Source organism: Streptomyces sp. NBRC 110035, assembly GCF_000829695.1.
In the GTDB taxonomy this organism is placed as follows: Bacteria; Actinomycetota; Actinomycetes; order Streptomycetales; family Streptomycetaceae; genus Streptomyces.
Genome location: NZ_BBNN01000049.1, coordinates 1 through 46,314 on the forward strand (window position 1 = coordinate 1; position 46,314 = coordinate 46,314).

Annotated in this window: 28 protein-coding genes and 2 pseudogenes; 19 read left to right on the forward strand and 11 right to left on the reverse strand. The window is 72.9% G+C overall.

Going from position 1 to position 46,314, the window contains the following annotated elements:
• The coding region (locus TU30_RS29585) for an alpha-1,4-glucan--maltose-1-phosphate maltosyltransferase (protein WP_234308026.1) at positions 1–1,942 on the reverse strand (1,942 nt) is incomplete at its 3' end.
• 191 nt (positions 1,943–2,133) lie between these two features.
• Positions 2,134–2,631, reverse strand: a complete 498-nt coding sequence (locus TU30_RS38445) for a S8 family serine peptidase (RefSeq protein WP_360730891.1) — start codon at positions 2,629–2,631, stop codon at positions 2,134–2,136.
• Positions 2,632–3,175: 544 nt separating this feature from the next.
• Here TU30_RS38445 and TU30_RS29595 point away from each other — a divergent pair.
• On the forward strand, positions 3,176–5,842 hold the full coding sequence (locus TU30_RS29595; protein ID WP_042175919.1) for a glycosyltransferase family 1 protein: 2,667 nt from the start codon (positions 3,176–3,178) through the stop codon (positions 5,840–5,842).
• A 45-nt stretch (positions 5,843–5,887) separates the two neighbouring features.
• Here the strand turns inward: TU30_RS29595 and TU30_RS29600 are convergent, their stop codons facing one another.
• The 5 genes from TU30_RS29600 to TU30_RS29620 all read right to left on the reverse strand — a co-directional run bounded on the left by TU30_RS29600 (position 5,888) and on the right by TU30_RS29620 (position 12,711).
• On the reverse strand, positions 5,888–6,409 hold the full coding sequence (locus tag TU30_RS29600) for a DUF1990 domain-containing protein (protein WP_042175922.1): 522 nt from the start codon (positions 6,407–6,409) through the stop codon (positions 5,888–5,890).
• A gap of 105 nt (positions 6,410–6,514) precedes the next feature.
• A complete protein-coding gene (locus TU30_RS29605) occupies positions 6,515–8,569 on the reverse strand; it encodes a M4 family metallopeptidase (protein ID WP_042175924.1) in 2,055 nt (684 codons plus the stop codon).
• 357 nt (positions 8,570–8,926) lie between these two features.
• Positions 8,927–9,802: a sulfotransferase gene (locus TU30_RS29610; RefSeq protein ID WP_052479958.1), complete on the reverse strand. Its 876-nt coding sequence runs from the start codon at positions 9,800–9,802 to the stop codon at positions 8,927–8,929.
• Positions 9,803–9,991: 189 nt separating this feature from the next.
• On the reverse strand, positions 9,992–11,239 hold the full coding sequence (locus TU30_RS29615) for an Ig-like domain-containing protein (protein ID WP_176726307.1): 1,248 nt from the start codon (positions 11,237–11,239) through the stop codon (positions 9,992–9,994).
• Between the two features lie 251 nt (positions 11,240–11,490).
• On the reverse strand, positions 11,491–12,711 hold the full coding sequence (locus TU30_RS29620; RefSeq protein WP_042175928.1) for an Ig-like domain-containing protein: 1,221 nt from the start codon (positions 12,709–12,711) through the stop codon (positions 11,491–11,493).
• A 355-nt stretch (positions 12,712–13,066) separates the two neighbouring features.
• On the opposite strand from TU30_RS29620, the gene glgX reads away from it, so the two are divergent.
• Complete coding sequence (glgX, locus tag TU30_RS29625) at positions 13,067–15,355, forward strand: glycogen debranching protein GlgX (protein WP_042175931.1); 2,289 nt, start codon at positions 13,067–13,069, stop codon at positions 15,353–15,355.
• A 453-nt stretch (positions 15,356–15,808) separates the two neighbouring features.
• Here the strand turns inward: glgX and TU30_RS34885 are convergent.
• Positions 15,809–16,231: pseudogene (locus TU30_RS34885) on the reverse strand (ATP-binding cassette domain-containing protein); the annotation flags it as partial.
• A 205-nt stretch (positions 16,232–16,436) separates the two neighbouring features.
• Here TU30_RS34885 and TU30_RS29635 point away from each other — a divergent pair.
• The 4 genes from TU30_RS29635 (at position 16,437) to TU30_RS29650 (ending at position 21,812) form a co-directional block, all read left to right on the forward strand.
• Complete coding sequence (locus TU30_RS29635; RefSeq protein ID WP_042175933.1) at positions 16,437–18,254, forward strand: ABC transporter ATP-binding protein; 1,818 nt, start codon at positions 16,437–16,439, stop codon at positions 18,252–18,254.
• Complete coding sequence (locus tag TU30_RS29640; protein WP_042175936.1) at positions 18,251–20,122, forward strand: ABC transporter ATP-binding protein; 1,872 nt, start codon at positions 18,251–18,253, stop codon at positions 20,120–20,122. The genes TU30_RS29635 and TU30_RS29640 overlap by 4 nt, the downstream gene beginning before the upstream one ends.
• A 146-nt stretch (positions 20,123–20,268) precedes the next feature.
• On the forward strand, positions 20,269–21,036 hold the full coding sequence (locus tag TU30_RS29645; protein WP_042175939.1) for an enoyl-CoA hydratase/isomerase family protein: 768 nt from the start codon (positions 20,269–20,271) through the stop codon (positions 21,034–21,036).
• A 272-nt stretch (positions 21,037–21,308) separates the two neighbouring features.
• Entirely contained in the window at positions 21,309–21,812 is a 504-nt protein-coding gene (locus TU30_RS29650) for an ATP-binding protein (protein ID WP_042175941.1), read from the forward strand.
• A 112-nt stretch (positions 21,813–21,924) separates the two neighbouring features.
• On the opposite strand, the pseudogene TU30_RS38450 reads toward TU30_RS29650, so the two are convergent.
• Positions 21,925–22,005, reverse strand: a pseudogene (locus TU30_RS38450) (muramidase); the annotation flags it as partial.
• 622 nt (positions 22,006–22,627) lie between these two features.
• Between TU30_RS38450 and TU30_RS29660 the strand changes: the two are divergent.
• The 6 genes from TU30_RS29660 to TU30_RS33120 all read left to right on the forward strand — a co-directional run bounded on the left by TU30_RS29660 (position 22,628) and on the right by TU30_RS33120 (position 30,268).
• On the forward strand, positions 22,628–23,290 hold the full coding sequence (locus tag TU30_RS29660) for a hypothetical protein (RefSeq protein WP_370626735.1): 663 nt from the start codon (positions 22,628–22,630) through the stop codon (positions 23,288–23,290).
• Positions 23,287–23,841, forward strand: coding sequence for a YkgJ family cysteine cluster protein (locus TU30_RS29665; protein ID WP_158719391.1), 555 nt, complete (start codon positions 23,287–23,289; stop codon positions 23,839–23,841). The genes TU30_RS29660 and TU30_RS29665 overlap by 4 nt, the downstream gene beginning before the upstream one ends.
• Positions 23,838–24,953: a sugar-binding transcriptional regulator gene (locus TU30_RS29670; RefSeq protein ID WP_052479960.1), complete on the forward strand. Its 1,116-nt coding sequence runs from the start codon at positions 23,838–23,840 to the stop codon at positions 24,951–24,953. The genes TU30_RS29665 and TU30_RS29670 overlap by 4 nt, the downstream gene beginning before the upstream one ends.
• Positions 24,954–24,961: 8 nt before the next feature.
• Positions 24,962–25,708 (forward strand): type VII secretion system-associated protein, encoded by a 747-nt coding sequence (locus tag TU30_RS29675; protein WP_063837666.1) that lies wholly within the window; start codon positions 24,962–24,964, stop codon positions 25,706–25,708.
• Positions 25,705–28,836, forward strand: coding sequence for a hypothetical protein (locus TU30_RS29680; protein ID WP_052479961.1), 3,132 nt, complete (start codon positions 25,705–25,707; stop codon positions 28,834–28,836). Before TU30_RS29675 ends, TU30_RS29680 begins: the two co-directional genes overlap by 4 nt.
• A 94-nt stretch (positions 28,837–28,930) precedes the next feature.
• The gene (locus tag TU30_RS33120; protein WP_052479962.1) at positions 28,931–30,268 is read left to right on the forward strand and encodes a hypothetical protein; all 1,338 of its coding nucleotides are present in this window, start codon (positions 28,931–28,933) and stop codon (positions 30,266–30,268) included.
• 96 nt (positions 30,269–30,364) lie between these two features.
• Here the strand turns inward: TU30_RS33120 and TU30_RS29690 are convergent, their stop codons facing one another.
• Positions 30,365–33,697, reverse strand: coding sequence for a right-handed parallel beta-helix repeat-containing protein (locus TU30_RS29690; protein ID WP_042175952.1), 3,333 nt, complete (start codon positions 33,695–33,697; stop codon positions 30,365–30,367).
• Positions 33,698–33,816: 119 nt separating this feature from the next.
• On the opposite strand from TU30_RS29690, the gene TU30_RS29695 reads away from it, so the two are divergent.
• Entirely contained in the window at positions 33,817–35,088 is a 1,272-nt protein-coding gene (locus TU30_RS29695; RefSeq protein WP_063837667.1) for a S8 family serine peptidase, read from the forward strand.
• A gap of 695 nt (positions 35,089–35,783) precedes the next feature.
• Here the strand turns inward: TU30_RS29695 and TU30_RS29700 are convergent.
• Positions 35,784–39,776, reverse strand: a complete 3,993-nt coding sequence (locus tag TU30_RS29700; RefSeq protein ID WP_042175955.1) for a type VII secretion protein EccC — start codon at positions 39,774–39,776, stop codon at positions 35,784–35,786.
• A gap of 405 nt (positions 39,777–40,181) precedes the next feature.
• Between TU30_RS29700 and eccD the strand changes: the two genes are divergently transcribed.
• From eccD to TU30_RS29730, 6 genes are all read left to right on the forward strand, one after another.
• Entirely contained in the window at positions 40,182–41,579 is a 1,398-nt protein-coding gene (eccD, locus tag TU30_RS29705; RefSeq protein ID WP_042175958.1) for a type VII secretion integral membrane protein EccD, read from the forward strand.
• A 19-nt stretch (positions 41,580–41,598) separates the two neighbouring features.
• Positions 41,599–43,083, forward strand: coding sequence for a type VII secretion protein EccB (gene eccB / locus TU30_RS29710; protein WP_042175961.1), 1,485 nt, complete (start codon positions 41,599–41,601; stop codon positions 43,081–43,083).
• 384 nt (positions 43,084–43,467) lie between these two features.
• Complete coding sequence (locus TU30_RS29715) at positions 43,468–43,818, forward strand: hypothetical protein (protein ID WP_042175963.1); 351 nt, start codon at positions 43,468–43,470, stop codon at positions 43,816–43,818.
• Positions 43,819–44,020: 202 nt separating this feature from the next.
• A complete protein-coding gene (locus TU30_RS29720; protein ID WP_042175966.1) occupies positions 44,021–44,341 on the forward strand; it encodes a WXG100 family type VII secretion target in 321 nt (106 codons plus the stop codon).
• A gap of 28 nt (positions 44,342–44,369) precedes the next feature.
• A complete protein-coding gene (locus tag TU30_RS29725; protein ID WP_042175968.1) occupies positions 44,370–44,813 on the forward strand; it encodes a type VII secretion system-associated protein in 444 nt (147 codons plus the stop codon).
• An 84-nt stretch (positions 44,814–44,897) separates the two neighbouring features.
• The coding region (locus TU30_RS29730; protein WP_042175971.1) for an AAWKG family protein at positions 44,898–46,314 on the forward strand (1,417 nt) is incomplete at its 3' end.

Here is a 46,314-nt window from a genome sequence, read left to right on the forward strand (position 1 = left end):
GCCGGATGGTGTTGAGGCGGGTGATGAGGGGGGCGATGGTGCGGCCGGTGCGCTCGGCGGTGTCCCAGTCGCGGGGTGTGAGCTGGTACTTCTCCGAGTGGAGGTACTCCTCGCTGCCGTCGCGCAGGGGGGTGTTCTCGCAGAGTTCGTAGCCGCTGTAGATGCCCCAGGTGGGGGAGAGGGTGGCGGCGAGGACGGCGCGGGCCTCGAAGGCGGGCCGGCCGCCGTGCTGGAGGTAGGCGTGCAGGATGTCGGGGGTGTTGGTGAAGAGGTTGGGCCGCATGGAGGAGGCGGCGTCCCCGGAGAGTTCGGTGAGGTACTCGGTCAGTTCCTGTTTGGTGGTGCGCCAGGTGAAGTAGGTGTAGGACTGCTGGAAGCCGACGGCGGCCAGGGTGTGCATCATCGCGGGGCGGGTGAAGGCCTCGGCCAGGAAGATGATGTCGGGGTCGGTGCGGTTGACGTCGGCGATGACGCGTTCCCAGAAGACCACCGGTTTGGTGTGCGGGTTGTCGACGCGGAAGATCCGTACCCCCGTTGCCATCCAGTGCCGCAGGATGCGGCAGGTCTCGGTGATCAGGCCGTCCATGTCCGCGTCGAAGGCGAGCGGGTAGATGTCCTGGTACTTCTTGGGCGGGTTCTCGGCGTACGCGATGGTGTGGTCGGGGCGGTGGTGGAACCACTGGGGGTGCTGGTGGACCCAGGGGTGGTCGGGGGAGCACTGGAGGGCGAGGTCCAGGGCGATCTCCAGTCCGTGGTGGGCCGCCCGGCCGACGAACCAGGTGAAGTCCTCGAGGGTGCCCAGCCGGGGGTGGACGGTGTCGTGGCCGCCCTCGGGGGAGCCGATGGCCCAGGGGACGCCGACGTCGTCGGGGCCGGCGTCCAGGGTGTTGTCGGGGCCCTTGCGGAAGGTGGTGCCGATGGGGTGGATCGGGGGGAGGTAGACGACGTCGAAGCCCATCGCGGCGATGGCGGGCAGTCGGCGGGCGGCGGTGCGGAAGGTGCCGTGCGGTTCGTCCGCGGTGCCCTCGGAGCGGGGGAAGAACTCGTACCAGGACCCGAACAGGGCACGCTCGCGCTCCACCAGCAGCGGCATCGGGTCGCTGCTGGTGACCAGGTCCCGCAGCGGGTGGCGGGCCAGCACCGCGTCCACCTCCGGCGTCAGCCCCGCCGCCAGCCGGGACGACGCCGGACGCCGCTCGTCGCGCAGCGCGTCCACGGCCGCCAGGAGCACGGTCCGGCGGTCCGGTTCCGGGACCCCGGCCGCCGCCCTCTCGTACAGCCGGGCGCCCTCCTCCAGCACCAGGTCGGTGTCCATGCCCGCCGGAATCTTGATCCGCGCGTGGTGCCGCCAGGTGGTGACCGGATCGCTCCAGGCCTCCACGGTGTACGTCCAGTGCCCCGTCCGCCCCGCGGTGACGGTCGCCCCCCACCGGTCGGTGCCCGGCGCCCGTTCACGCATCGGCGTGAACGGGCCCGGCCGGCCCTCGGGGTCGGTCAGGACGACATGGGCGGCCACCGCGTCGTGCCCCTCACGGAACACGGTCGCCGACACCTCGAACGACTCCCCGACGACCGCCTTCGCCGGCCGGCGCCCCTCGAGGACCTTCGGCCGGACGTCGAGGACGGGGATACGGCCCACGGAGGTGACGGGACGGGGGGAGCCGGGGGAGGACGGCCCGGGTGCGGGTGCGGGTGCGGGTGCGGGTGCGGGCGCGGGTGCGGGTGCCGGTGCCGGTGCCGGTGGGGGCGACGGAGTGTCGCCCCCGCTGCCCGGCCGCACCGGAGGTGCTCCGGAACCGCGTTTCGCGGACGGCCGTGGCGGGCCGGGCTTCGAGGCCGTTCCGGGGCCCGGCCGCGCCGGTGTCCCGGAACCGGGTGCCGAGGGTGTCCTCACGGTGTCGGGTTGTGGTGGAGGGGATGACGAAGGGTGCTTGGCGGGCATGACCGCTCCTGTCCGCGTCAACGTGGGTGGGCGGATGACTGTGGGGAGGTGGGTCCTGCGTGGTCCTGCGTGGTCCTGGGTGACGTACCGTGATGCCCCGTCGTGTCCCGTGGTGCACGGCGGTGCTCCTGAGGGGCGTACCGCAGGAGCCTTCCCACCCTGTTCGGGTGAGCAATCCGGCACTTTGTTAACTACTCGCGCGTATGTCGACACACAAGACCGGCCTCGCCGTGCAGGGCGGAGCCGGCCCTCGACGGGCCCGCTCCCACGCCGTCGCCCGTTTCCCGGCCGACGCCGTCGGCGGTCGGGGCGCGGGGCCGGGGAACGCCGCACCAGGGCGCCGGCGTCCGCGGCAGCCGGTTCGGCGACCCGGGGCCGCGACCGCCGGCCTTCCCGGTCGGCGCCCTCTCGACCAGGGCTTTCGCCACCTGCGCCGGAGTCGCCCGCCGGTGCCCGGCGAGACGCGGTGCCGTCGCGCCCGCCGCGTGCGGGAACGCCGTCGACGTACCCGGGGCGGCGACCCGCCCGGTGTCGCCCGCGGCGGACGCCGACCCGGCGGCGCCCCGGGAGGCGAACAGAACCACGGCCGGGCCGTGGTGCGAAAAGGCCGGTTTCTTGTCCTCCCGGCCGGTCGGGTCCACCGTGATCGCCCGTCCGGCCCCCGCCGGCGAGTACAGCCCGGCCGGCAGGGCCGTTCAGCACCGTGTCGTACGGGTGACCGGGTCCCGCCCCGTGGCGCGGCCGGATCCCCGTCCCCACCGAGCGGGCCGCGGCCCCTCCCGCGGCGTCACCGGGCGGCTGCCGGCCACGGAGCCGGGTGCTCGGGCGCGCCGGGCATCCGCCCCGCGGGCGCGGCGTGCGCGGGCGGGGCCGCGGCCGAAACCGTCGCGGCGCACGGGAGGCGCTGCCGTGGTCGCCGTCGTGGCTCCCGCCCGGCGCGGACGCCGCGTGCGCGTCCGTGCCACGCCCGGGTCCCCCTCCTCGACCCGGCGCACGGCCCCGCGGGCCGGCGCGCCACCGTGGCGGCGTCCCGTGCGGAACGAAGCCCCGCCGGGACGCCCACGGGTGGGGAACCGGCCGTGTCCGCCGCGTGGCGAATCGTTTGGGCGGGGGTGTGCCGGTACGGGGTTGTCCGACTTCCGCCGTGGATACCGTTTCCGCCGGTAGTGTCGTGCGGGACGACCGGACGCACACTGCCGTCCCTCCGCACCGCGACTCGCGCCGAGGTGGAATTTGAAGGCGATCCGTCGATTCACCGTCCGACCCGTTCTCCCCGACCCCCTCCGGCCCCTCAGTGACCTGGCCCGCAATCTGCGCTGGTCCTGGCACACTCCGACCGGCGACCTCTTCCGGTCCGTCGACCCCGAACGCTGGGCCGCCTGCGGCCGCGACCCCGTACGGCTGCTGGGCGGCGTGGGGCCCGAGCGGCTCGCCGAGCTGGCCGGCGACCGCGCGTTCCTGGACCGCCTCGACGCGGCCGCGGACGACCTGCACACGTACATGACCGGCGACCGCTGGTACCAGACCCAGTCCGGCACCCGGCCGCGGAGCGACCAACTGCCCGCCTCCATCGCCTACTTCTCTCCGGAGTTCGGCATCACGGCCGCCCTGCCGCAGTACTCCGGCGGGCTCGGCATCCTCGCCGGCGACCACCTCAAGGCCGCCAGCGACCTCGGCGTCCCGCTGATCGGCGTCGGCCTGCTCTACCGGCACGGCTACTTCCGCCAGACCCTGTCCCGGGACGGCTGGCAGCAGGAGCACTACCCCGTCCTCGACCCCCACGAGCTGCCCCTCGTCCAGCTCGAGGAACCCGACGGCAGGCACGCCCTGGTGAGCCTCGCCCTGCCCGGCGGCCGGTCGCTGCGCGCCCGGATCTGGCTGGCCCAGGTGGGCAGGGTCCCGCTGCTCCTGCTCGACTCCGACGTCGAGGAGAACGACCCCGGCGCCCGCGGCGTCACCGACCGGCTCTACGGCGGCGGCAGCGAGCACCGGCTGCTCCAGGAGATGCTGCTCGGCATAGGAGGAGTCCGGGCGGTGCGCGCGTACTGCGGGCTCACCGGGCACGCACCGCCCGAGGTGTTCCACACCAACGAGGGCCACGCCGGTTTCCTCGGTCTGGAGCGCATCGCCGAACTGGGCTCCGAGGGGCTGGAGTTCGACGCCGCCCTGGAGGCCGTCCGGGCCGGGACCGTGTTCACCACGCACACCCCCGTACCGGCCGGCATCGACCGCTTCGACCGCGATCTGGTCGCCCGCCACTTCGGCCCCGACACCGAACTGCCGGGCATCGACGTCGACCGTGTCATCGGGCTCGGCAGGGAGACGTACCCCGGCGGCGAGCCCGGCCTGTTCAACATGGCCGTGATGGGCCTGCGCCTCGCCCAGCGCGCCAACGGCGTGTCCCTGCTGCACGGCAGCGTCAGCCGCGGGATGTTCGCCGGGCTGTGGCCCGGGTTCGACCCCGAGGAGGTGCCCATCACCTCCGTCACCAACGGGGTGCACGCGCCCACCTGGGTCGCCCCCGAGGTGTTCCGGCTCGGCGCCCGGCAGATCGGCGCAGAGCGGGCCGAGGAGGCGCTGGCCGTCGGCGGATCGGACCGCTGGGACTCGGTCGCCGACATCCCGGACGAGGACATCTGGGAGCTGCGCCGGTCCCTGCGCGCCCTGCTGGTGATGGAGGTGCGGGAGCGGCTGCGCGCCTCCTGGCGGCAGCGCGGCGCCGGGACGGCGGAGCTGGGCTGGATCGACCGGGTGCTCGACCCGGACGTGCTGACCATCGGGTTCGCCCGGCGGGTCCCCTCGTACAAGCGGCTGACGCTGATGCTGCAGGACCAGGGCCGGCTGACGAACCTGCTGCTGCACCCCGAGCGGCCGGTGCAGATCGTGGTCGCGGGCAAGGCGCACCCGGCGGACGAGGGCGGCAAGCGGCTCATCCAGGAGCTGGTCCGGTTCGCCGACGACCCGCGCGTCCGGCACCGGATCGTGTTCCTGCCCGACTACGGCATGGCGATGGCGCAGAAGCTCTACCCGGGCTGCGACATCTGGCTGAACAACCCCCTGCGTCCGCTGGAGGCGTGCGGCACCAGCGGCATGAAGGCCGCGCTCAACGGCTGTCTCAACCTCTCGGTGCTGGACGGCTGGTGGGACGAGTGGTTCCAGCCCGACTTCGGCTGGGCCATCCCCACCGCGGACGGGGTGGACGGGGGCACCTCCACGCTTTCGGCGGTGGGGGACGACCCGGACCGGCGCGACGCCGTAGAGGCCGCCGCGCTCTACGACCTGCTGGAGCAGCGGATCACCCCGCGCTTCTACGAGCGGGGTGAGAGCGGACTGCCGGACCGGTGGCTGGAGATGGTCCGGCGCACCCTGAGCCTGCTCGGCCCGAAGGTGCTGGCCGGCCGCATGGTCCGCGAGTACGTCGAGCGCCTGTACGCGCCCGCCGCCGGCAGCCACCGCGCGATGGATCCGGACGCCGCGCGGGACCTCGCCCGGTGGAAGACCCGGGTGCGCGCCGCCTGGCACGGGGTGAGCGTCGACCACGTCGAGACGTCGGAGACACCGGGCACCGCGGAACTCGGCACCACGCTCGGGCTGCGGGTGCGCGTGGGCCTCGGCGACCTCGGCCCGGACGACGTCGAGGTCCAGGCCGTCTCCGGGCGGGTGGACGAGGAGGACCGCATCGCCGACGCGACCCCCGTGCCGCTGAAGCCGGTGGGCGCCGCCGACCTGGAGGGCCGCTGGGTGTACGAGGGCCCGCTCGCCCTGGACCGCACCGGACCGTTCGGCTACACGGTCCGTGTCCTGCCCAGCCACCGGCTGCTGGCGCAGGGCACGGAGATGGGCCTGGTCGCGGTCCCCTCGGAGGAGGTCCTGGGGGCGGCGGGGCTGCTGATGAGGTGAGGCGCAGCGAGTGAACGGATGGGGACGAAGGGCCTCGGGGAGTCCTCAGGACTCCCCGAGGCCCTTCGTCGCGAGGCGGCGCAGCACCGTGCCGCAGCGGCGGGCCCAGGCCTGCTGCAGGCCACGGCCGGCCGGGCCGGCCGCCCGCGCGTACCACCTGGCCGGCCTGCTGAACGCCGAGACGGTCAGCCACACCGTCCCGTCGCCGGTGCGGTCCACGACGAAGGCCTCCTCACCGCACTCCGGATGACCGGGCAGTGTGCCGTACGCCCAGCCGGCTCTGCGGTGTTCCTCCACCGTCCAGACCACCCGGCAGGGCGCCCGGACCACTCCGGCGAGCGTGACGGTGACGTCGACGCCGGGCGACGCACGGTCGGCGCCGGTGTCGAACCCGACCCCCAGGGCCCGGTGCAGTTCCCAGGACAGGACCGCCTCCGCGCCCTGGCGGAAGACCGCCTCGCCCTCGCCGAGGCGGGTGCGGACGTGCAGGGGATGGAATCCGGGAGGGCAGAAACCCGGCTCACGGGTCGCGCCGACGTGGTCGTAGGTGAAGTCCGCCGAAGACATGGGACCCAAGAGTAGGGCGGCGCCCGGAGCCGTCGACGGCGGGGCGCCGCCCCGGAGGCCGGACCTCCGGGGCGGCGCCCCGTTCCGTGTGCTGCCTGCGGCGGCCTACGGGAAGGTGAGTCCCCAGCTGTTGATGTGGCCGGTGTCCCGGGCGGCCTGGTCCTGCACCCTCAGCTGCCAGGTGCCGTTGGCGGTTTCGGAGGAGGCGTTGACCGTGTAGGTCTCGTTGACGTTGTCCGCGGAGTCGCCGGAGCTGCGGCTCTTGAGGCGGTACGCCGTCCCGTCCGGGGCCAGCAGGTCGACGACGAGGTCACCGCGCCAGGTGTGCACGATGTCGACCGGTACCCGGAGGTTGGAGGGAGCGTTGCCCGCCTGCCCGGTCACGGTGACCGACGAGGTGACGGCCGCGCCGTTGTCCGGGATGGACACGTCGGTGGTGTTCTCGAAGGTGGTGCCACCGCCACCGCCGTCCCCGGAACGTGCGCCGACGTTGATGCCGGCCCAGGCGTCCTGCACCGCCTTGTACTCGGCGCTGTCCGTGCCGTACAGCTCACCGGTGGCCGCGAGGGTGCCGGTGCGGGCGCCCGCGTAGTTGGTGGTCGAGGTGAACTTGGTGGTCAGCGCGCGGAACCAGATCTTCTCCGCCTTGGCGCGGCCGATGCCGGTGACCGGCAGACCGTCCGAGGTGGGCGAGTCGTAGCTGACGCCGTTGATGGTCTTGGTGCCGCTGCCCTCGCTCAGCAGGTAGAAGAAGTGGTTCGCGGGGCCCGAGGAGTAGTGCACGTCGATCGAGCCGATCCCGGAGTACCAGGCGTCCTTGGACGCGCCGTCCCGGCTCGGCCTGTCCATGTAGCGCAACGGGGTGCCGTCGCCGTTGATGTCGATCTCCTCGCCGATGAGGTAGTCACCGACGTCGGAGGAGTTGGCCGCGTGGAACTCGACGGTCGCGCCGAAGATGTCGCTGGTCGCCTCGTTGAGGCCACCGGACTCGCCGCTGTAGATCAGGCCTGCGGTGTTCGAGGTGAGACCGTGGGTCATCTCGTGCGCGGCGACGTCGATCGAGGTCAGCGGGTTGACGTTGCCCGACCCGTCGCCGTAGGTCATGCAGAAGCAGCTGTCCGACCAGAAGGCGTTGACGTAGTTGTTGCCGTAGTGGACCCGGGAGTAGGCGCCCACGCCGTCCCCGCGGATGCCGCTGCGGCCGTGCACGTTCTTGTAGTAGTCCCAGGTCAGTGCGGCCCCGTAGTGGGCGTCGGCGGCCGCCGACTCCAGGTTCGACGGGCTGCCGTTGCCCCACACGTCGTCGGAGCCGGAGAACAGGGTGCCGGTGCCGGAGGTGCCGCGGTTGAGGTTGTACGTCCTGTGCCCGCCGCGCGCGCCGTCGGTGAGGTTGTAGGCCGCCCCGGACTGGGTGGACGTCAGCTCGACGGTGCCGCTGTAGACGGTGTGACCGGTGGCGTTCTGGATGGCCTGCCACTCGTAGAGCTTCTCGCCCGTGGTGGCGTCGGTGACGACGTGCAGCTCCTGCGGGGTGCCGTCGTGCTGGAGTCCGCCGACGACCGTCTCGTACGCCACCGTGGGGGTGCCGCTCGCGGCCCAGACCACCTTGCGCGGGGCGCGGTCCACGTCGGGGCTCTTGGCGTCCTCGGCCTTCGCGGCGGACAGCGCCTGCTGCTTCGCCTCGGCGGTGGACACCGTGGCCGTGGTAGTGGCGGGCTCCACCGCGGCACGGGTGGCCTTGACGACGGACTCGGCCGCGCCGGGCCTCTCACCCTGCGCGACCAGGTCGCCGCCGAGGACGGGCAGGCCGTCGTAGGTGCGCTCGTAGCGGACGTGGACGGTGCCGTCGCGGTCCTTGAGGACGTCACGGACGACGAGCTTCTCCTTCGTGCCCAGACCGAGGTCCTCGGCGGTGTCCGCCTTGGTGGCGTTCGCCTCGCGGATCAGCTCGGCGCGCTGGGCGGGGGTGAGCGGTACCGACTCCGCGGCGGGCTTCGGCCGAGCCGCAGGTGTGGCGTCCGGGGCGGCGGTGGCACTGCCGGCCTGCACGGCCGTGGCCACCAGGGCGGCGACCCCGGCGAGGGCGACCGCCGCGGTGCGGCGGTGCGTGGGACGGGGGCCGGCGTGGGGGGTGCGTCTGTGGGAGGACCTTCTTCTCAACACTGACTCCTTCTGCGTGGCCACGGGTTGTGCGGCCAGGGGAGACCGGCCGGCTGGTGAGCAGGCCGGGCAGAACAGGGCGGTACGCGGTACCACGTGCTGCTGTGCGGGAGCGACGGCCGGGACACGACGGTGCGGTGGCGCTGTGGGGTTGTCGTGCGAGGACCGTGGGAAGAGTGGCAGGTGACCGCGGTTTCTGTCAGGAGCGCGTCAGGAACTTGGCCGGAAAACGTCCGTTGTCCGGGAGTTCGGGTTCGATTAACGGAATGTTTCCCGTGTGTGGCCGGGACACGGGCGTGCCGCTCGGATCCTCGAATCACCGGCCTCGTAGCACCGACGCGTTACCGGTTCAGGAGCCTAGGTGCCCTCGGTGTAGCCCCAGGCGCGGGCCAGTTCGCGCAGGCGGGGCGGGAGTTCGGTGTCCGGGGCGGCCGGGCGGGCGGTGTGGATGCGGCCGGATCTGATGGTGTCGGACCAGTCGCCCAGCTGAGGGCGGAAGGCCCCGTGGTCCTTGCTGCCGTAGTCGAGCATGCCGGGCTCCCAGGGCACGCCGAGGTAGTCGCACACGCCCCGGGTCACCCGCTCCGGTGCGGTGGTGAGCTCCTCGTAGGAGATCACGTGGGCGTCGGGGGCGTGCCGCGCCTCCTCCAGCTTCTCTGCGTAGCCGAGGACCTCGGCGCGGATGGCCGCGTGGTCCGGGTCGGTGCGGCGGGCGGTCAGGGAGGCGACGACCGCTCCCGGGTGGCGCAGCAGGACGATGCGGCGGGCGCCGGGCCAGCATCGGTGCAGCCGGGGCCAGACGAGGGTGTTGGGCGGGGTCTTGTCGACGATGACGTCCTTGCCGCTGCGGGTCAGTTCCAGGTGCAGCACCCGGTCCCACAGGAGGTGTTCGAGTTCTTCCCGGTCCAGCTGCAGGGCCCGCATGGCGTCCACGCTGAAGGACCGGGACAACTGGACGTGCAGGGTGCGCAGGTGCATCTCGTGCGGGGCGCGTATACGGCTGTGGCTGTTCAGCAGGACGCGCAGCAGCGTCGATCCGGAGCGCACCGAGGACAGCACGAACACCGGGGACTCCACCAGACGTGGCGCGGGCGGGGCGGCGTACGGGGCCGCCCCGGGCCGGGGGGCCGGCACCGCGTCGAAGCGGCGGCGCGGCGGGCTGACGGCCTGCGCCATCAGCCTCCCCCGACGCCTCAGCCCCTTGCCGATCGCGGAGATTCGCGGGTCCTTCACCGTGCCACCTCTTTCTCGCCGTGCGCTGGCCGTAGTCCAGGGGCAGCGGACGAACGTGAGGTGTCCGGGAGGCGACGCGCCGGGGCGGCCGGTCCGCACACACCGGCCGCCACCAGGCACTTCGGCCCTTCCTTAATTCTTCATGGGAAGGCTTCGGCCAGAGGGCGCGGGACGGCCGGGGGCCCGCTGCTACGCCTTCCACTCCTCCCAGGACATGTTCCAGCCGTTGAGGCCGTTGTCCGGGGCGATGGTGGCGTCGTTGGAGTTCTTCACGACGACCACGTCACCGATCATGGAGTTCTCGAAGAACCAGGAACCCGGGGCCTTCCTGTCCCAGCCGCCACGGGTGTCGCGCAGGCCGATGCAGCCGTGGCTGGCGTTGTAGTTGCCGAAGGCGCCGCCGCCCCAGTAGTTGCCGTGGATGAAGGTCCCCGACGTGCTCAGGCGCATGGCGTGCGGGACGTCCTTGATGTCGTACTCGCCGCCGAACCCGACCGTCTCGCCGTTCATCCGGGTGACCGCGAGCCGCTCGCTGATGACCATCCGGCCGTTCCAGGTCTCGGTGCCGGGGGCACCGGTGGTGACCGGGATCGTCTTGATGACCTTGCCGTCCCGCTCGACCTTCATGGTGAGCTTCTTGGCGTCGACGACGGAGACCTGGCTGCGGCCGATGGTGAAGGAGACGGTCTTGGCCTGCTCGCCGTAGACGCCGGGGCGGCCCTCGACGCCGTCGAGGTTGAGGTAGACGGTGACCTCGGTGCCGGCCTTCCAGTACTTCTCGGGCCGGAAGTCGAGGCGGTCGTTGCCGAACCAGTGGCCCTCGACCTCGACGGCCGGCTCGGTCCTGACGGTGATGGCCTTCTCGACGTCCTCGGGGTTGGTGATGCCCCGGGTGAAGCGGAGCGAGAACGGCATTCCGACGCCGACCTTGGAGCCGTCCTCGGGGGTGAAGGTCCCGACGAAGGTGTTCTCGGGGGTCAGCGTGGTGAAACTGGAGTCCTCGGCGGCGGTGCGGCCGGCGGAGTCCTCGGCGACCGCGTGCACGGTGTACTTGGTGGAGGCGGCCAGGTGGGTCGACGGCGTCCAGCGGGCGCCGTCGCCGGATATCTCCCCGTCGACCCTCTCGCCGTCCGGGTTCTTGACGACGACCTCGGTCAGTCTGCCCTCGGCCGCGTCGACCTTGAGTGCTCCGCTGGTCTTCACCGACTCGGCGCCGTCCTCGGGGGCTATGCCGATGACCGCCTCGGGCTGCTTGCTCACCGCCGCGGTGGAGTCCTTGGGACTGTCGTCCCGCGAGCCGGACCCGGCGCCCGAGCCGGTACCCCCGCCGCCGCAGGCGGTGACCGCCAGCATCACCCCGAGTGCCAGCGCGGCGAGCTTCCCGCCGCCGCGCCCGCGCGCGTCGACCGACGCCCCCGATATCGGCCCCACGTTCACTTGTTTCTCCCCTCGGCGGGCCTGGCCCGGCCCGCGCCCCCGCACGCCTCCCGCGCGCTTCGGCGCATAGTAACCACAGGCCAGGAGGGTTGGACGCGGCTGGTGTGTCACCGTTCCGTTCCAACTTTCACCCCCTGAGGCGCACAACCGGAGCGCCCTTTCGACCGTCCGCGCAAAGGGTGTGGCCCCAGCGCGTCACTCAGGGGCCACGTCAGGGCCACGCCGAGGCCGTGCCGGGGTTGCGTCGGGGGTCACTTCACGGCGCTGCCCTTCGTCCACTTCTCCCAGCTCATGTTCCAGCCGCCGAGGCCGTTGTCCGGGGCGACCGTCCGGTCCTTGCTGTTGACCACCTCGACGACGTCGCCGACGAGGCTGCGGTCGAAGAACCAGCCCGCGGGAGTGCTCGCCCCGCCGCCCTTCACATCCCGCAGACCGATGCACCCGTGGCTGACGTTGGTGTCCCCGAAGACGTCGTTCTCGGCCCAGTAGTTGCCGTGCAGGAAGGTGCCGGAGTCGGTCAGGCGGATGGCGTGCGGGACGTCGGGGATGTCGTACTCGCCGCCGAAGCCGACCGTGCGGCTGTCCATCCGGGTGACCTCGAGCATCTCGGTGATCACCATCTTCCCGTTGTACGTGGGGGTCTTGGGCGCCCCGGCCGTGACCGGCACGGTGGCGAGCACCTCGCCGTCCCGGCGCACCTCCATCGTGTGCCGGGACGCGTCGACCACCGAGACCTGACCGCGCCCGACGGTGAACGAGAACGTGCGGTGCTGGAGCCCGTAGACACCGGGCGCGCCCTCGACGTCCCGCAGGTCCAGTTCGACGGTTACCTCGGTGCCGGGCTTCCAGTACTTCTCGGGGCGGAAGTCGAGGCGTTCCCTGCCGAACCAGTGCGGGCGGACGTCGACGGCCGGACGGGAGGTGACGCGGACGGCGCGTTCGACCGCCGCGCGGTCGGCGATCTCGCGGTTGAACGCCAGGGAGACGATCATCCCCGTGCCGACGACGGAACGGTCGTCCGGGGCGACATAGCCGATGAAGCGCTGCTCGGGGACGTACGTGGTGAAGGTGGTGTGACGGGCCGAGCGGCGCCCGTCGTCGTCCAGGGCGACGGCGTCGACCGTGTACTTCGCGGCCAGCGCCAGCCGTTCGTCGTCGGGCTTCCAGCTCCGCCCGTCGGCGGAGATCCGGCCGGGGACCGGGGACTCCCGTGCGTCCTGGGACCGGACGACCCTGACCGACTCCAGCCGGCCCTCGGACGCCCGCACCCGCAGCACCTGGCCGGGGCGCACCTCCTTGCCGGCGTCGGCGGGCACGACCCGGATCACCTCCTCGGGTCCCGGGGGGCCGAACGCACCCGCGACGGGGCCGTCCGAGGTACAGCCGACGGCCCCGACCAGCAGTCCTGCCCATGTCACTACGGCGGCCAGTGCGGCCCTCGCGCGCAGTGCGCGCCCTTGTACGTGGCTCACGCGCTACCCAACGACGGTGTGCGCCGTGGGGAAACGACCGTGCCTCCCCCCGGGGGAAGCACCCGTCTTCGCCCGGCCCCGCCCCCGCACCCCGCAGGGACGGGCCCCAGCGCCCCGCAGGGACATGCGTGCGCGCCCCCGCTCCGGGGGCGACGCGAGGGTGCGCCCCGGGAAACACCGGGGCGCACCCCGACGTTCCCCGGGGGAACGTGAGTGCACGGCACGCTCTGGGCAGAACTGAGGGGAGGACGACACGCCGGGGAGCCGCGGCCGGAGCCGAGGAACGCCCAGGGGACTGGGCGGCCGCACTCCCCTGCCCGCCGTCGTCCCATGACGAGCCGCGGGAGGCTGACAGGTGTCCAGCGCAGCCGAGCAGGAGGCGGTCGCCGGGCGGGAGGCGGCGCCCGGGGCCCGGGCCACCGGCGACGGGCGCCCGGCCGTCGCCGTGAACGGCGTACGGGCAATCGCGCCGCCGCCGGTGACGGTGCCCGTGCGGCCCGGCCCGCCGGCCCCGTTGGGCGCCCGTTTTCGGACCGGTCCGGACGGGGCGGCGGGGACCGGCTTCGCGCTGTGGGCACAGGGCGCCGAAGGCGTCGAGCTGTGCCTGTTCGACGGGCACGGCGGGGAGAGCCGCGCCCGGCTCACCGAGCTGACGGACGGGGTCTGGCACGGCTTCGTGCCGGGCGTCCTGCCCGGCACGCGCTACGGCTACCGGGTGCACGGCCGCTGGGACCCGTGGACCGGTGCCCGCTGGAACCCGGCGAAACTGCTGCTCGACCCGTACGCCCGCGCGGTGGACGGCGACTACGGCACGTCCGGCCTGCCGCCCCAGGTGTACGGGCATGTCCGGGACTGGCCGGACCAACAGGTCGCGGACACCGTGCGCGACGACCGGGACTCCGCTCCGTACGTGCCGAAGGGGGTCGTCGTCCACGACGACGACGACTGGTCCGACGACCGCCGGCCCGGGACGCCGTGGGCGGACACGGTCCTGTACGAGCTGCACGTCAAGGGGTTCACGCAGCGGCACCCGGGCATCCCCGGGGAACTGCGCGGCACGTACGCGGGGCTGGCCCATCCTGTCGCGATCGACCATCTGGTGCGGCTCGGGGTGACGGCCGTGGAGCTGCTGCCGGTGCACCAGTTCGCGCACGAGGACCATCTCCTGAGGCGGGGGCTGCGCAACCACTGGGGCTACAACTCCGTCGGCTGGTTCGCCCCGCACGCCGGCTACGCGGCCTTCGGGACGGGCGGACAGCAGGTCGGCGAGTTCAAGCGGATGGTGCGCGCGCTGCACGCGGCGGGCATCGAGGTCGTCCTCGACGTGGTCTACAACCACACCGCCGAGGCGAACGAACTGGGCCCCACCCTGTCCCTGAAGGGCATCGACAACCGCGGCCACTACCGGCTCCGGGCCGATGCCCGCCGGTACGCCGACTACACCGGCTGCGGCAACACCCTGGACGTCGTCCAGCCGCACGTACTGCGCCTGATCACGGACTCGCTGCGCTACTGGGTGACCGAGATGGGCGTCGACGGCTTCCGCTTCGACCTGGCGGCGGCACTGGCCCGCACCGCGGACGGGGACGACGTCGACATGCGCGTCCCGTTCCTCTCGGCGATCGCCCAGGATCCGGTGCTGCGCGGGGTGAAGCTGATCGCCGAGCCGTGGGACGTGGGCCCCGGCGGCTACCGGGTGGGGGCGTTCCCGCCGCTGTGGTCGGAGTGGAACGACCGGTACCGCGACGCCGTACGGGACTTCTGGCGGCCCGGCGCCGCGGACCTGCGGGAGATCGGCTACCGGCTCTCCGGTTCGAGCGACCTGTACGACTGGGGCGGGCGGCGCCCGTACGCCTCGGTCAACTTCGTCACCGCACACGACGGGTTCACCCTGCGTGACCTCGTGTCGTACGAACACAAGCACAACGAGGCCAACGGCGAGGGCAACCGGGACGGCACCGACGACAACCGCTCCTGGAACTGCGGCGCCGAGGGCGAGACCGACGACCCGGGCATCCTGGCCCTGCGCCGGCGACAGCTGCGCAACCTGCTGGCCACCCTGCTGCTCTCGACGGGTGTGCCGATGCTGGTCGCGGGTGACGAGATGGGGCGCACCCAGCGCGGCAACAACAACGCCTACTGCCAGGACAACGAGACCGGCTGGGTGGACTGGGAGCTGCTGGGCCGACCGGGCTGGCAGGCCCTGTTCGACCTCACGTCCAGGCTGATCGCCCTGCGCCGCCGCCATCCGGTGCTGCGCCGCCGCACCTTCTACTCCGGACACGCGCACAGTGCCGACGGCCTGCGCGACCTGGCCTGGTTCACCGCGCGGGGCACGGAGATGACCGAGGAGGACTGGTACGCGCCCACCGCCGCCCTCGGCATGTACCTCTCCGGCCGGGACATCCCGGACCGGGACGAGCGCGGTGAGCGCGTCCTCGACGACAGCTTCCTCGCCGTCCTCCACGCCGGCGACGAACCGGCGGACGTCCGCCTCCCGGGTCCGCCGTGGGCCGAGCGCTACGAGGTCCTCGTCGACACCGGCCGGGAGGACCAGGGGTCCCCGCCGGCCACGCCCCACCTCGCGGACACGACGATCACGGTCGAGGGACGGACGGTGCTGCTGCTGCGCGTGGTCGGGTGACGTGCCGCACCCCCGGCCGGACACCGGTCCGTCAGGTCGCCGAAGTGGGCGAAGAGGGACACCGGCGGACCGTTGACCAGGAGGACCGCGCCGAACAGCGCCCAGCCCGGCCCGTCTCCCGGAGGCAGCCCGCCCGACTGCGAGCCCGCCAGGGTCACCGCGGTGGCCGGCAGACCCGCCCTGACCAGAGGCCTCGGGAGCTGGTGGGCGATACCGAAGCAGCCGATGGCCGCGTAGAAGGCGAACAGCGGGTTCATCCAGGTGAGCACGGACCCGAGGGCCCAGCGGACGGTAGTAGCAGGCGCTCTCCGCGGTCGGTCCGGGGCGCCTGCGTTCCGCCCGGCCCCGGGCCAGCTGCAGGAGGAGGGCCACGACGGCCAGCGCGCCACCCGCCCACCGCTCACCGTCGGTCATGCCGATGGCATCGGCGGCCGACAGCGAGAGCACGGTACCGGCCGCGAGCAGGGTGTACGGCCCCCCGCCGGAGAGTTCGCCGAAGCGGCTGTCCAGGTGCGGAGCGAGCCCGAGGCGTTCGGCCAGGGGCCGCCAGCCGGCGGGGTGCGGGTAGAACGCGGCGTACAGTTCGAGGGCCTCGCGGACGGTGAGCTTGGCCTGGAGTTCACTCCGCTGGAGCTGGACGCCGAGAACCCGGGCGACCCGCTCGTGGTCGGCGATCGGGTGGAGGCCGGTGACGCGGACCCGGCCGGCGTCGGGGACGCGCAGGCCCTCGACGCATTCGACGGTGGTCGTCTTGCCGGCGCCGTTGGGGCCGAGGATGCCGAAGATCTCGCCCTCCTCGACGGCGAAGGAGAGGCCGTGCACGACGGGCCGGCCCCCGTAGGACGTGCGCAGATCGGTGACTTCGATGAGGGGCATGGCACCAAGCCTTCCGGTGGGAGGGGTGCTCGCACATCGGCCGTCCCGCTGGGGAGGCGTCAGCCGATCGGCTGATGGAGTGATACGACTTCCGCGTTCTCCGGGTACGGCCGGCCCGAGCCGCAGGTCGTAGGTCCGAAGGCCGAGCGTGGTCCGGCCAAAACTCGGTGGGCAGGGTCAGTGACGATCCGTAGGCTCGCTGCTGATGGCCACCACACTCCCACCCCCGCCCCCACCCCTCGAAACGCGCGAAGCGTCCTCCACGGTTCGTACGTTGCTGCGTCTGTGGCCGTACGTGCGGCCCGTGCGGGCGCGGCTGCTGACCGCCGCCGTCATCGCGATCCTCGCCTCGTGCATCGGCCTGGTCATCCCGCTGGTCCTGAAGTGGATGGTGGACGGCCCGATCGCCGACCGGGATCCGGCGGGTGTGTGGCTCGGCGCGCTGTACCTGCTGCTGCTCGGGCTCGCGGAGGCACTGCTGTTCGGGCTCCGGCGGTGGCTGGTGGCGCGTCCGCTGGCGGGGGTCGAGGCGGGAATGCGGGCGGGCCTGTACCGGCGCCTGCAGCGGCTGCCGGTGGCGTTCCACGACCGGTGGCCGTCGGGGCAGTTGCTGTCCCGGGGGACCACGGATCTGATGCTGGTGCGCATGTTCCTGGCCTTCCCACTGACGTTTCTCCTGGTCAACGGGGTGACGATCCTCGTCGGTGTGATCATCATGCTGATCCAGGACTGGGCTCTTGGACTGGTCGTCCTGATTCCCGCCGTGCCGGTGGTGGTCACCTGCCTGATCTTCGAGAAGCGGTACTCCAGGGCGTCGCGGCTCGGACAGGACCAGGTCGGCGATCTGACGACGGTCGTCGAGGAGAGCGTGCTCGGCATCCGTGTCATCAAGGGGTTCGGACGGCACCGCAGCCAGGCCCGGGTGTTCCGGAAGCTGTCCGAGGATCTGCGCGGGACGGAGCTGCGCAAGGCCCGGCTGCTCGGCGCCATCATGAGCGTCATCGTGACGCTCCCGGAGCTGGCCATCGGCACGACCCTGGTGCTGGGGACCATGCGGGTGGCCGACGGGGACCTGTCCGCGGGCACCCTGGTGGCGTTCCTGTCGACGGCCCTGGCGCTGCGCTGGCCCGTGGACTCGATCGGCTTCCTGCTGGCGATGAGCCAGGAGGCGGCGACCGCGACCGAGCGGTACTTCGAGGTGATGGACACCGAGGAGGAGGAGCCGGGTCCCCACGGCGCACGGACGCCGGCCGCCTCCGCGGGCGACGACGGGCTGCGCTTCCACGACGTCACCTTCCGCTACCCCGACGCCCCTTCCGGGTCCCCGCCCGTCCTGGACCGGGTCGACCTGCACATCCGTCCCGGCGAGTCGATGGCCCTGGTCGGCGCGACCGGCAGCGGCAAGACCACGCTCACCGCCCTGGTCCCCCGGCTGCACGAGGCGACCTCGGGGCGGATCACCCTCGACGGCACGGACATCACCGCGCTGTCCCGCGAGGAGCTGCGGTGCAGGGTCTCCGTCGCGTTCGAGGAGCCGACCCTGTTCTCGGCCGCGGTGGGGGAGAACGTGCTGATGGGCGCCGGGGCCGCCGCCGGGAAGGACGAGCTGGAGCGGGCGCTGGGCGTGGCACAGGCCGACTTCGTGCACGCGCTGCCGCAGGGCACCGACACCCAGGTCGGCGAGCAGGGGCTGAGCCTGTCCGGCGGGCAGCGGCAGCGTCTCGCGCTGGCCCGCGCGGTGGTCGGGCAGCCCGACTTCCTGGTACTGGACGACCCGCTGTCCGCGCTCGACGTGCACACGGAGGCCGCGGTCGAGGCGGCCCTGCGCCGGGTGCTCGCGGACACCACGGCCCTGATCGTGGCGCACCGTCCGTCCACGGTCCTGCTGGCCGACCGCGTCGCCCTGCTCTCCGGCGGCCGGATCACGGCGGTCGGCACCCACCACGAACTGCTGCGCACCAACGCCGAGTACGCCCACCTGATGGCCGGCGACCCGGTGGGACAGAAGGAGGAGCAGCGATGACGGCGGCCCCCACCACGCCCGTCCGTGACAAGAGCGACAAGAACGACAAGAACGACGCACCGCCGGCCCCGGCGGCCGGTGACCCCTTCGACCGGGACGTCCTGCCAACCCCACCGGGAGCCAGCGGCGTCCTGCTGCGCTCCCTGCTGGCACCGATGCCCGGCAGGGTCGCCCTGACGGCGCTTCTGCTGCTGCTCCAGCAGGCGGCGGTGCAGGCGGGCCCGCTGCTGGTGGCGTACGCGATCGACCGGGGCGTACCCGCGTTCCGGTCCGCCGACCACGGGCCGCTGATCGCGGTGGCGGTGGGCTATCTGCTGTGCGCGGCGTCGGGCGGCGTGCTGCAGTACGCGTTCATCGCCACCGCCGCCCGGGTCAGCCAGGACGTGCTGCTGGATCTGCGCGGCCGCATCTTCCGGCACGCGCAGGTACTCAGCGTCGACTTCCACGAGCGCTACACCTCGGGCCGGCTCATCTCCCGCTCCACCACGGACGTCGAGTCGCTGCGGGAACTGCTGGAGGAGGGCCTGCAGGAGCTGGTGACGGTCATCGTGTCCTGCGTCTACATCTCGGTGCTGCTGCTCTGGCTTGACCTCGGACTCGGCGCGGTGGCGGTGGCGTCCTTCGTCCCGCTGTACGCACTCATACGGTCGTACCGGCGGCGGGTCTCCGAGGTGTACCGGCAGCGGTCCACGGCGATCGCCGCGGTGATCGTGAAGTTCGTCGAGACGATGAACGGCATCCGCCCGGTGCGCGCCTTCCGCCGCGAGTCCGCCAACGACGCCGCGTTCCGGGAGCTGAACCGGCGGCACGAGCGGACCAACGGCGACGCGCTCCTCGAGATGGCCCGCTATGTGGTCGGCTCCCGGGTGACCGCCAACACCACGGTCGCGCTGGCCGTCCTGTGGGGCGCCCACCGGGTGGCGGAGGGGACACTCGCGCTCGGTGTGCTGGCGGCGGCGGTGCTGTACCTGCGGCGGCTGTACGACCCGATCGACCGGCTGGGCATGTTCCTGAACGCGTACCAGTCGGCGGCGGCCTCGCTGGAGAAGATCGCCGGTCTGCTGGCGCAGGTCCCGTCCGTCCCGGAGCCGGCGGCGCCCCGTGAGCTGCCGGAACTGCGGTCGGAGCACCCCGGCCGCGAGGTCGTCTTCGACGGGGTCCGCTTCGCGTACCGCACCGGCGGCGAGGTGCTGCCCCGCTTCGACCTCACCCTCCCCGCCGGGCAGACCGTCGCCGTGGTGGGCTCGACCGGCGCCGGCAAGTCGACACTGGCCAAGCTGCTCGCCCGCTTCTACGACCCCACCGACGGCCGGGTCCTGCTCGACGGCGTCGACCTGCGCGACCTGCCGGGGCCCGAGCTGCGGCGCGGGGTGGTCATGGTGACGCAGGAGGCGTTCCTGTTCTCCGGCACGGTCGCCGACAACATCGCCCTCGGCCGCCCGGAGGCCGGCCGCGCGGAGATCGAGCAGGCGGCGAAGGAGATCGGCGCGCACGACTTCATCACCTCCCTCCCGGACGGCTACGACACCGACGTACGCAAACGCGGCGGCCGCATCTCGGCCGGCCAGCGCCAACTCGTGGCCTTCGCAAGGGCGTTGCTGGCCGATCCCGCCGTACTGATCCTGGACGAGGCGACCAGCTCACTGGACATCCCCGGCGAGCGCGCGGTGCAGCGCGCGATGACGACGGTGCTGAAGGGCCGTACGGCGGTCGTCATCGCCCACCGTCTGTCCACCGTGGAGATCGCGGACCGCGTCCTGGTGATGGAACACGGCCGCATCGTGGAGGACGGTCCCCCGGCCGAACTCGTCGCGGGCACAGGCCGCTTCGCGGACCTGCACCGGGCATGGCGGGACAGCCTGGCGTAACGCGCGAGCGGTCCCGGTGCGGGGTGCGGCACCGGGGCCGTCGGCATCGGTCGCCGTGCCGTGTCTGCCGGAAGCCTCCGGGCCCCTGGCCGGGTGTGATCGACCGCACCGGGCCGGTTGCCGTTAGCCGCCGTTAACCTGCTGCCATGACCGTACATCTCGAAGTCGCCGAGGGCGTCGGCACGCTGCGCCTGGACCGCCCGCCCATGAACGCGCTGGACGTCGCCACGCAGGACCGGCTGAAGGAGCTCGCAGAGGAGATCACGCGTCGCGACGACGTGCGTGCCGTGGTGGTCCACGGAGGGGAGAAGGTGTTCGCGGCGGGCGCGGACATCAAGGAGATGCAGGCGATGGACCACACCGCGATGGTCCTGCGCGCCCGCGCCCTGCAGGACTCCTTCACCGCAGTGGCCCGTATTCCCAAGCCGGTGGTGGCCGCGGTGACCGGCTACGCGCTCGGCGGGGGCTGCGAACTCGCGCTCTGCGCGGACTTCCGCATCGCGGGGGAGAACGCCAGGCTGGGCCAGCCCGAGATCCTGCTCGGACTGATCCCGGGGGCCGGCGGCACCCAGCGCCTGGCCCGCCTCATCGGCCCGTCCAGGGCCAAGGACCTCATCTTCACGGGCCGTCAGGTGAAGGCCGACGAGGCGTTGGCGCTGGGTCTGGTGGACCGGGTGGTGCCCGCCGCCGAGGTCTACGAGCAGGCGCACGCGTGGGCCGCGAAACTCGCGAAGGGCCCCGCGATCGCCCTGCGCGCGGCCAAGGAGGCGGTCGACACCGGTCTGGAGACCGACATCGACACCGGCCTCACCGTCGAACGCAACTGGTTCGCGGGCCTGTTCGCCACCGAGGACCGCGAGCGGGGGGTGCGCAGCTTCGTGGAGGACGGCCCCGGCAAGGCAAGATTCCTGTGAACCCCCCTGCGGAGGCTTGTAATTGACGTGACGTCTGATCCGGGTCCCTCGATGGGGTGGTTTATGGGAGCCTTAACGCACCCTTAAGCCTGTCGTGTCGAGGGAGCCTGTCGATTGCCGCGCAGCGAGCCGTCTCCGCAGGCCGAGTGGGCCGTCGGCGCTTCCGAAGTGCTAGGGGCATATGCCGCCGGGCTGCCCTGCGGTGGGGCGTGCGGGGGGCGCATTCCGCCGGAACGACCCCGGACGCCCCGCCGGACATCCATGATGGGGGCATGGCGGGGCTGGATGGCAGGGAACAGCCGCGGGGAGGCGGACGTGCGACCGCGTCGCGCTGGTCGCCGACGGTCGAGGATGAACACGCCCAGAAGGTACTGGAGTTGTTCGGCGATCCGTCACAGGCGGAGGTCCCGCTGCCGTCCCGCCCGGAGTCCGCGGCCACCGCCCGCCGGCTCACCCAGGTCGTGGTCCTGCGCCACTGGGGCCTCGGGGCGGCGATCACCGAGGACGCGGTCCTCCTCGTCTCCGAGCTCGTCGGCAACGCGGTGCGCCACACCGGCGCCCGGGTCTTCGGCCTCCGGCTGCGCCGTCGCCCCCGCTGGATCCGCGTCGAGGTCCGCGACCCGTCCCGCGGCCTGCCCTGCCTCATGCCGGTCCAGGAACTCGACATCAGCGGACGTGGCCTCTTCCTCGTCGACGCCCTTGCCGACCGCTGGGGCGTCGACCTCCTGCCCCGGGGCAAGACGACCTGGTTCGACATGCGCATCACCGACCGCTGAGCCGAAGCGCCGGCCGGTGAGCGGGAGCCCACTCCTCCAGGGCGGCGCGGTCGGGGAAACCGGCGACGTTGGTGTCCACGGGGTCGTGGGTGCACTGGTGAAAGCGCCACGCCGCCTTGACGAAGACGAAGGACAGACCGTCGGTGCCGCAGGACGAGGACTGGTGCGAGCTCACACCGATGCCGCGCAGCATGAGGCCTCCCTGAAGCACCGGTGAGGGGAGGGGAGTCGGGTGGAGCCGGAGGTGTCGGGGGAGCCGAATGGGCCACTCCTCTTGTGAATCACTCCTTCCGCCGTGGCACGGGACGCCCGCGCATGTGGTGGAAATGTCGGCTTCTCACCGTTCGGGGGACCGGCCTGCGTGACCTCACACGCCACAACGCCCCCTTGGAGTCCCTCTGGCGTCTTCTCTTCGCCATGTATTGATTACCTGGCACGAGTGAACTACCCCGAGGGCGAAGCGCTTTGGTGCGCGCCGACGGTCCGGGGCGCGGTCGCTCCGGGCGCTGCGCAGAACCCGTTGGGGGTTTGGTTCGGTGGGAGTCCTGGTGGGCCGTGGGGCCGCGGACGCACTGGCCTTTCGTGTGCCGGAGCCGCTGGAGGTGAGTGACACCGGCGGCCCCGTCGGTGTCGGTCCTCCGCAGCGCCGCCCGCTTCCGCCGCGTCTGCTCCTGGAGGCCGGTCCGTTTGCCTCATCCGGCTGCCGGTCGGCCCGGCCGGCCGGCGACAAGGTCTGGCCAAGTCCGACGCCGTTGACCGCGGGCGGCGTACGTGCCACGCGCGCGGGGGGACGAGGCCCTGATGAAAGGAGCGACGTGTTGACGACTGGCGGTGCGCCGCGTACACGCGCCGAATGGCATGCTGCCCGGACGGAGAACCTCTGTACCCGCGGGGCGCGCTTCGTCACCGGCTCGGACATCGCCCGCATCTCCCGGGCCCTCGCCCTGGAGCCCTGGCATGTCACACAGACCGCGCCCGCGGCCGCCGACGATCCGACCGGGATCGTCACGGACGGCGGCCGGCGCCGGGTGAACCTCCGCCTCGCGAACGGCTCGCACGGCTGCGTCTTCCTGCTGCGCACCTCCGGTGGCCTCGGCCGCTGCGGACTCGGCGACCTCGCTCCCGTCTCGTGCCGGGCGTACCCCGCCCGTCTGGGAGACGGCACCGCCCCGGCCCCGGCGGCGGATGCCGGGCAGACCGGTGCCACGACGTCCGGTGCCACGCCGTCCGGCGGGCCCCGGCGGTGGACCGAGAAGGACCTCGACCAAAAGCTGCTGACGGAGGTCAGGAACGACTGGACGGCGGACCGCGACCACTGGTTCGAGGTCGTCAAGCGGTGGAACGCCCTGGCCGCCGAGTACGAAGGCGCCAAGCCGGCCGACGACGAACCCGGCATCCGCGACTTCCAGCGCTACCTCCTGGAGGCGTACGCCGCCCGCGAGGCGGGCACGGCCTGGCCCGGGGAGGCGACGTCGTGAACGGAAGCGGAGTCAATGTCGCCGGATGCGCCACCTGCACGGGCGACTGCTGCCGGAGGTACAAGGTGGGCGTCACCGCCGCCGACATGCGCAGGGTCGCCGCCGGAACCGCGCTGCACCCCGAGGAGTTCATCACCCTGCTCAAGGACGACACGGGATTCAAACTGGTCCCCGAGGGGCCGACCCTCGACCTCTACCTCGTGCGCAGGCCGGAGACCGGCGGATGCGTGTTCCTGATGGAGATCGACTCGGGCAAGGCCCGCTGCGGTGTCTACGCCCATCGACCCCTGGTGTGCAGCAACTTCCCGACCACCCTCGAACGGGGCGCGGTCGGCATCCGACAGGACACCGTCTGCGGACCGGACTCGTGGAATCTCGCCGCCATGGAACTGACCACGTACCGGCGCGACCTCGAACGCAACCGCGAGGCATGGGCGGAGCACCGGCGCCTGACCCGGAAGTGGAACGCCGCCGTGGAGCGGGGCGAGCGGGAGCGCACCGCCCGGGAGCTCTACGACTTCCTGCTCGGCCCCGACCGGACCGGCCGATGAGACTGCAGAGAGACGAGCGGCCGGACGAACGGTCGAGCGAACCTCGCGGTGGCCGGCGCGACGACCCGGTCGGGCCCTGCGAGCCGGAGGCCCCCTCCGCGCCGCTCGACCGGCTCCTCGCCGCCTCCGTCGCCCGGCGGTTCTACCTCGGCAACCAGTCGAAGGTGGAGATCGCCAAGGAGTTCGACATCAGCCGCTTCAAGGTGGCCCGCCTCCTCGACGCGGCGGTGGCCCACGACATCGTACGGATCGACATCACCGTCCCGGCCGAGATCGACGCCCCGCTCGGGCAGGCACTGGCGGAGCGGTTCGGACTCCGGCACGCCGTTGTGGTCAACCTGACGGACGGCGAGGGCGAGGAGGGCGGCACGGCGCGCCCGGCGGGCCGGCACCGGGTCAGCCGCTGGCTCGGCACGGCGGCGGCCCAACTGCTCTCGGAGACCGCCGAGGAGGGCGACGTCATCGGGCTGGACGGCAGCCCCGAGGTGGACGCGCTCAGTGAGGCGGTCAACCGGCTGCCGCCGTGCGACGTCGTCCAGCTGACCGGAGTGCACGGACCGGACCTCGCCCGCGATCCCGCGGTTGCGGCGGTGCGCCGTACCGCCGCGGCCGGTGGCGGCCCCGCCTTCCCCCTCCACATCCCCTTCGTCCTGCCGGACGCCGCGACCGCGACGGTCCTCAGGAGCCAGCCGGCCGTCGCCGGAACGGCGCACCGCTTCGGCCGCATCACCCGGGCCGTCGTCGGCATCGGCGCGTGGGGCGCCGGCCTGTCGACGATGTACGACGCCCTGGGCGACGCGGAACGCGAGACGTACCGGGCGTCCGGCGCGTGCGCCGATGTGGCCGGCCATGTCCTCGACGCGTCCGGCGAGGTGATCCACACGGAGCTGAACGCCCGCATGATCTGCGTGAGCGCCGCCGAACTCCGTGCCGTGCCCGAGCTGATCGGCGTCTCGGGCGGTGCGCGGAGCGCCGAGGCGATCCGCGCAGTCCTGAAGTCCGGCCTGCTCACCTCGGTCGTCACCGACACGACGACCGCCCGCCGTCTGCTGTGGCACGACGGCGCGGACGACACGGCGCGGACGGTCTCGTCGCCCCGAACCACCGAATGAGGACAGCAATGACCCAGCAGGGCACCGGCAGTGCCGTCGCCGTGAGCGAGCCGACGGCACCGGAGGGCACGGGCCCGGGCGCGGGCGCGGAGCTTCCGCCCGTGCCCGACGACATCCGTGAGGCCGGCCGGCTCGCCCCGGACCACTGGCTGGGGGCCGTCGATCCGATGTGGTCCGGTCAGGAGCGGCCGCCGCGGTGGGCGATGCCCGGCCGCTGGCGGTCCGGCCTCGACGGCGAGATCGTCGAGTGGGAGGAGAACCCCGACTACCGGCCGTCCCCCCTCGCGCTCGGCTGGCCCGAACCGGAGGACGAGGTGGACCACGCCGTCCAGCTCGCCTCGGCCGGCTACGGGCCCGGCGAGGCGGTGCCGGCCGCGCTCGTGGGCCGTGAGGTCGCCGTGCTGACCGGGCCGGACGGCGGTCCGCTGAGCGCCGCGACCCCGGAGGGGACCCCCGTCGTACCGGTGTTCACCTCGCCCGCGTTCCTGCACACCGCGGGGCGCCTGGCCTTCGAACTCGTCGGCGTCGCCGACCTCGTGCCGCGGATTCCCGAGGGGCACGCGCTCTATCTGAACCCCTCGGCCGCGGTGGGCATGCTGCTGGACGTCGACGCCGTACGCGACGCGATCCGATCGGGCACGGAGGACGGAGCGGACGTACGCGGGCTGTCCGGAGAGCGGCAGAGCGGTGTGCGGCAGCGGCCCGCGCGGGTGCTGACCGAGGCCGTTCACCCGGTACGGGGGACGGACGCGTGAGCCGCTGGCCGTCCGTCGTCCCGCGCCGCGGCGGCAGGTCCGGTACGGGGCGCGGAACCCGGCGCCCCGCCGCCGAGCCGCACGGCGGCGCCGGAGACCGGGGGGCCGTCGGTGCCCCGCCCGTCGAGGACGTCGACGGCGTCCTGCTGGTCCGCTCGGTCGACGACGACTCCTTCCCGCTGGACACCCTGCTCGAAGTGGCGGGCGCCGTCGGCACGGAGGAGGACGTCGTCACGGTGGTCGTCGGCTCCGCCGCCGGAGGCGGACCCGCCGGTGCCGAGCACTGGGCGCGGCTCGGTGCCCTGCTGGACACCCTTCGTTCGCAGGGCACCGACCGGGTCCGGCTCGTCATGCCCGGCGCCGGGGACGACCGGCCCGAGCGGCCCAGCGTCGCCCGCCGGATCGCCGACGCCTGGGAACTGGAGGTCATCGCCCCGGACGGGACCGTACTGGTCACCCCCGGCGGCGTGCTCTTCGTCCACGGCACCGCCCGCCCCGGACCCGGATGGTGGCGGTTCGCGCCCGGCGAGGCACCCCGCAGGCTGGGCCCGCGTGCCCCCGCTCCCGCATGGCAGGAGGCGCTGGGCCGGGTGCCCGTGCGCACCACCGGCGGCTGCGTGGTGGACCGGATACCGGCGGGCGTGGTGATCCGCCCGGCCGAGGCCCCCGGCCCGGCCCCCGACGACCTGTGCTTCGCGGTACCCGTCGACTTCGAACGTCCCACGGTCCTGGTCGGTGCCCCGCAGGCGGAGGACGTCGCGGCCGACGAGGTGGCCGCCGTGCTCGCGACCCTGCCCGTGGCCCAGCGCTCCCGTGTCCGGCTCGCGCCGGGCGGCCGACGCGACCTGCTGCGGCTCGGCCAGTCCGTCGCCGACCTGCTGGGCGCCGAGATCGAGGTGCTCACCGGCCTGCCGCTGATCGCCGACCACGCACCGCCCGGAACGGACCCCCGGCCGACCCTGGTGGGACGGGACGGCAGGCCGAGCTGGCAGCCGTTCGTGTCCGCCGTGGTCTGCGGGCCCACCGACGCCGAGGGCCGTACGCCCGCTCCCCGGCCGGTGGCCACCCACATGCCCGACTGGATCCTCGGCGGCACCGAACCGGGGACCGTACGGCTGACGGACCGCTGGCAGGCCACCGTCACCCGGGCCGGACTCGCCCTGTGGGCACCGGACGGCCCGCGTCCCGGACCGGTGGGCCCGGCCGTGGACCCGGAGGTGTGCGCCATCGAACTGGGCATGCCCGGCCAGCCGTTGGACGGCTCCCTGCTGCCCGCGCTGTCCCGGCTGCTGCGCGGCCTCGGCGCCGACACCCGGGCACGGGCCACCCTGCTGGTGCGCGGCCGGCTCGTGGGCGGCGACGGCGAACTGCGCAGGCTGGCCGCCGAACACGGCGTGCCGGGCATCCGCTACGTCACCGCCGCACGCCGCGCGGGCGCCGGTACCGCGGCCCGCCGCCCCGGCACGGCCCCGGCCGGGGTGCCCGGGGAACGTGCCTCCGCCGCGGCGGCGGTGCCCCCGCCGGACCTCCGGCTCACCTCCTTGCCGACACCCTCGCAGGCCGGACGCCGGCCCGGTCCCGGTCCCGGTCCCGGGCCGGAGGGCGGCCAAGTGGCAACGGCCGGAGCGGCCGCAGCTCCGGCCGTGGCTCCGGCGAGCGGCAGGCCGCTCGGCCGCCCCGCACCCGGCTCCACCGCCAAGTCGTCCCACCCGTCCGGAGGTTCACGGTTGGGTGAGGACACGGGTCGTTCCGGTGGCACCCCTGGACGGACGACGCCGGAAACCGCCCCGAACGGCGGCACCGGGACAGGAACGGCAGGGGGCGACAGCAAGCCGGTCGTTCCCTCCGGTGGTTCACGTGCCGGTGAGGGCGGGGGCCGTGATGGTGGCGGGTCCGGGGCCGGTGCGGGGCCGGGTGGGCGTACGGCGTCCGGGGCCGGTGCGGTGCCGGGTGGGGGGTCCGGTGGGGACGGCGAGGTTCTGGCCGGGGGGCGGGTGCCTGAGGTCGAGCAGGCTGTTCCGGCCGGTGGGACGGCCCGTGCGGCGTCGGAGCCCGAGGCCGGCGGCAGCCGGGCCGCACCCCCGGGGACCGACGCCGAGGGCATGGTCACGGAAACGGGCACGGGTGCGGGCACCGGCGAGGCGTCGCGCGGCGCCGGAACCGGTCGCAGGGCGCCGCAGGCCGAGACACGGCCGTCGTCCGCTTCGGCGCCGGCTCCCGAGGTGTCGCCGGGCCCCGCCGCGCCGGCGTCCGGGACCGGGGCCGGGATCCCGGGTACCCCGCCCCCGCAGGCCGCCCCGATGCCGGGCGCCGCGCCTGCCCCGGCCGCCCCGAAGCCCCCGCCCCGCCAAGCGCGTACCGCGCACCTCCCCTTCGTCCCCGGGCATGTCAGCGGGGCCGCCGAGCGGGCCGCGTTCCGGGAGTTCGCGGCGGGGGTCTGGGAAGCGCACGCCGCCGCGGTCTCCCGGCTGCTCACCCGGATGCCCGCGCTGCGCGGCCACGAGCTGGAGGCCGCGCGGATCGACCTCGTCGCGGCGCACGCCTACCTCACCGCCGAGGAGGGGCCGTTGCACCATCGCGAGCTGATCCGGGACCTGCACTCCGGCGAGGGCCGCCTGCTGCCCTACGCCGGATGCCTGGCATCCGCCCTGCGGCGGCTGCCCTCCTACCGCGGAGTGGCACTGCGCGGCGGGGACCCCGCCGGGCCCGAGCCCGGGGTCGGCACGCTGCTGCAGGACCCCGGCCCGGTCAGCGCGCTGGCCGGAACCCCGGCGCTCCCCGCCGGGGCCGCCGTACGGTACGCGATCTGGTCCGTCACAGGCCGCAAGGTACGGCAACTGACCGACCGGCCCACCGGATCCGCACGGACGAACGAAGAGATCGTCTTCGTACCGGGGACCGGCTTCCGGGTGCTGGGGGTACGGACCGTGCCCGCAGGCCCCTCGGTGGTGCTGCTCCGTGAGCTCCCCGGGAACGCGACCGCCTACATGGACGGGTCGGAGGAACTGAGCGGACTGGACCTGAAGGCGCTCGCGCACCTCGAGGAGACGCTCTCCAGGGAGGACCGCGTCGGCGGGGGCCGGGGCTGGCCGGAACGCTGCACCGGGCCCGTGGGCCAGGACGGGTAGCGACGGGCGACGGGTGACGCGTGGGGAACCACTCCACCCGGTCGGCCCACGGACAGAGATCACCACCGATCACGTACACAGTCCAAGGAGAATGATGACAAGCAGCCAGAACCGGTCGTCCCCGGACGGGCCGGAGCGAGAACCCCATGCCACGGGCGCTTCGTCCGTCCGCCGGGCGGTGTCCCTGGGCCCGGCCGTGGCCGACCCGGGCGCGATGCTGGCGCCCGCCGCACGGCCGTCCGCCGTCCCGGCGAGCGGTACGGGCGCCCATGAGGGAAACGGAGGCGACGAGAGCAACAAGAGCGAGGCGGCACCCGCGCAGTCCGCCGCAGCGGGCGCCACGGGCACCACGGCCGCGGAACCGACCACGACGGCCGACCCCTCCTCCTCCTCCTCCACCACCACCACCGCGACGACCGCGGTCACGACGGCCACCGCCGGCACGGCCGCCGCGCTCGCCGCGCAGCCGCAGGCGCGCGCGCAGGCGGCCCCGGAGGCCGAGGGTTCGGCTCGCGGCATGGCGGCAGCCGGTGGTGCGGCGGGCGCAGCCGGTGCGGCTGCCGCGGGCGGGGCGGGCGAACCGCCCTCCGGTAAGCCGAAGAAACCGCTGCTCGCCGCCGCCGGTATCGCCGGCGCCGTCCTGCTCGCCGTGCCGCTGCTGATCTGGGCCACGGACGACGGCAAGACGAAGAAGGACAGCGTGGAGGTGGCCGCAGGTTCCGACACCCTGCTCGACGAGGAGCCCCTGGACGTGCCGAAGGGCGCGTACGCCCCGGCCGAACCCTCGCCGGAGCCGTCGACCGAGAAGCCCGCGGCCAAACCGGCCCCCGTCGTCAAGGCACCCGTACCGGTGCTGACGTCGGCGCCGCCCCGTGAGCCGGTCGAGAAGAAGGAGACGGAGAAGAAGGCGGAGACGGTGGAGAAGGCGGAGACGGTGGAGGCGAAGAAGGCCGAGGAGAACCCGCCGCCCAAGCTCCCGGGGAACACCGCCGGGGCCGCCGTCCAGCGTCTCGCCGCGGCGAACCCGGGCCGGCACATCTGCTACCGGGCCTATGTCAAGGACATCGGCTGGCAGACCCCGCGGTGCGACGGAGCCGTCGCGGGTGTCCAGGGCAAGGGCATCAAGGCCCTGAACATCGCGGTGTCGGGGACCAAGGGTCTGTCCGCCAACGAGTTCATCCAGAAGGACGGATGGACGACCAAGTGGGAGAGCGTGGCCAACGGCATCGACCTGGTCCTGGGAAGCTCCAGTCAGAGCGCGCCGAACATCAGCGGCTTCACCATCGACGTCGGTGAGGGCCACGTCTGCCAGAACCACCGCGTCGGCGGGCACGACTGGGGCGGCCTGGCGTGCGACACGGTCGACCCGTGGGTTTTCGGCGGATCGACGGAGCCGCACCTCTGGCTGGAAGTCGTCCGGTTCACCGTGTGAGCGGGATGTGAGGGGTTTGACAGACAGGCGAACGCCCGCCGGTGTGTTCCTCCGGCGGGCGTTCGCCCTCACCTCACCGCGCGGCCGGACGCGACCTCACAGGGCGGCCTGCTGCCGCCGCGCGGGCGGCAGGTCCTCGGGCAGCAGCGTGGTGAGGTCGGCGAGGCTCGGCGACCGGAGCCCGCCCAGTCTGCGGGCCTGGCTGGTCATCATGGACTCCAGCAGTTGCCGGGCGAGCCGGGCGTTGCCGAAGGACCGGTCGCGCGGGATGGCGTCCACATGGGCGCGCAGCGCCGCGAGGGTGTCGTCGGCGCACTCGTACCCGGAGGAGGCCGCGTGCCGGGACACGATGGTGACCAGCTCGTCCGTGCTGTAGTCCTCGAACTGCACGTACTTGGAGAACCGCGAGGTCAGACCGGGGTTCGAGGCGAGGAAGCGCTCCATCTCCTCGGTGTATCCGGCGACCACGACCACGATCTCGTCGCGGTGGTCCTCCATCAGTTTCAGCAGGGTGTCGACGGCTTCGCGGCCGAAGTCGTTGGAGGACCCCTCGGGGGTGAGGGTGTAGGCCTCGTCGATGAACAGCACGCCGCCCAGCGCGCCCGTGAAGACCTCCTTGGTGCGGGCCGCGGTGTGGCCGACGTACTGGCCCACCAGGTCCGCCCGCGCCACCTCCACCAGGGAGGCGCGGGGGAGCACCCCCAGCGAGTGCAGGAGCCTGGCGTAGAGCCGGGCGACGGTGGTCTTGCCGGTGCCGGGCGGCCCGCTGAAGACCAGGTGGTTGCTGATCCGGGGGGCGGGCAGCCCCGCCGCGATCCTCTGCCGGGCGTTGGACAGCAGGCTCACCAGGTCGGTGACCTCCCGTTTCACGGCGCCGAGGCCCACCATGGCGTCGAGTTCGGCCATCGGGTCGACCGCGTCGTCCCCGGTCCGTCCCGTGCCGCCGTCGCCTCCGACGGCCGCCGCCTCCTCGTCCCCGACGTCCTGCGGCAGCAGCAGCGTCAGGTCGTTCTCGGCCGGGTCCGCCATCGCCGCGAGGCGGAACGCCTGCCGGTCCACCATGTCCTCGAACACCCCGCGGGCCGCACGGCCGTTGCCGAAGGAGGCGTCGCGCGTCATCGCCTCGAAGCGTACGGACAGGGCCTGACGGGTCAGCGGCCCGAGCTCGAACCGGTGCTGGGCGCACATGGACTCGGTGATGGTCACCAGCTCGTCCACCGCGTAGTTGTCGAACTCGATGGTGCGGGTGAAACGGGAGGCGAGACCCGGGTTGGCGGACAGGAACGACTCCATCTGTTCGGAGTATCCGGCCGCCACCACGACCACGTCGTCGCGGTGGTCCTCCATCAGTTTCAGCAGGGTGTCGACGGCTTCGCGGCCGAAGTCGTTGGAGGAGCCCTCCGGGGTGAGGGTGTAGGCCTCGTCGATGAACAGCACGCCGCCCAGCGCGCTGGTGAACGCCTCGGTGGTCTTGATGGCCGTACCGCCGATGATCTGGGCGACGAGGTCGGCGCGGGCGACCTCCACCAGGTGACCGCTGCGCAGTACGCCGAGGTCCGCCAGGATGCCGCCGTAGAGGCGGGCGACGGTGGTCTTGCCGGTGCCGGGCGGCCCGGCGAAGATCAGATGCCGGCTCATCGACGGCACCGGCATGCCGAGCCGGCGGCGGCGCTCCGCGAGCTGGTTCAGGTTGACCAGCGTGTTCACCTGGTGCTTGACGTTGTCCAGTCCGATGAGCGCCTCCAGTTCGGCCAGCGGACTCTGCGGCCCCGACTCCTTGCCGGAGCCGCCCGCGCCGCCGTCCTCGCCGTCCAGATCGGCGCTCTCGCCCCAACTGTCCGCAAGACCGTTGTCCGCGCTGGTCAGCAGGTCGACCGAGAGCCGCTCGCTCGCACGGCTCTGGCGCAGGCCCGCGCCGCGGTTGTCGCGCACCACGCACCGGGTGACGTCCACCGGCTCGGCGCTGTCGATCCGTACGCCGTCGCCCGTGCTGCCGACGACCTCGCATCCGATGAGCGCTGCCCGGCCGCCGCGCGCCACCTGGATGCCGTGGGCCTTCGCACCGATCACCCTGACCCGCTCCAGGGTGATCTCCGCGCCGTCCCGCACGGTGATGCCCGCGTCGGCGCTGTCGTTGACCTCGCAGTCCCGCAGGACGCCCCGGCCGCGCTCGCCGACGACGACACCCGAGCGGGCGGCGGAGGTCAGCACGGTGTCGCTGACCTCGGGGTCGGAGTCGTCGTCGATGCTCAGGCCGCAGCCGCCCGCGGACTCGACCTCGCAGTGCTCCAGCCGGCCGCGGCCGTCGTCGGTGATCTCGATGCCGTGGCCGCCCGCCCCGACCACCCGGGCCCGGCGCAGCAGGGGGTTGGCGGCGGAACGCACCGCGATGCCGACGCCCGCCGCGTCCAGCACCTCCAGACGGTCGAACTCGGCCGTGGAGTCGTCCGCGAGGAGCACCGCCCCGCCGGTGTCGGCGCAGTCGCTGACCACGGTGTCCCGCAGCAGTGGGGCACTGCCCTCGACGACACGGATCGCGGCCTCCGTGGAACTGTGGAACGCGCAGCCCTCCATGGTGCCGCGCGAGCGGTCCAGGACGAGCAGTCCGCTGTTCTTGGTGCGCCGGGTGACGCACCGGGCCAGCAGCGGGTCGGCACCGCCGGAGACGACGACGGCGCTCTGCGCGATGGACTCGAAGGTCGTCTCCTCGATCTCCGGCCGGGACATGCTCGACACCAGCAGGCCCACCGAGGTGTGGTGGACGGTGCACCGCAGCACCCGGGTCGAGCTGTGGCCCTCCAGGGCGATGGCCGGCTTGTCGGTGCCGGAGATGTCGCAGCCCTCCACGGTGCCCCTGGCCTCACCACTGGCGAGGACGCCGTTGGCCCGCGCGCCCCGGATGCGGCAGTCGCGCACCAGAGGCGAGGCCGTCTCGCCGATGACCACCGCGGACGTGCCGAAGTTCTCGAACACACAGTCCTCGACGATGCTTTCGCTCTCCGAGGAGTCGACGAGCCCCGCGCCGCCCGGGTTGCCGATCCGGCAGCCGCGGGCGGCCAGCGAGCCCTTGCCGCGCACCAGCAGCGCCGTCCAGCCCGCGCCGGTCACCGTGCAGCCGTCGAGGGCGGCCTGGCCTGCCGGCACGTCGACGACCGCCGCCTCCTTGTCGCGGCCCCGGATCGTGAGACCGCTGAGCATCACGGCGTCGGCCATGAGGCTGACGGCGGTGCCGCTCCGCGGGCAGAGTTCCACCGTGCCCGGCTCGCCCTCGCCGACGATCGTCACCCGGTTGCGGATGACGAGGTTCTCGGCGTAGCGGCCGGGACGCACCCGGATCACCGCCCCGGTGCGCGCCTGGGCCAGTGCCTCACCGATCGTCCGGTAGCCGTCCGACCGTTCCGGGTCGACCGTGAGTATGTGCCGTGCCACGCGCCTCGAACCTCCTTGTGTTGCCGCGACTTCGACTCGCCGCGCCCGGGGCCTGTCCGGTGGATCAGGCCGTGGACGCGGCGTGCGCCCAAGCATGTCATGTGCATATCATGCACTTCATGCGGAATGTCATGAAATACCGGTGTGCGCGTCTCGCGCCGGCCGTCGCCGTCACCGTCGCCGTCGTCCTGCCGGTCACCTGGGGGACCGCCCTCGCCGCACCGGCCGCGCCCCACGCGTCCGGAGCCCCGTCGGCGACCTCCGGCGATGATCCGGGGACCACCCTGCTGCCCCCGCTGCCCGTCCGGCTCGGCGAGGGCAATCCCTGCACCGGGGAGTCGGGCGAGACGGCCACCATGGCGGCGTGGTCGCAGACCACACTCGGCCTGCCGCGGGCCCAGCGGATCACCCGCGGCGGCGGGGTGACCGTCGCGGTGGTCGACACCGGCGTCGCCTCCGGCGTCCCCGGCCTGTCCGGGCGGGTGACGGCCGCCGACGGCGCCGGGGAGGACTGCGTGGGCCACGGCACCTTCGCCGCCGGCCTCATCGCCGCCGCGCCCCGGACGGGCAGCGGCATCACCGGCGTCGCCCCGGAGGCCCGGATCCTCGCCCTGCGGGGCACCGACGACCGCGGCGTCCCCTCGGTGGAACGTGTCGCGCTCGGCATCCGCGAGGCCGCGGACCGCGGTGCGAAGGTCATCTACGTCGGCCAGGCGCTGCGCACCGGACGGGCCGAGCTGACCGAGGCCGTCGCCCACGCCACCCGGCGCGACGCCCTGGTCGTCGCCCCCGCCGCCCCGGACGCCGTGACCCGCGAGGAACGCGGACCCGACGGGGAGATGCCCGAGGGGCCGTACTGGCCGGCCGCCGTGCCGGACGTGCTGGCCGTCGTGGACTTCGGGGCGGGCGGCGTACGGCAGAAGAACGCCCCGCCCGCCCACGAACCCGACCTGGCCGCGCCCGGCAGCGGCATGGTCAGCGTCGGACCCGGAGGCACGGGCCACTACATCGGCTCCGGCGCCTCGCTGGCCGCGGCGGGCACCGCGGGTGCCGCCGCCCTCGTCCGCGCCTACCGGCCCGAGCTGACCGCACACGAGGTCTCCCGGCAGCTCCTCGCCGCCGCCTACCCGTCGGACACACCCCGGCTCGACCCGTACGCCGCCCTGACCGTCGTCCCGGACCAGAACACGGCGTCCCCGGCCGCACCGGTCCCGGCCCACCTGCCCGCCCCGGCCGACCCGACCCCCCACCGGCGCTCCCTGACCATCGCCGCGACGGGCCTGGCGCTCGTCCTCCTCCTCGCAGCCGCCGCCGCGGTCGTCCCCCGGGGCCGGGCCCGCAACTGGACCCCGCCGGGCCCCCGAACCCGGAACACCCCCACGGGCCGGTAGCCCGCACCCGGCACCGCTTCCGACAGCGGGCCGGGAGCCGGGGCCCGAAGGGACGAGGGCCGGGGCGGGCGGGCGGACGTCGAAGCACACCCGGCACACCCGGAGCCGCGAACCCGTCCCCGGGCACGACGGCAGCCCGGGGACAGCACGGCTGATGACGTGGTGGCTCGCCACCGCCGCCCCGGTGCTCCCCGCCCCGCCCCCGGCTTCGACGCATGCCGCGAGCCCGGCGACACCCGGCCGGGCGGTGGCCGGGCACGGGAAGGGCCGGTGCGCGGGGAAACGCGACCGGTGCCGCGAAAGTCGGAGGGGTCCCCTCTCCGGGTACGGCCGCCCGGCGGCGCGGGTGTGGGTGTCCTCGGCCGGTGTCCCGGCGGCCTCCGTCCCGCTCAGGGCCTCGGCCCGGGGCGGGAGGGCCGGGAGCCCGGCGGGCGGCCGGGCCGGGGTGCCCGGCCGCGCCGTGACGGTGTCGGGGCGGTGTGCGCCCCGATGCCTTCGGCGGCCCCGGAGCGGCGAGTCCGCCTGCGGGGCCGGACGGCCGCAGGCCGTGCGGACCACGACACACGGGCTTGTCGCCGGAGCCGGGACGGCCCCGCCCGTTCCGCTCCCGCGCCCCGCGCGTGCCGCGGGCCCGGCCGTCGGCCGGGCCGGGGCCCGGCCGGCGGTGGGGTGGAGTGCGGGGTGGGAAGGGGGCATCAGCTGGGGTTCTCCAGCAGGGCGGTCTGGATCTGGACGGTCTTGCGGCGGGCGATGCGCACCGCGCGGCCGGGGATCAGTTCGCGGCCCTTCACACTGCCGAAGAGGTAGCCCTCGCTGGGCGGGCAGGACATCAGCAGGCCGGGCGTGTTGACCTCCTGGAGCCGGCGCAGCAGCGACTCGTTGAGGCCGCGCCCGGCGCCCGCGGAGGAGCGCGCCACGATCAGGTGCAGGCCGACCTCGTGGCCGAGCGCGAGATGGTCCAGCAGCGGGGCGAACGGCTGCGACATGGGTCCGCTGCCGACCATGTCGTAGTCGTCGACCAGGATGAACAGCCGCGGCCCCTGCCACCAGTCGCACAGCCGCATCCGCGACGGCGCGATGTCCTCGCCGGGCACCCGCTGCCGTACCGCCCTGGCCGCCCCGTCCACGAGGTCCTTCAGCATGTCCGTGGAGACCGCGTGGCCGAGCCGGTAGCGCTCCGGGACGCTCTCCACCAGCTCCCGCCGGTAGTCCACCGTCATGATGCGGGCCTCGGAGGGGGTGTACCGCTCGGTGATGCCCCGGGCGATCACCCGCAGCAGGTTCGTCTTGCCGGACTCGCTGTCACCCACCACGATCATGTGCGGGTTCTCGGTGAAGTCGTGCCACACCGGCGCGAGTTCGTTCTCGTCGAGGCCGATGGCGATGCGCAGGCCCTGATCGCCCTCCGGCTCGGGCAGCTCCTCGACGGGCAGCGAGGCCGGCAGCATCCGTACCCGGGGCGCGGCCGGCCCCGGCCAGCTCTCGCTGATCGCCGAGACCAGCCCCGCGACCCCGTCGGCGAGGTCGTCGGCGTCCTCGACCCCGTCGATGCGCGGCAGCGCCGACAGGTAGTGCAGCTTGTCGGAGGTCAGGCCCCGCCCCGGGCTGCGCGGAATCGTCGCCGCCTTGCGGGAGTCGATCTGCGAGTCCATCGGGTCACCCATCCGCAGCTCCAGCCGGGTACCGGTCTGGTCGCGCACCGAGGACGACAGCTCCACCCAGCGGGCGGTGGTGATCAGCAGATGGACGCCGTAGTTGAGCCCGCGGGCGGCCAGCGCGTTGAAGGTGGGAATGTGCCGGTCGAAGTCCTGGCGCACGGTCGACCAGCCGTCGATGACCAGGAAGACGTCCCCGTGCGGCTCCCCGGGAAACTCGCCCGCTGCCCGCCGCTTGCGGTACGTGGGCATGGAGTCGATGCCGTGCTCCAGGAAGAACCGTTCCCGCCTGCCGAGCAGCGTGCTCACCTCGGAGATCGTCCGGCCCACCCGCTCGGTGTCCACGCGCGCGGCCACCCCGCTCATGTGCGGCAGCCCGTCCAGCGCCGCGAGCGTGCCGCCGCCGAAGTCCAGGCAGTAGAACTGCACCTCGCGCGGGGTGTGGGTGAGCGCGAGACCGGTGATGAGCGTCCGCAGCAGGGTGCTCTTGCCGCTCTGCGGCCCCCCGGCGATGGCCACATGGCCGCCGGCCGCCGACAGGTCCACCGTCAGCAGGTCACGCAGCTGGTCGAACGGCCGGTCCACCACACCCACCGGCACGGTGAGCCGGCCCCGCAGCGGCCAGTCGGCCGTCGTCAGGCCGTAGTGCGCGTCCGGCGCCAGCGGAGGCAGGATCTGGTCGAGGGTGGCCGGTGCGCCCAGCGGCGGCAGCCACACCTGGTGGGCGGGCGGCCCCGAACCGCGCAGCCGGTCCAGCGCCACCGACAGCAGCGTCTCGCCGCTCTCCGCGTCACCGCCCTCCGGACCCTCCGCCTCTTCCTCCCCGCCGGGCCCACCCGCGGGATCCGGGTCGGCCGGCGCGCGCGGCACCACCCACTGGGCCGTCCACGGCACCACCTGACGGGCCACCTGCGCCTGCACGAGGGCACGCCGCCGCCGGTACGGACCGGAGACGTACGCGGCACGGAACCGGGTCAGCGCGTCGACACCGCTCTTGAGGAAACCGGCACCCGGCTGCGCGGGCAGCTCGTACGCGTCCGGCACCCCCAGCACGCCCCGGCTCTCCATCGCGGAGAAGGTCCGCAGACCGATCCGGTACGACAGGTGGCTCTCCAGCTGGTGCATACGGCCCTCGTCCAGCCGCTGCGACGCCAGCAGCAGGTGCACCCCGAGGCTGCGCCCGAGGCGGCCGATCATCACGAACAGTTCCATGAAGTCACGGTGCGCGGACAGCAGTTCGCTGAACTCGTCGACCACCACGAACAGGCTCGGCAGCGGCTGCAACGGCACCCCGGACTGGCGCGCCTTCTCGTACTCCAGGGCGGAGGTGTAGTTGCCGGCCGCCCTCAGCAGCTCCTGGCGGCGGATCAGCTCGCCGTGCAGGGCGTCCTGCATCCGGGCGACCAGCGACACCTCGTCCGCGAGGTTGGTGATGACCGCGGAGGTGTGCGGAAGCTCGTCCAGGCCGAGGAAGGTGGCGCCGCCCTTGAAGTCGACGAGGACGAAGTTCAGCGTTTCGGACGAGTTCGTCAGCGCCAGCGACAGCACGAGGGTGCGCAGCAGCTCGCTCTTGCCGGAACCGGTGGCGCCGATGAGCATGCCGTGCGGACCCGTACCGCCCTGCGCGGACTCCTTGATGTCCAGCTCCACCGGCCGGCCCTCGCCGCTGACCGCGATCGGCACCCGCAGCCGGGCACTGCCCGTGTACCGCTCCCACAGCGTGGCCGGCTCGTGCCGGTGCAGATCGGGGATGTTCAGCAGCGAGGTCAGCTCGACGTCGCCGGAGAACGGCTTCGCGTCGTCACCGCCGATGCTCATCCGGTACGGCGCGAGCAGCCGGGCCAGCGCCCGCGCCCCCACCGGCCCCAGCCGGTCGGGCCTGCCGAGCACCGTCGACTGCTCCTTGCGGTCCCGGTCGGTGCGCACCAGCGCGACACCGTTCTCCTCCACCTCGAGCCGCAGCGTGGTCCGTCCGGGCTTCCAGGCCAGGGCCCCGGACAGGTCGAGCACCACCGCGTTGCGGAACCCGTGCCCGTCGAACCGGTGGCCCGCGGGCACCGTGCACCCGTCGATCACGATCACCGTGTACGGCTCCTCGCGCCCCGGCACCGCGTCCGGGTCGGCGCCGGGCCGCTCGTGGAACTCGGCACCGAGCAGGCCCTCCAGCTCGTTGAACGCCGAGGCGATCATGCGGGTCGGCCCGGCGCCGTCCTCCTCGTGCCGGTGCAGACTGTGCGGGAGCCACTTCGCCCACTCCCACTCGGAGCGCCGCTCGTCCGAGACGCACAGCGCGATCCACAGGTCGTCGGGGGAGTGGAACACCGCCAACTGCGCGAGCAGGGACCGCGTCAGAGCCCGTACGTGCTCCTCCTCGCCCCGCAGCAGCACCTTCGACCAGGCCCGCAGGTAGATCGCGATGGGCTGGTCCCGCACCGTCGAGTAGGCGCGGGTGAAGCTGCGCAGCGCGTGCGCGGACAGCGGCTCCAGGTCCTCCACGGGTTTCGTCGACAGCGGTGTCAGCTTCATCGCGAGGCGCTGGTCGCCGACGCCCATCCGGACCTCCGCGAAGTCCTCGTCGGACGCCCGCCGTTCCCACAGCCGGGTGCTGCGCACCAGCGACGACAGCGCGTCGGGCGCGGGGTGGCGCCAGGCCAGGGCACGCTGCTGGTCGACGACGGACGCCCGCACCTTGCGCCGGGTCTGGCGCAGATAGCGCAGGTAGTCGCGGCGCTCGCCCTTCATCCGCTGCTTGCGCTCGCCGTTGCGGCGCATGACCTGACCGAGCATCATGCCGGCGGACGCGATCACCATCACGCCGAGCGCGATGTAGATGAACCCGCCGCTGGACCGGCTCATGCCGGGCCGCATGAACATCAGCATCATGGAGACCGACATCAGCGCCATCGGCAAGTATGTCCATACCGCGGAACTGTCCGGCACGACTTCCGGAAGGGTCGGCGGTTCCTGGAGACTCAGCTCCCCCGACGGCAGTTCCGGTCCTCTGCGGCGTGCCGGCCTGCGGAACAGGATCACGCTCAACGAATGGCCTCCTCAATGATCTCGGAACAATTCCGCGGTAACGGCACGGAATTACCCGGTGCCCGCCTGCACACGCCCGCCGGAAATACGCCCCCGTGAAGTCCACCTCGAAGTCCGCCCCGAAGTCCGGCGGGGTGCGGAAGAGAGGAAACGCAGGAGCGCAATGCGTCACAGTCCCACGCCGTGGCTGCGGGAAAATTACCGCAGGCTTCCCGGACGCTGAATTCTTGACCGGTGTTGCGAAAAGGACCGGCCTGCCGTCAAACTCGTCGGCGCGTGCCCCGTCCGACGTCCTGTCGCGATCGAGCGACCGACCGGTGTGCCGCTGTCACCCTCCAGCCACCGCGCAACCCGTGACCGCCAGAAAGCGTGAACCCGAACCCATGACGGACATCGCCCATGACTGACACCCAGGCGGCCAGCCTGTGCCGCGTCACCGTACGCGCCCCGGCCAGGACCGTCGACCTGGCCGTGCCCTCCGACGTCCCCGTCGCCGACCTGCTGCCCACAGTGATCGGTTACGGAGGGGACGACCTGGAGGAAGCAGGCCTGGAGCACGGCGGTTGGGTACTGCAACGCCTCGGCGGCCCACCGCTCGACCCCGAGAGTACCTTGGACTCCCTCGGTCTGCGGGACGGTGAGGAGCTTTGTCTCCGCCCCCGCACCGAGGCGTTGCCCGAAGTGCACCTCGACGACCTGGTCGACGGCATCTCGGCCACCATGCAGCAACGCCCGCACGGCTGGAGCCCCGAGGCCGGCCGGCGGCTCCTGCGCGGCCTGGCCGTGGTCACCCTCGCCCTCGGCATGGTGCTGCTCGCCCTGCCGGGAACCGAGGGCTGGATCCGGGCCGTCGCCGCGGGCACGGCCGGACTGCTGCTGCTCGCCGGCGCCGGCTCCGCGACCCGGGCCGTCGGCGACGCCGGAGCCGGCTCGGCGCTCGGCCTCATGGTCGGCCCCTACTTCGCCCTGGCCGGCTGGCTGCTGCCCGGCGGCGACCTGGGCGGAGCCGACGGCGAAGCCGTCCTGGGCGCACGCCTGCTGGCGGCGTCGGCGGCCGGCGGCGCGGGAGCGGTGCTCGCCCTCGCGGCGGTCGGCGTGTACCCGGCCCTGTTCATCGGCGTGGCCTGCGTCGCCGCGGCCGGAGCGCTCGGCGCCACCCTGATCACCCTGAACCTGACGCCGGACCAGGCCGCCGGGGTGGTCGCCGTCGTGGTCGTCCTGTTCGGCGGGTTCGTCCCCTCGCTGTCGTTCCGGCTCTCCGGCATGCGGATGCCCCCGCTGCCCACCAACGTCCAGCAGCTGCAGCAGGGCATCGACCCGTACCCCGCCTCCGACGTCGAGGCGCGGTCCATGCTCGCCGACGGCTGGATGACCGCCTTCTACGGCGCCATCGGCCTCGTCTGCCTGCCCTGCCTGGTGGCGCTCGCCGCCGATCCCGGCCTCGCCGGGATCCTCACCGTGGTCGCCCTCTCGCTCCTGTTGCTGCTGCACAGCAGGGGGCTCGGCAACGTCTGGCAGCGCCTCGCGCTGACCACCGCCGGTGCCTGGGGCGTGGTCCTGCTGCTGTCCGTGTCCGCCCGTTCCCTCGGCCCGACGGACCGGCTGACCCTGACGGCCGGCCTGATGGGCCTCGCGGCCGCCCTCGCCATCGCCTCGTGGACCGTCCCCGGCCGGCGGCTCGTCCCCTACTGGGGGCGCGCGGCCGAACTGCTGCACTCACTCGCCGCCATCAGCATCCTGCCGCTGACGCTCTGGTCCATGGGCGTCTACGGCCTGCTCCGCGGCATCAACGGCTGAACCCGGGAGAACGGCGAGCATGCACAGCAAACGGGACCAAGTACAGGCGCACCTCTTCATCATGGGGAGGCTGGCCTCGGCCATGCTGCGCGCCGAGCCCGACGACCCGGAGAGCCCCCTGGGCCGGACCAACCGCGGCGCCGCGATCGGCGTGGTCATCGCCGTGCTGGTGTGCGCCGGAGCCTTCGTCTTCGGCCTCATCCAGCCCGGCGGCAACAACTCCTGGCGCTCCGGCGAGAACCTGGTCGTCGACAAGCAGACCGGCGCGCGCTACCTGTACCTCGACGGGCGGCTGCGCCCGGTCCGCAACTACGCGTCGGCCCGGCTGATCGCCGGCGGCGACCTCGGCGTCACCACGGTCGGCACGTCCTCGCTGGCCGGCACACCGCACGGCACCCCCGTCGGCATACCCGACGGTCCCGAGGCACTGCCGTCCACCGGCGACCTGGACCGTACGCCGTGGCTGGTCTGCTCGGGCGTCCGCCCGAGGTCGACCGGCGTCGTCGCGGCCACCACGACCCTCGCCCTGGGCACCGGCACACCGCGCGACGTCCCCGGCGCACGGCACCTGGGCGAGCAGGACGGCCTGCTGGTCACCGGACCGGGCGACTCCACCTACCTGCTGTGGCAGGGAAGCAGGCTCCGGCTCGACGAGCGGGCGAACGCGGCCGGGGCCCTCGGCTACGGAAGCGTCACCCCGCGCCCCGTCTCCGCCGCCTTCCTCGACTCCTTCCCGCAGGGACCCGACCTGTCCCCGGCCGACGTGCCGGGCCGGGGCGGGAAGGGGCCCGAACTGGCCGGGCGCGCCACCAGGGTCGGGCAGCTGTTCCGGGTCGACGTCCCCGGCTCGGCCCCCCGCTACCACCTGCTGGCCGAGGAGGGCCTGGTGCCGCTCACGGCCACCGGCGCGACCCTCCTGCTGGGCGACCCGCAGACCCGCGAGAAGGCCTACGGCGGCGGCGCCGCGACCGTGGCGACGCTCGGGGCGGACATCCTGACCGAGCATCTCGCCCCGGCCTCCGCGAGCGCCGCGGTGAACGCGGCGAAGCTGCCCGAGACCCCGCCGAAGGCGGTCGAGGTCGGCTCCGGCTCCGCCGCCTGCGCGGCCGTCGACTCCACGGACGGCGGCGTCCGGGTCGGCACGTCCGTGCTGCCCGAGAACGTGCTGCCCGAGCCCGTCCAGCCGCCCGCCGCCGAGGTCGTACCGGCCTGCCTGAAGGTGGACTCCATCGCGGTGCGAGCCGGAAAGGGCGCGCTGGTGAGGGCGTTGAGCGCGAGCGGCAGCGCCCTGGGCGACACCACGTACCTGGTGACGGACACGGGCGTGAAGTACCGGCTGCTGTCCCAGGAGGGCGTCGAGGCGCTGGGCTACGAGGGCGTCGAGGAGCGGACCATGCCGTCCCCGATGCTGGCCATGCTGCCCAGCGGCCCCGACCTCACCCCCGAGGCGGCCTCCTCGGGCGAGGCCCGGGTGACGCTGCGCTGCCCGCGGGAAGAGGGATGAGCGGGGACCGGCGGCAGCGATCCGGCCCCGGGTAAGCCATCCGACAGGGAAAATCTTGGATTCGGTGATGTCACCTCGCGTTAAACCGGACGACCGGCGGTGCCGCGCGGAAGGAGGCGATGCCCGATCTGTCCGGCCGTTCCCGCACCGCCGCTCAGGTGAGCGACGTGAATTCTCCCCACCTGCTCAATCGAGCGTCGCGGAAAGGGGTATGGGGGTGCCCTGGGCGTCCCGAGGTCAATTGCCAAACAAGTTGCGGCGCGCATAGCATTTGGCCGCCCCATGATCCGGCGAACCACCTGGTGATCGCAGGGACACCCTGTCTGCCCACGGGGTGATGTGGGATCCACAGGTCGGTGAAATTCACCGAAAGGGAGTTCTCTCATGGCCATGCAGCAGTCCGAAGAACAGGCGACCCGCAACGGGATCATGGCGCTGGAACAGGCTTTCACCGGTGTCCAGCGCTGCCAGGGGGACGTCCAGTCCACCTCGCACACCCTCGCCTCCCATTACGGCGGTGCGGACGGCGGCAAGTACAAGTCGCTGCTCGAGCAGTGGGACAGCCACGTCGACACCATCCTGATCAACCTCGACCGGATGGTCGACGAGCTCAACACCACCCTCACGGAGCACGGTCTGGTGCAGGGCTCCTCGAGCGAGATCATCGACCAGGAGTACTCGCGCTCCACCGCCGTGTTCGACGAGCTCAACGGCACGAACACCCACAGCAACTGACGTTCCCGGCCGACGCGGCCGTCCCGCCGCGGGCGTCGGCGCGTGCGTCCGGCGGCGCCTGCCCGCGCCGCTCCACCACCCCGCGGCAGCGCCCCGCACACGCCCACGGCCGTCACTGCCCGGCGGTCACGGTCCCGCCCACAGGCCGTGCCGCGCACATCTTCCGTAACCCGCGGTTCCCGCGGCGAATCGAGGAATTCCGATGGACTTCTCCGACGGTTACATCTACGTCGACTACAACCACGCCGAAGGCGCGGCGGACGACATGGTCAGCCAGTCGAAGGCGATCATGAGCATCCTGGCCAACCTCGAGATGGAGCTGGCCGAGCTCAGGAACAGCTGGGTCGGTGACGACCGCGAGGTGTACAGCGAGGTCCAGGCGAAGTGGGACAACGCTGTCGAGAACATCAAGAACCTGCTGGCCAACCACTCCAGCCTGCTCACCGACATCTCCTCCAACTACCGCTACACGGAGCAGAACCTGTCGCAGCGGTGGGGCGACATCCGCATCGGCAGCCGCTGACGACTGCCGGTGACGGAAGGGTGATGACGTGGCCGTCACGGTCCTTGACAGCGAATTCCTGAGACAGTTCATCAACCACCAGATCACTGACTTCAGGAAGACGCTGGAGAACATCCTCAAAGACGACGCGCATGCCGGCCCGGCGATCTCGTACATCGCGGACGCCATCTCGACCACCACGATCGATGCCGCGAAGCCTCTCGTCATCGGGCTCATGGCCGGAGAGAACAGCGCGGTCGGCGGGGGCGCCCTGAACGGGGTCATCCAGAAGGGCGCGGGCGAGGTCGAGCGGATCCTCGAGGCCCAGGGAGTCCTCTTCGAGGACATCGAGGAGGCCTTGTGGGACACCATCGACCAGCTGGCCAAAAGCCAGAACAAGAACCTCGAGAGCATCACCGCGGACGAGTTCATGGACATCTTCGAGGATGTCGACAGCGACTTCGACAATCCGGGCGCCCCCGACGAGGACTGACCGGGTCACCCGACAGCAGGTGACCCCGGGCGGTTCGACGCACACCCGGTAGTTCTCCTCCCCACCACCTCGCGGAGCTCGGCGATGGCCAACCCCGAAGACAACAACAACGACAACTGGAAAAAGGCAGTTGACATGCTCACCGGCTACATCCTGCCGGAGCGGAGCACGTTGTTCGAAAATCTGAAGGGCAACGACGGCATCCCGTTGATCCACGTCCGGCTGGACAAGGAAGGCGGACCGGGATATTCGTCCGGGTTCCTTTCCCCCAGTGGCTGGAAGACGAAGAACACCGACTACACCCTGCCGTTCTACCGTCCCAGCAGTGACACGGAGGACGTGTCCGAGGGCAGCAACCTCTACCGGTACCGGGCGTACATCACCTTTCTCGGTTCGGGCCAGGCCTGGCCGCCGAGCGGTGACGACATCATCCCGGGCTACACGAAGACCAGTGAGGTCCTGAAGGACAAGGGAGGCTGGAACAAGGAGGGCGAGAAACTCGACTGGGACACCAACCCCCTGGTCCAGTACCTCTACGGTTCCCGGGACGCCCTCTCGCAGCTGACGATGTGGCCCTACTCCACCCACGGGTACACGAACCGTGACCTCAAGGTGGACGACGCCAACTACGTCGACCTGCGGTCCTTCACGGAGGCCGCCAAGGCGTTCGACCGGGTCGTCACGTTCTTCGAGGACAGCCAGGTCACCGTCGGCACGTGGGACACCGAGGACATCGGAGAGGGCAGTGAGTCCTGGGACGGCACCTCGGCCGCCATTTTCAAGGAACTCATCCACAAGCTGGCACGCAACTACGAGGGGTACGCGGACCAGCTCAACGGTGACGGCGGTGAAGGCTCCGCCCTCACCATCGACGGTGTGACGGTGACGTCCGAGCCGGCCCGCGCCCTCGCCGAGGCCCAGCAGATCATCCTCACCCAGGCGCAGAACCTCTACGACGCCTGGGAGGCGTGGAAAGCCGAGAGCAATCCGCAGCGCTGGCTCTACGACATGCTCGAGGACGCCCGGCTGACGCTCTTCGACACCCAGTACGACAAGACCGACATCGAGACGGTGAGCTACGGCTCCGGACTGTACACGTCCTGGCACAACAACGTGGTGGCCACGACCGGCTTCCAGAACGACATCGTCATCGAGGGCAAGTCGTACGGCAGGCCCAGCGAGATGTCGACGTGGAAGGCGATCGGCGACGAGGCGGTGCGCCGGTGGGAGCAGTCGGTGCAGGACTGGCTCAGCACGGCGGGCGCCACGGCCATTGTCGAAATCCACAAGGCGTTCAAGACGGCTCAGGACGCATTTGACACCAGCATAACCGACAGGGACAGTCGGCCTCTTTCGGAGATCTCCGCCGAAGCAGAATCGGACGCCGAGAAGAAGAAGGCGAAAGAAGAAGCGGACGCCGCCAAGGCGCAGGCCGAAAAGGAGAAGGCCGAGGCCAAGGCGGAACGTGACGCCGAGAAGGCCGCCCTGGAGAAGGAGAAGG

Excerpts from the sequence above, each read along its gene's own strand:
- TU30_RS29635 (WP_042175933.1), top strand. The coding sequence starts at position 16,437 with ATGGCCACCACACTCCCACCCCCGCCCCCACCCCTCGAAACGCGCGAA.
- TU30_RS29675 (WP_063837666.1), top strand. The coding sequence starts at position 24,962 with ATGACCCAGCAGGGCACCGGCAGTGCCGTCGCCGTGAGCGAGCCGACG.
- TU30_RS33120 (WP_052479962.1), top strand. The coding sequence starts at position 28,931 with ATGACAAGCAGCCAGAACCGGTCGTCCCCGGACGGGCCGGAGCGAGAA.
- TU30_RS29640 (WP_042175936.1), top strand. The coding sequence starts at position 18,251 with ATGACGGCGGCCCCCACCACGCCCGTCCGTGACAAGAGCGACAAGAAC.
- eccD (WP_042175958.1), top strand. The coding sequence starts at position 40,182 with ATGACTGACACCCAGGCGGCCAGCCTGTGCCGCGTCACCGTACGCGCC.
- TU30_RS29600 (WP_042175922.1), bottom strand. The coding sequence starts at position 6,409 with ATGTCTTCGGCGGACTTCACCTACGACCACGTCGGCGCGACCCGTGAG.
- TU30_RS29670 (WP_052479960.1), top strand. The coding sequence starts at position 23,838 with ATGAGACTGCAGAGAGACGAGCGGCCGGACGAACGGTCGAGCGAACCT.
- TU30_RS29650 (WP_042175941.1), top strand. The coding sequence starts at position 21,309 with ATGGCGGGGCTGGATGGCAGGGAACAGCCGCGGGGAGGCGGACGTGCG.
- TU30_RS29720 (WP_042175966.1), top strand. The coding sequence starts at position 44,021 with ATGGACTTCTCCGACGGTTACATCTACGTCGACTACAACCACGCCGAA.
- TU30_RS29715 (WP_042175963.1), top strand. The coding sequence starts at position 43,468 with ATGGCCATGCAGCAGTCCGAAGAACAGGCGACCCGCAACGGGATCATG.
- TU30_RS29695 (WP_063837667.1), top strand. The coding sequence starts at position 33,817 with ATGCGGAATGTCATGAAATACCGGTGTGCGCGTCTCGCGCCGGCCGTC.
- TU30_RS29645 (WP_042175939.1), top strand. The coding sequence starts at position 20,269 with ATGACCGTACATCTCGAAGTCGCCGAGGGCGTCGGCACGCTGCGCCTG.
- eccB (WP_042175961.1), top strand. The coding sequence starts at position 41,599 with ATGCACAGCAAACGGGACCAAGTACAGGCGCACCTCTTCATCATGGGG.